The sequence below is a fragment of the Acinetobacter haemolyticus genome (assembly GCF_003323815.1).
GTDB classification, from domain to species: domain Bacteria; phylum Pseudomonadota; class Gammaproteobacteria; order Pseudomonadales; family Moraxellaceae; genus Acinetobacter; species Acinetobacter haemolyticus.
Genome location: NZ_CP030880.1, coordinates 2,941,238 through 2,998,908, shown reverse-complemented (window position 1 = coordinate 2,998,908; position 57,671 = coordinate 2,941,238). Strand labels below are relative to the sequence as shown.

Here is a 57,671-nt window from a genome sequence, read left to right as displayed (position 1 = left end):
AAGCGTGCTTTGGCTTACCAACGTTTAATCAGTGATGCTTTTGATGCGAAATTGATTATTGAAGATGGTCGTTGTTATCTCAGTAATGGCGAGCAATATTGGCCAGATAACTTGGTGAATCGTCATTTTTCTGAATGTGCGATGTCGGGTATTCTACGGTTCTTTAAGTTTATTACTGAAGGTCAGTTTCAGCCGATTTATATTGATTTCAATTTTAATGAAGGTGCTGACGATGATGAGTATTTTCGTGTTTTCGGTTGTCCTGTGAGCTTGGGTCAAAAAGAGACTCGACTTTATTTTGATGCAACTGTACTAGATTATCCGTTATGGCAAGCTGAACCAGAATTATTGCAGCTCCATGAACAATTAGCGATTGAAAAATTACAAGAGCTAGCCCGCTATGATTTAGTAGGTGAGGTGCGTCGTGCCATTGGTTCAACCTTGGAAAGTGGTGAGACCACTTTGGAGACAGTTGCCGCACAATTGAATATCACACCTCGTCGTCTAAGAACTCAATTGAGTGAGGCAAATACCAGTTTTCAGCAAATTCTTTCTGATTATCGTTGCCGTTTAGCCAAAAAGTTATTGGCAAACACCAATGAGAGTGTAGAGCGTATTGTGTATTTAACTGGATTTTCAGAGCCAAGTACTTTTTATCGCGCATTTAAGCGCTGGACCAATGAAACCCCTGTTGAATATCGTAAAAGAAAGCAACGTTAAAAGTTTCCAAAAACCTTATCAATCAGATAAGGTTTTTTATTCAGGAAGATTCAACCAATGCGGTCCCAATGGTGATTGTGGGAGATCAAACTGTTCAGGATACTCTGCTTGAATGAAGTACAGTCCATCGGCAGGTGCCGTAATACCAGCGGCTTTGCGGTCTTGTGCAGCGAACATGTGATCAATATGGTCGATCTCATACATCCCTTGTCCAATCTCAAGTAAGCAGCCCATAATATTTCGCACCATATGATGCAAAAAACCATCTGCTTGAATATCAAGAACTAGATAGCGGCCATGTTCAAACAAACGACAATGTTTGACGTGGCGTACAGGTTGATTGGATTGGCATGCTGCAGCGCGGAAGGTCTCAAAATTGTGCGTGCCTTCAAACTTTGCAGCAGCAGCAATCATTTTCTGTACATCAAGGGTTTGATAGAGATGGGTTACTTGCTTATACAATAACGCGGGGCGAGTTGGGGCGTTATAAACGATATAGCGATAGCGTCTTGCGCGAGCTTTAAAGCGAGCATGGAAGCTTTCATCCATGCGTTTAATCCACTGAAGTGAGATATCCTTCGGAAGTTGGCTGTTTGTTCCCATGAGCCAACCACGATCTGGGCGGATTGCGGTAGTATCAAAATGCGCAACCATATTGGTTGCATGTACTCCTGCATCCGTACGTCCAGCACCATGCAACATAATAGGGTGATCTGCAATCGTGCTTAAGACTTTTTCAATGGTTTCTTGAACACTTGCAACGCCTGCTTGTTGTGTTTGCCAACCACGGTATTGAGTACCGCAAAATTCAATACCAATTGCATAACGTTGCATGTCTTAACCTCGGAATTAGTGTTGCTGCCAATGAGTGAACCATTGATCGTGGGTCGGGTATTTTAAATACATTTGCAGGGCTTTTGCATATAAATCGGCATGGCTATGACAATCATTGAGCAAAACTTTGGCAGAATGAATCCATGAACTAACTGCATAACGTTGATCTATTTGCCCGAAGGTGACTTGAGTACTAACAATGGTGAGGCATTGGCGCTGATAGAGGGCTTCAAATAGCGATAGTATCTCATCATTGACAGCAATATTGCCCGTCCCAAATCCTTGTAAAATTAAAAAGTGAGGTGGGTTTGCAAGAATATTCTTTAGCTGTAGGGTGAACTGCTCTTGCGCGATGGGTTGTAACATCAAGTTGAGTACGCTGAGCTGTGTGGCTTGTTCAAAATGTTCATTTTGGACCACAAAATAATCGGCGACAGTATGACATTCTTGAGTTGCTGCAACACCTGCAAATGCATTCAATTCAGTCGTATGAACTTTTAGTGCTGTTTGTGCATGGAAAATCTGTTGATGAAAGGCAAGATAGACACCAGCAGGAAGTCGAAGGACTTGCTCACATGCGAGAGTTAAATTACTCAATGCATCAGTAAACTCTCGGATGTCATTTCCATCAATGTTGAGTAGAGGATACTGGCTACCTGTAATCACGACATGGCAAGAATGCCCTATGAAACGCGCAAGTGTTGCTGCTGCATAGCTTAGAGTATCTGTACCATGGATGATGACAAAATGCTGAAAACCGTCAAGTTGTAGTTGCTGAACTTGTTGTATAAGTTTGAGCCAGTCTGTTGCAGTACAAGCGCTACTGTCTTTGATACTTGGTGCAGCAAAACACTCTACCGAGAAATGTGCAGGGATTACTTTTTTCAGTGCAGGTAAAAAGCTGTGTTCAGGCATCGGCATCAAAGGATCACCAACGCAGCCAAAGGTTCCACCCATATAAATTAAAGCGATTGTTTTCATAATAGAAATTTTTTCATCATAAAAAAAGCAGTCATGGAGACTGCTTATTTTAGACCGATCTGCTTTATGACGCTATTTGATTCAGTAATTTTTGTGAACGTTGTTGTTGTTCAGCATTAAACTGAGATTGGCTACTTTGTAGCAATACTTGGGCAGACTCGTATGCCCCAAGTTCGATGTATTGCTCAGCAAGATCTAAGTTAAGTTGAGCTTCATCTAGCTGCTGCAAATCTGGAAAAGATTGGGCAAGTGGATCAGTTAGCGTAACAGCTTCTGGTACGACCTGTGCAGGAGAATTTGCTGCTAAATCAACATTTGTTTCGGTTGTACCAAAGTCCAATTCAGCTTTTTCTAGTTCAACTGGACTGTCTTCAAATGCCACTTGTTCAGGTGCGAGGTTCGGGGATAGATCCGTTTTAGATTGAGTCTCCTCAACTTCATCTAAAGGTTGAGTGGGTGCTAACTCTAAATTACCAAAGCTAAAATCTAGGGCTGGTTTTTCTTCAGGCTGTTTTGTTTCTTCGATACTTGGTGTTGAATCAATACTTGGGGTAAATGCCAGCGCTTGCTGGTCTTGAACATCTACAGCAGTAGTGTCAGTTTTGGCTGTTTCTTTTTGCTCGAAAGAGAAGTCAAAATCTAAAGGTTCAACGGCTGATTTCGGCTCTGCAATCTTTTCTTGTTCAGCAGGTGCAATATATTCAGATTGCAAGTCATCAAAACTTTGGGGAGTATCTTGTGCTAAGCCATCAAACTCAGATTTTTGCTCTGATGTCGTGTCTATCGTAGGGGCACTAGCTTGATGGTCGAACTCGAGACTGTCAAATGAAGTCGCTTTTAACCCTTCTTTTTTCTTAACTTCAGCAGCTTGAGCAATATCGGCTAACTTTAATGCATGCAAATGTTTGATCAATTGATCAATTGCGAACTCATCTTTTTGTGCTAAATGAATATCTGCTAAAAATAAATATAATTCATGTTGAGCATTATCTTGTTTTAACGCTTGGTTAATCTGTGCTTCAGCAGTCAGATAATTACCCTGTTGAATTTCATGACTCAGTTTTTGACGCAGACTTTCAGAGATTGGTGTTGTCACTGCTGGGGCAGGTACATGCTCTTCTTGAACCAATGTAGTACGCGATGAAGCTTTTTTCGCAGTTTTGCTAGCAGTTTTTTTTGCTGCGGTCTGCTTTTGCTGACCTTCACGCTTTTTAAGAACGATTGCTACAATCAAAACGATGACGAGCAATACGATTATTATAGTTGACATGATCTATACCCCTTAAAGCCAGAACCGCTTTATACAAATCTATAAATGTTTTCGTAACTTAGTGCGCTGAATTCTTCGCTTCCTGTTGCGCTTTCAACTGATCTTGTAGTGCAGCGAGTCGAGCATTGAGCAGTTGAATCCGTTGTTCCTTTTGGCGTAAAGCCAATTCTAACTGCGTTACGTTTTTTTGTAATGTAACGGTTTTTTCTCGTGCTGTCATAACTTTTAATGACAAGTCTGCAGTGCTTTTTTGCTGTAATGTGTCTTTTTTGGCACTTCCAGTGCTTGAATCTTGATTGCTTTCCGCAACTAAGGTCATTTCAGCCTGTTGCAAGCGATATTTCGCTTTCTCAGCTGGTATACGTGATTGTGCCGTTATAGCTGATGTTGGTGGTGTTTTTCTCACTGGAACTGAATTGAGATTGAAGTTTAAATGAGAACCTTGTCTTAAGCGATTGGCATTGCCGCCGATAAAAGCATGTTCGTTCTGTTGCTTAATTTGATGCATCACTTGATGTAATGGTTGTTGCGTCTGCGCTGAAATGCGTTGGGCAATACTCCAAAGTGACTCATTTCGTTGTACGACATGCTGTTGAGCATTGGCTGATGCTGCTGGTTGTTGATTGGTTGGCGCTTTAGGCTTTGTTGCCTCTTTTAACGGCGGTTCTTGGGTCTTTTCAGATGCTTGTTCTATTTTTACTTCTGCTTGGGCAGTTTCTATTTTGCTTTCATTTGCTGTGGTATTGCTTTGCGTAATGGCTTCATCTGTAGCAGTTTGAGTTGCTAACGTATTTATATTGGCTTGATTTTTAGCTGTAGAGTTGATCTCTTCTTTTATTTGAGCTTGCTCAATAGTTGCAGTTGCAGAATGACGTGTCTCTGAAATATTTAAGACAGGAGGGAGTACAAAGGGGGCGTTTAAGAGCTTTTCTTGTTTCAAACTTGGCTGGGTAGCTGTATTAAATTGAGTACTTTCAGGCAGGTTTAAAGCAATGTCTTTTTCACTTACGATGAACTTGGGTGTCAAAGATTTTTCATAGCTGCTTTTAGCATTGTTTGCGACTTTGGCATTTTGTCGAATGGGTTGTCGAATATGCTTTAAATGTGAGGCACTACCTTCTTGTATTTTTAGAATAATATTTAGCTCAGGATCGAGCATTGGGCGAGTAGAGGTAACAACGATAACACCCTCACCGCGATTATTACGACGTGTAAAAAAATTGAGATGTGCAGGTGGTTGATGTGTTGCACCTAACATACGCAAGTCATCTGGTGTTGCTAGTGAAACCTCTAATCTTGCATTTGAATCTGCTTGATGAAAGCTCATTTCAGCATAAAGTAATTCACCAGGTGCAGATTGAATTTGCAGCGGGTCAAAGGTAATCGCATAAAGAGATTGCGAAGATAAAATGGCTAAAATGGCAATTTTTAATTTGTTATTAACAGTCATCTCGATCCATGAATAGTGGTGTTGTAGTCAGGTCTAGGGCCCGTTGATATTTCAGCCATGGTGAAATGCCAACACTAGCTGAGTATACATTACCGTGATGTAAATGGATTGTAAATTCCTTATCTACGGTAATAAAAAAAGCCGATCAAATGTGATCGGCTTTTGTTTTTTATCAGTTTTTGCTTACGCGTTCTTGAATTCCACAAGAATGCGTAACATACGACGTAAAGGTTCAGCAGCGCCCCAAAGTAGTTGGTCTCCTACCGTAAATGCACCGAGGTATTCTTTACCCATGTTCAATTTACGTAAACGACCAACAGGTACAGTTAAAGTACCAGTAACTGCAACAGGGGTCAGATCGGTCATTGACGCTTCGCGTGTATTAGGAACAACTTTAGCCCATTGACTCGAATTACGGATCATATCCTCGATCTCATCAAGCGGTACATCTTTTTTCAATTTCAAAGTGATAGCTTGAGAGTGGCAACGCATCGCACCGATGCGGACACAATGACCATCGATAGGAACAATTTGTTGATTACCTAAAATCTTGTTGGTTTCAACTTGACCTTTCCATTCTTCTTTTGACTGACCACTTTCGAGTTGTTTGTCGATATAAGGGATCAATGAACCTGCCAATGGCACGCCAAAGTTAGCTTTAGGGAAGCCTTCACCACGTTGTAAGTCAGCAATTTGACGATCAATATCAAGAATTGCAGACTTAGGGTCATCTAATAATTCTTTGGTATTGTTGTACAAATAACCCATACCTGTAATGAGTTCACGCATGTTTTGGGCACCAGCACCTGAAGCTGCTTGGTAAGTCATAGAGGTCGCCCACTCAACCAAATTATTTTGGAAAAGTGAACCTAAGCCCATCAGCATCAATGAAACGGTACAGTTACCACCAACGAAAGTCTTTGTTCCGTTGACTAAACCATCTTTGATCACATTTAAGTTTACTGGATCAAGAACAATGATCGCATCATCTGCCATACGTAGTGTAGATGCAGCATCAATCCAGTAACCATCCCAACCCTCGGCTTTAAGTTTTGGGAAAACTTCAGAGGTGTAGTCTCCACCTTGACAGGTCAAAATGACATCCATTTGCTTCAGACTATTAATGTCCGTTGCATCCATAAGTGCTGGGGCAGTCTTACCACCAAATGAAGGTGCTTCGCCACCTGCATTACTGGTAGAGAAATAAAATGGCTCAATGTGAGCAAAATCATTCTCTTCAACCATACGTTGCATAAGGACAGAACCTACCATCCCACGCCAACCGACCAGACCTACTTTCATGTCATTTTGCCTCGGTATCTAAAAAACTTTAAGGGGCTTGAGTGTATCAAAAGTGAACGCAACTGCAAGCGTTACATGAATAAAACAGTTGATTTATTGTGTGGAATTATTTGTTTGTGTTAGATGGAAAACTGATAAAGCCACAACTTTATTTAAAATTTATCACCTCCCAAGAGAAAAATGAACATGATATGGATTCAGGTTGGTGCGGTACTGGTTATATGGCTGACGTTTTGGTCACTGATCCCACGAGATGAATGGTGGTTTCGAGGAACGGATTTCCCTCGATTGCAAATCTTAGCCGTTGGTCTTTTTATTTTCTGTGCGATGTTATTTGTAGTCGCAGATTGGACGATCTGGAGTGAGGTACTGTTTGTTCTATTAGTTGCCGCAATTGCTTATCAATTAAAAATGGTTTTGCCGTATACGCCATTGTGGAAAAAACAAGTGCTTAAAGTGAAGGCAGGTCAATTAAAGTCTGAACAACAAATCTCATTATTGGTAGCTAATGTTTTAACACCTAATGATCAATATCATTTGTTGTTAAAACAGATTGAAAGTTTAAAACCTGATGTTGTACTAACACTTGAATCTGATGCAGTGTGGCAGCAAGCATTGAGTTCAATTGAAAAAGATTATCCTTACCGCGTTCCTGTTCCTCTGGATAATTTATATGGTATGCATTTATATAGTCGTTTGCCACTCAGCCATAGCGAAGTTAAATTTATTTTAAGTGATGAAATTCCATCGATTCACACGTCTTTAACTCTGCCATCAGGTTTGCATGTGCAATTATATTGCTTGCATCCTAAGCCCCCAAGTCCAACTGAAGCAAAAGATTCAACGCTGAGAGATGCTGAGTTACTTATTGTTGGGGACCAGATTAAAGATCTGGATCAATCTTGTATTGTGATGGGCGATTTAAATGATGTTGCGTGGTCCAGAACAACACGATTATTTCAAAGAATTAGTGGTTTACTCGACCCACGAGTTGGTCGCTATTTTATGAATACTTTTCATGCTGATTATCCTTTGCTGCGCTGGTCTCTCGACCATATCTTTCATAGCACCGATTTTGGTTTGGTTGAAATGAAAAGACTTGCTCATATTGGCTCTGATCATTTTCCTATCTATGTGGTTTTGCAAACAGATCGCATTTTTGAACAGCAACACCAAGAGTTAGAGCAAAGTGCAGAAGATGAGCAGGATGCAAAGGAAGCGATTCAGGATGGTATAGAAAAAGCTGAAAAAGAAGAGAAAATAGTTGTAGATGAGTTGGCTCAGCCACATAAACGTGAGATGGAAAGTGAAAATAGACAAGGAGTATTGTAAGCATTATCGTACAGGAATTTAGGTCTACAGCGAATAGTCTGACAAGATTAAAAGGTTTATTCTAAATACATCAGCACAAGGAAGCAGGAATGGATTTCCGTTTAAGGATAGCAACGCTGAGATGGATAAAAGCATTATGGATATGATGCATGCGATGGACGCAAGAGAATAAAAAAGATGTGAAAGCACAACCTCATTTGCCCGAGTTTTGCAGGATGCGAAACTCGGGTTTTAATTTTTTTAATAAATATCTTCATACCCTTCAGCACGGGTTTTAAAACGGCGGTGGAACCACATCCATTGCGTTGGTGCAATGCGTAGTTGAGCTTCAATGATTTTATTGACACGAATCGCATCATCGACTTCATTTTCACTCGGCATATTTTCGACGATTGGTTCGATGAGTACTTTATATTGTGGATTGCGAATATCACCATAACGGTAAAAATACAGTGGAATCGCAACCGATTTAGAGATTTTTAATAAACGGCGATGTGCAGTCACAGTTGCAGCAGGTACACCAAAAAATGGTGCCATAACACCTTGTTTTAAACCAAAATCTTGATCTGGGCTATACCAAATAGCACCACCATCTTTTAATCGTCTTACTAAGCCCCGCATATCATCATGATCAATTTGTTGTTGGTAAATGGTCGCACGACAACGATAAATTAACATATCGAGCATTGGATTGTTTTGTGGTCGATAAACTACATCAGGTTCGAAATATTGAGCACAAATAAAACCACCAGCATCAAGTAGAGTGCTGTGTGTGCCAAGTAGTAGAATACCTTTACCTTGAGCCTTTGCGTTGGTGATATGTTCTAATCCATCTATACTATGACGACCCTTAAACCAATTTGGGCGATACCATGCATTTAAAGTTTCAAACATACCGATCATCATATCAATGAAGACCTGTTTGGCTTTCGCCTCGACTTCCTGAGCTGACCATTCAGGAAAACACAGCTCTAAATTCCTTAGCGTGGTTTTACGACGTGATTTAAGCAGGTGCCAACACAAAGCTGCTAAAACATGCGCCAAGCGCCATTGAATCGCCCAAGGCAGGATAGCCAAAAGCATAAGAAAAGTAAGGGCGATCCAAATTTTCCAATATTTTGGAAGTAAAAATTCCCATCGAAACTCGCCAGGAATATAAGACTGTTGTTGGCTCATAGACTTAGATGCGTAAATTAATTGAATTTTTGTGAAGTGTAACACGAAGTTGCTTGTGAAATAATTGTTCTAAGGGGTTTGTTATATTGCTTATAAAAAACATAAACTGGTGTTCGAGTTTTGGCCTATTCCTATGCAAATGAAAGGAAAACATCTTGATCTGGCCATATTATCGAAAATTTAAAAACAAAAACTAAGGAAAAATAGATGAATATCCTAGAGTTGCTGCAAGGGAAGAAAATGAATTCTCAGGAGATGGTGGGCTTCTTTGATCATTTGGACGAGATAGATTGCGAGTTTATGCATGGTCAATGGAAAGGTTTAGAGGTATTCACTGATCATCCAATGAATGGTGTACTGGATCATGCAAATTGGTATGGAAAATTATTTGTAGACAATGAAACCGTTTTTCCTCTTGTTTTGTTTAATCCCAAAAGAACCGCATTGTTTTCGATTGATCCTAAATGGTTGCCACTAAGCTTGGATTTTAATCTTCTAAAAAGAAATAGTCAGTATCTGGTCGGTGCTTTGAGATTACTCAAAACAGATAAAAGCAAAGCAAGACTAAGAATGACAGAATTTAGAGGTAAATCATCTGCAACCATGATTTATGATGAAAAGCCGATTCATGATGTATTTAGACGTATTGACCAAGATACAGTGCTTGGTTGGATGGATTTAAAAGATCAATCTCAGCCTTATTTTTTTATTCTTATACGAGATGATATGAGTAAACTAAATTTAGAATAGACCAATCTTCAAATTGTTATTTAAAACAATTTGAAGATTGGGTGATCGAATTGAATTATGAGCCTTTGCTAAGATTTTCTAACACATCCCAACGTTCTAACTTTTCTAGCAGTAACTCTTCAATTTTTGCTAGACGTTGGCTGGCTAAAGTCGCTGCATTGGCATCACTCACAAACCATGAACCATCCGCTAGTTTGTCTGAAAGTTCAGTTTGTTCTGCTTCTAATTTCTCAATCTCAGCAGGAAGTTGCTCAAGCTCACGTTGATCTTTATAGCTTAACTTTACTTTTTTCGGCGCTGGGGCTGCGGCGGCTAATGCAGCAGCTTCAGCTTTGGCTTGCGCTTTTTTTACATCACTTTTTTGATCAACGACTTTCTGATCTGGACGTTGTTCCAAGTAGTCTTGATAACCACCAATGTATTCATCAATATTGCCTTTGCCATCAAACACCCAAGTTGAAGTCACGACATTGTCCATAAATGCACGGTCATGTGAGATTAACAGGAGAGTACCTTTATACTCAGACAACATTTCTTCAAGTAACTCAAGTGTTACCATATCCAAATCATTGGTTGGCTCATCCATCACAATTAAGTTTGATGGTTTGAGAAGAAGTTTTGCCAACAGAATTCGGTTACGCTCACCCCCAGAAAGTGCTTTCACAGGTGTACGTGCACGCTCAGGTGAGAATAAAAAGTCTTGTAAATAACTATAGATATGACGACGATTACCATTCACATCGACAAAGTCTGAGCCTTCCGACACGTTAGCCATAACGGTTTTTTCGAGGTCGAGTGCATTACGTAATTGATCAAAATAAGCAACTTCGAGTTGGGTCCCTGTTTTAACCGAACCACCGTGTTGGATTTGACCTAAAATCGCTTTGATAAGTGTAGTTTTGCCGACGCCATTATCGCCGACTAAACCAATACGATCTCCACGTAACACGATTGCAGAGAAATCTTTAATCAGTGGTTTACTGTCATAGCTGACGCTTAAATTCTCAATCTCAAACACCAACTTACCTGAACGGTTGGCCTCTTGGGTCGCCATGCTGACTTTGCCTTGTTGTGAGCGGCGTGCTTTGGACTCTTCACGTAATGCTTTTAAGGCACGAACACGTCCTTCGTTACGGGTACGACGTGCTTTAATACCTTGACGAATCCATGCTTCTTCTTCAGCAAGCTTTTTGTCAAATAAAGCATTTTGCTTTTCTTCGGCTTCCATTTGTTGTGCTTTGAGATCAAGGTAGCGTGAATAGTTACCTTCATAGCTGCGCAAAATGCCACGATCAAGTTCAACAATTCGTGTAGCGATGCTGTCTACAAATGAGCGGTCATGTGAGATAAATAAAAGCGTTAGATTATTTTGGTCCAGTAAGAATTTTTCTAGCCATTCAATACTTTCGACATCCAAGTGGTTGGTTGGTTCGTCGAGTAATAATACATCTGGTTGGGTGAGCAGCGCGCGCGCGAGGAGCACACGACGTTTACGACCACCTGAAAGGTCAGCCAAATCTGCATTTGGATCGAGTCCCATTTTGCCCAAAATAGTATTTACTTTGTTTTCTAAAGCCCAGCCATCTAGCTGATCTAGTTTGTGTTGTAGCATGCCCATACGATCACAGGCATCCATATCACCGAGTACACAGGCATCGCTTGCCTCATGGTATTCTTTTAATACACTGGCGGCTTCACCAGCACCATCAGCAACAATATCTGCCACTTTACCCGAATCCATAGGTACATCTTGGGCTAACATTGAAACAGTTAAACCATTTTGAATCGAAACTTCGCCACCATCAGGCAATAAGCTTCCCTCAATGAGTTTAAGTAAAGTAGACTTACCTTCACCATTACGACCGATTAGACACACTCGCTCACCTCGTTCTAGGTTAAAGTTCGCGCCGTCGAGTAGGGCTGGTCCGCCAAATGCGAGATGGACATCCCTTAAAGTAATATAGGCCATAATGTTTCCTAAAAGCTCAGATGAGGTCTGAAATGACTAAACAACAAAATTTCGATGATCACGCGTCATTGTCCGCACCCATTGAAGATTTGCAAGTGCGAATTGCATTTTTAGACGATTTAGTTGAACAACTCAATCAACAGCTCGCTATTCAGACACAAGAAATCGCAGTTTTAAAGAAACAGATGCAAATTTTGTATCAACGTGTTGAGGCTTCTGACTTGTCTGAAGGCATTGCACCTTTTGATCCGATGAGTAACAAACCACCGCATTATTAATTCATGGTAAGTGATCGACTTACCATGAAGCGAATTTATATTTAGAAGCCATGTAAAACGATTTTACCTTTGGTTGAACCACTTTCAATTTGTTGATGTGCTGTTATTAAGTTTTCAGCATTTATTGGTGATAAAACTTGGCTAACCGTGGTTTTAATTCGCCCATCATCGACTAATTGAGAGACTTGATTTAAAAGTTCGCTTTGTTTGATCATATCTTCCGTTTGATACATTGAACGTGTAAACATAAACTCCCAATGAACTGAAACCGATTTTGATTTAAAGAGTTTAATATCAAGCTGTTCTGGGTCATCAATTAGACCAAAATGCCCTTGTGGCGCAATCAATTCAGCGATGTCGGCAAGATGTTGATCAGTTTGAGTGGTCGAGAATACATACTTTGGAGCAGTGAGATTTAACTGCTTGACTTGTTCTGCCAAAGATTGACGATGATCTAATACGTAATCCGCACCAAGTTGCTCAATCCATGATCGGGTTTCGGTACGAGAAGCTGTGCCAATAACCGTCAAGTTAGTTAATTGTTTCAAAAGTTGAATCGTAATAGACCCAACGCCACCTGCAGCACCAATAACTAAAATAGTTGTATTATCTGGTGCTGTGTGGGGAACTTGTAGTCGATCAAATAGCATTTCCCAAGCAGTGATTGCAGTTAGAGGTAAAGCTGCTGCTTCAATCATATTTAAGGATTTGGGTTTGTGTCCTACGATTCTTTCATCAACCAATTGCAATTCACTATTACTACCTTGTCGATTGAGTGCGCCTGCATACCACACTTCATCTCCAATCTTAAAAAGAGACACTTTTTCTCCAACGGCCTCCACAATACCGACTGCATCCCAGCCTAAAATTTTCCATTGTCCTGATTCAGGACTGACATTTTTACGAATTTTGGTATCGACTGGATTAACCGAAATGGCTTGAACGCGAACAAGGAGGTCATGTCCTCTGGCGACAGGCGATTCTATTTCAATACTCACTAATGAGTCTGTAGATGCAATTGCACCTGCATGTTGATATGCCACAGCTTTCATGGTTGTGCTTCCTCTAGGTTGGATGGATTCCACTTGATAGGCTGTTCAGCATAACGTAAGCTTTAATTTTGTGACTACAGACAAATAACGCTCATAGTGTCAAAAAGGATACTGTAAAATGGCAAAAGTTCGACATTCGAGTTTTGATTGTTCCCCAGGTTGCTCAGTTGAAGCGGCAATCAGCTTAATTGATGGGAAGTGGAAGACCGTGATTTTATGGCATTTACTCAATGAGGGGACTTTACGTTTTAATGAAATCCGTAAACGTGTCCCGAGTATCACGCAAAGGATGTTGACCAATCAGCTTCGAGAATTAGAACAAGATGGCATCATTCATCGTGAAGTGTATCCGCAAGTCCCCCCGAAAGTTGAATATAGTTTGACTGATTTAGGATACAGCCTTGAACAAATTCTGATTACGCTAAAAAGCTGGGGAGATGCGCACCTTGATCAATTCGGTAAGTTATCTTTAACATCTTAAACGCTGTGTTAAAGGAAGGCGCTGTAGACGCAGCTTTTTAAATAAGCTGGGATTTGGTGTTTAGAGTATAAAACTGGATTCCATATTATTTTTATGTTGTAACTTGCGTTTTTGATTCAACTTATGTAACGCTAATAAAAGGAAGTTTTGGGCACCTTAAATGAGTAATGTTGGAATTTGGATAACGGCAGCGATTGTACTATTTGTACTTGGCTCTATTTTTGGTTTACGTGTGAGTCCGCGAGAAAAAGCGCTTGGATCAATGCGTGATCAAGCTCGAAAAATGGGATTGCATCCTCGTATTATTGTTGCTCCAGAGTGGACCAAAGTTCCAATGGCAACCGAAAAACGTGCCAGTATGGTGGCCTATTATAGTGTATTGATTCCAGATGCACGTTTAGCACTTATGCGAGCAAGAGTTGTTGATGGAAAGCTTCAAGTCGTGCAAGGTGATCAGAAATTTAATGATTTAACCATTGCATTAAAAGGAGTTTATGCTATTGATATGCAGGCAAACTGTGTTGGGTTGTATTGGAATGAAGAAATCGATTTAAAAGCCACACAGCTTGATGAAATGAAAGCTTATTTATACCAATTAGCTCAACGCTAATTATCTGATTAATGACAGGAAAAACGATTTATTATGGCGAATACTCCACGCTCTGCTTCAGAAAGCACAGCAGCTTCCGCATCTGCTGCAAAGAAACGTGCCTTAGTGATTGTGGAGTCGCCTGCAAAAGCGAAAACAATTAATAAATATTTAGGCTCACAATATGTGGTGAAGTCTTCCGTTGGTCATGTGCGTGATTTACCGACAGGAGGTGGGGCAAAATCCACCGAAAAGAAGCCTGCAACGCGTGTTAAATTAACGGAAGCACAAAAAGCTGAAAAAGCACAATCTGCCTTAATTAATCGTATGGGTGTCGATCCAGAACATGATTGGATTGCACACTATGAAGTGCTTCCAGGTAAAGAGCATGTAGTCGCTGAACTTAAAAAACTTGCTAAAGATGCTGACGCAATCTATCTCGCAACGGATTTGGATAGAGAAGGAGAAGCGATCGCTTGGCATTTAAGAGAAGTGATTGGAGGTGATGACAGTCGTTATCATCGTGTGGTCTTTAACGAGATTACCAAAAATGCGATTCAGGAAGCCTTTAAGCAGCCAACACGTCTTGATTTAAATCGTGTCAATGCACAACAAGCTCGTCGATTCCTTGACCGTGTTGTTGGTTTTATGGTTTCACCATTGCTGTGGGAAAAGATTGCCCGTGGCTTATCGGCAGGTCGAGTTCAATCTGTTGCGGTCAAACTAGTGGTCGAACGCGAGCGTGAGATTCGTGCTTTTATCCCAGAAGAATATTGGCAAGTCTTTGCGGATACGTTGTCTAAAAAAGACGACATCCGTTTAGAAGCCGTTAGACAAGCAGGTAAAACGCTTAAACTCAAGAATAAAGCTGAAACAGATGCGCTATTAAGCGTATTAAAAGATGCTGAATACAAAGTCGCATTACGTGAAGATAAACCGACCAAGGTTAATCCAAGTGCACCATATATCACCTCAACCTTACAGCAAGCGGCTAGTACACGTTTAGGTTTCTCAGTAAAGAAAACCATGATGTTAGCGCAGCGGTTGTATGAGGGTGGTTTTATTACCTATATGCGTACCGATTCAACCTTCTTGAGCGATGACGCCGTGAATATGGTACGTAATCATATTCAACAAAACTTTGGTGAAAAATATGTGCCTGCTAAGCCAAATCGTTATGGCAACAAAGCGGGAGCGCAAGAAGCCCATGAAGCCATTCGTCCATCTGATGTTGGCTTGACAGGGGATAAGCTTGCAGGTGTTGAACGAGATGCACAGCGTTTATATGATTTAATTTGGCGTCAGTTTGTGGCTTGTCAGATGACGCCAGCAGAGTATTTGTCTTCGACCTTAACGGTTCAGGCGGCTGATGTTGAACTTAAAGCCAAAGGTCGTACCTTAGTTTTTGATGGTTTTACCAAAGTTCGTGGTGCAAACAAGTCAGACGATGATGTATTACTGCCGGCTGTAAAAGTGGGTGAGGTACTCAAGTTAGAAAAGCTTGATCCGAGTCAGCATTTTACCAAGCCACCTGCACGTTTTACTGAAGCATCGTTGGTTAAGGAATTAGAGAAAAAAGGCATTGGTCGTCCATCAACCTATGCAGCGATCATTTCAACCATTCAAGATCGTGGTTATGTGAAGTTGGAAAATCGTCGTCTCTTTGCCGAGAAGATGGGAGAAATCGTCACGGACCGCCTTGATGAAAGCTTTAATAACCTGATGAATTATGCATTTACCGCTGATTTGGAAGGCCAGCTAGACCGTGTTGCAGTAGGTGAGCGGAATTGGAAGGAACTACTAGATACATTCTATGGTGACTTTAAAAAGCGTTTGACCAATGCGCAAGGCGAAAACGGTATGCGCCGTAATCAGCCAGTTGAAGTCGCGGATGTTGCTTGTCCTGAATGTTCTCGTCCGATGCAAGTTCGTACAGGAACAACAGGTGTATTCTTAGGATGTTCAGGTTATAACTTGCCACCGAAAGAGCGTTGTAAGGGAACATTGAATTTAACCCCAGTTGAGTCTTTAGCTGCGCTATCGGATGATGATGGCGCTGAGACAGCCGATCTCATGTCTAAACATCGTTGTCCAAAATGTGGTACAGCAATGGATAGTTATGTGATTGATGGTGGACGTAAGCTTCATGTCTGCGGTAATAATCCAGACTGTGATGGTTATGAGCTTGAGGAAGGGCAATTTAAGATCAAGGGCTATGATGGCCCAACCATTCCTTGTGATAAATGTGATGGTGAAATGCAGCTTAAAACTGGACGTTTTGGTCCTTATTTCGCATGTACCAGCTGTGACAACACTCGTAAGGTCTTGAAGAGTGGTCAACCTGCACCACCGCGCGTAGATCCGATTAAAATGGAGCACTTACGCTCAACCAAGCATGATGACTTCTTTGTACTACGTGATGGTGCTGCTGGTTTATTCTTGGCAGCAAGTAAATTTCCGAAAATTCGTGAAACACGTGCGCCAAAGGTTGCAGAATTACGGAGCGTTGCAGATCAACTGGACGCTAAATATCAGTTCTTATTACAAGCACCAGATGTAGACCCTGAAGGGAATCCGACAGTGGTGAAGTTTAGCCGTAAGAACCAAGTACAATATGTGGGTTCTGAAACTTTGGAAGGGAAGCAGACCAAATGGAGTCTGGTGTTCCAAGATGGGAAATGGGTTGAGGCTTAAAAACTGAGATCATCAAAATGCTAGCAATCGCTAGCATTTTTTATAGCCAAAATAAAAAATAGATAAGATTTAGTTGAAGGGGGAGTACATGTGGAAAAATATTCGAGTCGTCTGTTTACTGATGGTGTTATTGATTGTCGCAGTCAATGCATATCGTGATCAAAATCAAGACTGGAATCAGCCAATCATGCTACTGCTACATCCGATTAATGCGGATGGGATGGTGACGACACAACAGTATATTGAGCAATTACAATTGCGTGACTTTGCTGAGATTAAAGATTATTTGGAAAAAAATAGTCAGTCGTATCGTGGGCAAAGTAGTTATTTTATGCTTCAGATTGGTCGTCAATTGAGTCAAAAACCGCCTCAAGTGCCAGCACAACCAAGCCTTCTGAATAATATTTTATGGAGTTTAAAATTTCGTTTTTATGCATGGAAACAACATCAATCTGTTGATGGTTCACCGACATTAACGCTGTATTTAAATTTCCATGATCCTAAGCAAAGCAATGAATTGAAGCATTCAACTGCTTTAGAGCGTGGTCGGATTGGTTCAGTGAACTTATTTGCTTCGGATAGACAAGCTGCACAAAATAATGTGGTTATTGTGCATGAGTTACTTCATGGATTCGGTGCAACTGATAAATACAATTTAGCGACTGGAGAGCCACTTTTCCCAATTGGATATGCACAACCAGAACAGCAACCGTTGTATCCACAGACACAAGCTGAAATTATGGGTGGACGAATCCCGCTATCAGAGCATAAAAGTAAAATGCCGAATGGTTTGGAGCAAACCATAATCAGTGCACTGACTGCACAAGAAATTGGCTGGATCAAGTAATTTGTGGATAAGTTCTGACTTATCCATACCTGCTGGATTACGCTTACTTAAAGAAAAATGATGCAATAAAAGCCTGCTTTTTCTGACATTCCTTCATTAATTATCAACATGCCTTATACAGAGTTTAGGGAAAAACTTGCTCAATATAGAGATATAACATTGATGATAAAAGAGTAAATAAATATGAAAACAGTGGGTAATGATTTGATTCGTAATCAGCTGCACGCTGATCGTAAATGGTATTTATTATTAGGCATTTTATTGGTTGTCTTTGGCTTCATTCTTTTAGCTGCTTTACCGTTTGCAACCCTTTCCGCCGTTCTATTATTCGGTGTGCTGATGATGTTAAGTGGTGTCATGCATTTGGGTGCTGCATTTATTGTATTTAAAGGTGGAACCCGATGGTTATGGGCAATATTTGGAATATTGTATTTAATTGCAGGTTATTTTGCTTTTACCACACCTGTGATTACGGCTGTCGTGTTAACGAATTTGTTGGCGATTGCTTTAATTATTGCAGGCATGATTCGCTTAATTAATGCATTTATCCTAAAACCGCTTTCTGGGTGGGGCTGGATTTTGTTTTCGGGTTTATTGACATTGTTGACTGGTATCTTGATTTTGTCGTTACCAGGATCACCTTTTTGGGTATTAGGTATGTTTCTTGCGATTGATATCCTATTCCAAGGAATTAATTACCTCACCTTTGCAAATGCGATTAAACAATTACCGCATAGTTCAACAGCTGTTTGAGTGAAGTGATCATTTTAAAATTAAGAGCATGCATTGACATGCTCTTTTTGTTTTGTCGCGGGGCGGATTGAAGCATTTTAGTCTGCTAAAATAGTAATTCATTTTTAATTGACCATTTCTATGACGCTTGCCAAGCTAATTGATGAATTAAACCCACAACAGCGACTCGCTGCAACAACAGTTGCTCAAAACTGTTTGGTCTTAGCTGGTGCGGGTTGTGGCAAGACCAAAACCATTGTGGCGAGAGCAGCGTATTTAATTGATCAGGGTCTACCAGCTCAACAGATTCAGATTCTCACGTTTACGCGCCGTGCCGCGAGTGAAATCGTGACGCGTGTTGAACAACATATGGGTGCACAGGCGAAGGGCTTACGGGCTTCGACATTTCATACCTTTTGTATGTATTTATTGCGTCGTAATCCGCGTGCATTTGGTTTGACCCAATTCAGTATTATTGATCGTGATGATCAGCTACTGATGTTTCGTTTGTTACGTGGTAAAGATAAAGGGAATGTACTGCCTAAAGCGGCTGAGCTGTGTGATTTGTACTCGTATGCACGAAATACTAAGACCAAACTATCAGAAGCTTTGGTGGCGCAGCTACCACAAGCTATCGAGTATAAAGCACAAATTACTGAACTCATGAAAGCCTATGAGCAGCGTAAGCGAGAGCGAAACTTCCTTGATTACGATGATATTTTGGCGATCGTGGCGGTACATTTGCAGAATTCACCTGAATTGGTGAAGTGGGTAACCGGTTTTTGCTCAGCGCTTTTGGTCGATGAGATGCAAGATACCAATCCTTTACAATGGGCTTTGTTGCAGCCCTTGGTCGGTAAAGTGAAATTATTCTGCGTAGGGGATGACGCGCAATCTATTTATGGCTTTCGTGGTGCGGACTTTGAAAATATTCATCACTTTAAAGAGCGTGTGCCTGATGCTGAAGTGCTGACTTTGCAAATGAATTATCGTTCGACGCAAGGGATTTTAGATTTATCTAATTGGTTACTTGATCAAAGTCAGATCGAATACGATAAACATTTGAAAGCTTATCGGGGGCAAGGCTTAAAACCACAACTTCATATTTTAAGTAATGAATTTGAAGAGGCAAACTGGATTATTCAAGATTTAAATCAACGTCATCTACAAGGCGCTGCGTGGTCTGAGCATATGGTGTTGCTGCGCTCAGGATTTAGCGGGCGTTATTTAGAAGGGGCATTGATCGCGGCCAATATTCCTTATCGCTTCATTGGCGGTGTAAAATTACTTGAATCTGCACATGTTAAAGATGTATTGAGCCTGCTGCGGGTGAGTGTCAATCCACAGGATGATTTGGCTTGGATGCGCTTTTTGACTTTATGGGATGGGGTGGGGGATGTCGGTGCAAGTAAATTAGCGCAAGAGTTGATTCAGCTTCCTGATATTGAGGCTCGCTGTCAGCGCTTAGAACGCCACGGTAAAGTTCCACAACAAGCGATTTTGATCTTGATGCAGTTGGATGTGTTACAGCAACATGTGGAAGCCTGTATTGGTTTGGCGCTTGATGCGCTCAATGAACAATTAGAGAATAACTATAAAAACAAAGATTGGTCTCGTCGTACTAAAGATTTTGATTTGGTTAAACAATTGGCACGTAAGCATCGTTCTCTTGGGGAGTTTTTAGAAGAATATGTCCTCGATCCAATCTCTGTTTCAGAAATTGATAAAACACCTGATCAAGATTTGGTGACTCTGATTACGATCCACTCGGCGAAAGGAACTGAGCAAAAGGTCTGCTACGTCCCACATGTGTCGCCAAATCAATATCCACACGCTAGAGCACAAGGTGATTTTGATGATGTTGAAGAGGAACGGCGTGTATTGTATGTGGCATTGACACGTGCGGAAAATGAATTGATTTTGACCAAACAGAATTTAAATCTATGGTCACAAGATCAATATGATGAGTTGGGGCGGAAGATAGAAAGCTACTTTCTAAATGATTTACCTCAACATTTAGTGGATGTGCAGATTCATCGTCAGGTTCCATCGTCATTTAATAAAAGTAATTGGCAGCGTAACTCAGCAATAAGTTTAGGTTTTGGTATTGATCTCGATTAAACTAGGCATATTCAATTATTTTGATTCATTTCTTTAAAAATGAATCATTTTTTAGGTTTTAGCATGAAAATTTTAGTTCGCAATTTAGATCGTTCCGTGACTGATGCAGAAGTCCTTGAGTTATTCAAGCAATATGGCAAAGTCGAATCTTGTGTCGTAGTGAAGGACGAGGCAACAGGGAAATCTAAAGGTTTTGGCTTTGTAGAAATGACCAACCCTAGAGAAGCTGTTAAAGCGATTAAAGGCTTAAATACCTTACGTGTCAAAGGTGTGGGTATCCGAGTGAAAGCTGCAGACGATAAAGCTTAAATTATTCGTAAGGAATCACTTCCTCGTCTTTCTTTGATGTAATCTCGGCTATTTGTTTCTCACATATTTCGTTTTACAATCGATCATGCTTTAAATTATTTGAAATAGGGATTTATCTATGTCTCGTGTTGCTCGTTATCATGCTGATCGGACCAATCAAAAACTGTATTTTGCTCGACTCGCATGTCAACAAGCAGAGCAAACTGAACATATTCAACAAGTGCAAGCGCATCGTGAAGCTGCTGTATTTCACTTACATGGTGCGATTTTAGCGTTCTTACAAGAATTGGTACGTTATTATCGTCTGAATGATTTGCAACCAACTTTCAAGTCAATTGAAGAGCATATGGCTGACAAGGGGCAAGTTTCACCTGAAGTTGCGGTGTTACAACAATTAGCAAAAGATGGTTTTATTGCTGAGTTAAAACGAGCTTACCGTATGTGCCAATATGCCCCTGAGCCGACTGCGCCTGAACCTGAAAATGAGACTTCTTCAAATCTGATTATTAAAGTCACGCAAAGCCCTCAAGCATGGTTACCTGATGTAAAAATCTTGCGTGAATGGCATCGTGAACTCAGCCATTTAATTGATGGTTTTCGTAATGAAATGGTTGAGTTTTAAGTCTTAGCAGTGAGATACTTGAAATCTATGCACATCGTACTTATATAAATAAGACGTGAGAGAGTAAAGCACAGTTGTGTTTTGCCACCATGGTTGAAGCATGGAGAACTTATATGTCAATGCAGCAGTTAAAAGAATTATTTGGTAATCAAGAAGCCGTTCTCGAATTGGTTCAACTCGAAGGTGGTGTACTTGCTTTGCGTAATGCAGGTTCTGAGAATGAACCTTTAGTAAAAATTCAATTTAGCGAAGAAGTGAAACAAATACTCGGTGATCAAACACCTACTGTCGCACAACACATGATACAAGCGGCGCTCTTTGGTCTATTGGAAAAACAGATGAATCAATGGCAAGCTGAAGTGGTGGATGAACAACCACAGCATTTCAGCTGATCAAAGCAAAAAAAGCGTACTTCAAGTACGCTTTTTTATGTTTTAGGAATGACCCGTCCTAAATAAGGTTGACACTTTTCTATCAAAGAAAAGGAGAGTGTCATGAAAACAATCGTTAAGCGAACCCAAAAAGATTATTCTCTCGCTTTTAAATTAGCTGTTGTAGATCAAGTCGAAAAAGGCGAAATGACCTATAAGCAAGCACAAGATAGATATGGCATCCAAGGTTGTTCTACTGTTCTAGTTTGGCTTCGCAAGCATGGTCGCTTAGACTGGAGTAAAGGTCGGCCACTGCCCCATGCTAGAGGTATATCCATGTCAGAATCATCGATACCACTCACCCCAGAGCAAAGAATTAAAGAACTCGAACAACAATTGGCTGCAACGCAACAAAAGGCAGAGCTTTTTGAGGAAATTGTGAATATCTTAGAGCGAGACTATGGAGTCAGTATCGTAAAAAAGCCACGAGGCAAGCTATCCAAAGCAAGAAAGCGACAGGGCTAAGTATCAGACAAAGCTGTCATTATTTAGGTATAAGCTGACAAGCCTATTACAAACAATGTCAGCATGAGGTGCATAAAAACGAGCAAAACCATACAGTTTTAAAACAAGTGCAGCTGGAACGGATGTGGCATCCTCGCTTAGGGACGAGGAAATTGCAGCATTTGTTACTCACCTTAAATTCGATTCGTATTGGTAGGGATAGATTATTTGATTTACTCAGAGTCCACCGCCTATTGGTTCGACCTAAACGAGCTTATCACAAGACGACAAATAGTCACCATCGGTTTCGGTGTCATCCAAATCTGTTGAAGCAGGGTACTCTGAATCAAGTCATTCCAACACGCCCTGAGCAGTTATGGGTTGCTGATATTACTTATTTGCCAACTAAAACAGGAGAAGCGTATTTAAGTCTGGTGACGGATGCATGGTCAGGAAAGATCGTTGGTTATTATGTTGATAACAATCTGAAAACTGATTTGGTATTAAAGGCTTATCAGCAGGCATTAAGACAACGGAAATCTAAAGATACTCAATTGGTTCATCACTCGGATCGAGGCATACAATACTGTTCTGCGAAATATCAACAAATGCACCAGCGGCACGGTGTCCGCTGTTCAATGACGGATGGCTATGATTGCTACCAAAATGCATTAGCAGAGCGCGTGAATGGAATACTGAAGAATGAGTACCTGTTAGAGAAACCTAACAATTTGGAAGAGGCAGCTCAAATGGTTGCAGAGTCTGTGAAAATTTACAATACACGTAGACCGCACTTAGCATTAAAATACAAAACGCCCGATGCGGTGCATCGGGCGTTTTAATGAAAATAGGTGTCAACCTATTTCAGGACGAGACAGAATTAATGTCCAACAGGGTGATGGGCAAGTTCGATTTGATTGAGAATATGGTGGCTCATATTCTTTGCCATTTCTTCTTTGGCATAGAACACCTCACCAATATTTTCCTCTCGAATAACGGCTGCTTCCTCTTTACTTTCAGCACAGATGAGAACTTGAATTTTCGGATTAAGCTTTTTAGAAATATCGACGATGCGATGAATATCTAAGATATCCATTGGTGAGATCACCAACAAACGAGCATGATGAATGTGTGCTTGAATTAATACATTTGGTTCGGTTGCCTCACCACTAACCGCAGCAACACCTTCAGCTCTTAGCTTTTCTACTATTTCTCGGTTTTCCTCTGCGATCACAACTTTGATATCTTGTGCGATGAGATTCTCCGTAATACGACGTCCAACACCGCCATAGCCGATAATCACGACCTGATCACGTAAATACTCTTGATCTACTTCATCTGGAAGCATGGCAAGAGGGTCACCACTACGCTCTAACAAGCGTGCTAAATGCGAACGTTGACGAATCCAGCGTTGTGTCGGTTCAATTGCTGAGAACACAAAAGAGTTTAATGTGATCGAGAACAAAGCTCCCGCTAAAATAAGATTTTGTGCTTCGAGCGTAAGTAATCCTAGTGCGACCCCCATGGTTGCCAAAATAAATGAGAATTCGCCAATTTGTGCGAGACTTGCACCGACTGTTAAAGCTGTATTGAGGGGATAACGGAAAAACAAAACCAGAGCAATCGCTGCAAGCGTTTTACCAATCATAATGATCGCAACAACTGCGAGAATATGATGTGGTTCTTTGAGCAAGATGCTTGGGTCGAATAGCATCCCGACCGAAACAAAGAACAAAATGGCAAAGATTTCACGAAGAGGAAGTGTTTCCTCTTCAGCACGATGACTAAAGTCTGACTCTTTGACCACCATACCCGCAAAGAAAGCACCCAGTGCCATAGAGACACCAAATACCGCATAAGAGCCATAAGCAATCGAAACTGCGGCAGCCACAACCGTTAGGGTAAATAACTCACGTGAGCCAAGACGAGCAACAAACTGCATGATCATGGGTACAACGCGCTTACCTACAATCAGCATAAAGGCAATGAAGCCCGTTACTTTTAAAAGTGTTAAGCCAATTGTGACCCAGATACTCTGTTCAGGATTTGTGCCATGCAGGGCTTGCCCACCGAGTAATACAGCAACAGCAGGTAGTAGTACCAAAGCTAAAACCATAACCAGGTCTTCGACCAAAAGCCAACCCACGGCAATTTTGCCGTTGACCGAGTCGAGTAAACCTCGATCTCCTAGGGCTTTAAGTAGAACGACAGTGCTCGCACACGATAAGCTGAGACCAAAAATGAGTGCAGCTCCAAAGTCCCAGCCCCAGTACATAGACACACCAATACCAAGCAAGGTGGCTACAGTGATCTGTAAAATTGCACCAGGTAAAGCAATTCGGCGAACTTGTAATAAGTCATTGATCGAGAAATGCATGCCCACGCCGAACATGAGAAACATCACTCCAAGTTCGGCGAGTTGATTTGCGAGTTTCATATCACCCACAAAGCCTGGGGTGTTCGGGCTAATAATAATCCCGGCAATAAGATAACCAATTAAAGGAGGTAGGCGTAAACGTGCTGCGATAAAGCCAAAAACCAGCGCCAAACCAAAACCAGCAGCAAGTAATATAATTAAACCAACGTCATGTGGCATTGTCGCTCCTTAATCATTGCGGTTAAGGTATAAATAAATGAGCATAAAACATGCCAAGAAAATTTCGAATAAATTGTAACAAGTAAAATCGGATTTGTTGATGTCAATTTTTTTAATTATCAAAAAAAATTATGTAAATTTTCTCCAACTTTGAGCGGTATTCTGAGTTTCATAGCAATAGATGCAGAGTAGAAATGTTAAGCGAAAAAAACGACTTCAATAGAAGTCGTTTTTTTAAAGAACTAAAATTATTTAATTTTAGCTTCTTTGAAGATTACGTGTTGACGGATTTTTGGATCAAATTTTTTGATTTCCATTTTTTCCGGCATAGTACGTTTGTTCTTAGTAGTGGTATAGAAATAACCTGTACCAGCTGTAGAAACGAGGCGAATCTTATCACGCATTGTTCAGACTCCTTAGATCTTTTGACCTTGAGCACGGAGATCAGCAACAACTTTCTCGATACCCAATTTATCAATAATACGCATACCTTTAGTGGTTAAACGAAGACGTACAAAACGCTTTTCGCTTTCTAACCAAAAACGGTGGTGGTGCAGGTTCGGCTCGAACCGGCGTTTGGTTTTGTTGTTTGCGTGCGATACGTTGTTACCAACGATAGGACGCTTGCCGGTAACTTGGCAAACCTTAGACATGGTGAACTCCATTGCTAGTTCATATAGCACGGTTTCGTGCAACTAGCCATTCAAGTAAACGGATGAAATCATTCAAGGGGCGTTTTATACCAAAAATACGATTAAAAGACAAGCGAATTTGGTAAAAACTCGGCATGATCTCGTGTGATAGATCATGCCTTGATCATCTTAACGGAATAGTGTTTTCAAAAGCAGTTTGTGTGCTGCTTTATTGTACGGAGGTAAAATAAATTTCAGACTATAAAGTTTAGGGCTGACTGGATTTGACATCATTGAGCGTTCATGAGAGAAGCTAAAGAAGCCTTCTTTACCATGATATTTACCCATACCTGATGCGCCAACGCCGCCAAACGGTAAGTCATCCTGAGCAACATGAGTTAAGACTTGGTTGATCCCGAAATGCCCAGAATGGGTACGACCCGCAATATATTCAGCACGAGCGCTATCGACATCAAAATAATAGAATGCGAGCGGGCGAGGGCGGCTATTGATAAATTGTAGTGCGTCTTCAATTTGCTCATATTCTAAAATCGGAAGAATTGGACCAAAGATCTCATTCTTCATGATTTCCATGTCAGTTGTTACACCTGTGACTAATGTCGGTGCAATTTTACGTGCTTCAGTGAGAGATTCATTGTTATTGTTTAATTCAACAATGGTTGCACCTTGCTTATGAGCATCTTCAAGATAGCCTTGGAGGCGATTGTATTGTTTATCGTTCACAATCGAGGTGAAGTCTTTGTTATCAGCAAGTGTTGGATACATGCTATTCACAAAGTCTTGATAATGTTTGGTGAACTCTTGAGTTTTTCCTTTAGGAAGGAACATATAATCAGGTGCGACACAGGTTTGACCTGCATTCCACAATTTACCAACAGCAACACGTTGTGCCACATCGCGAATATTCATGGAAGAATGTACAAGCGCAGGTGATTTACCACCGAGTTCCAAGATCACAGGTACGAGATTTTGAGAAGCAGCAGCCATCACTGTTTTTCCGACAGAGGTTGAGCCAGTGAAAATCATTTTGTCGAATGGTAAATGACTAAACGCATCAGAGATTTTACCGCCGCCGTTTACAACTGCGACAAGTTCTTGAGGGAATGCTTCTGAAAGTGCATTTTCAAGTACATATCCAAAATTAGATGAGGCACTTGAGATTTTGATCATGGCGTGGTTACCCGCAGCCAATGCACAGATTAGTGGTCCAACCGAAAGCAATAGTGGATAGTTCCACGGTGCAATAATTCCGATTACACCGAGTGGTTGATACTGTACCCAACCTTTTGCGGGTTGATGTAACATGCTGATATGGCGTTTAGAGGGCTTCATCCACTCGGTTAAGTTCTTGCTATAGTACTTAATATGTTCTAAACAAGTTAGAACTTCACCAATTTTGGTTTCCATAACGGCACGATTGCCATAATCTTGACTAATTGCATCCGCAAATTGATCTTGATATTTTACCAAGATGTTTTTTAATCGAGCCAAGCGTTCAATACGTTCTTTTGCGCTTGGTACAGGATGGCGTTGGTAAGCTACTTTTTGTTGCTCAAGCAAATCATGTAATCGTTGCACGTCAACATGAGGTGTCATTGCGGTTGTTTTTGTTTGACTGTTCATAGGAGTAGACCAAAAGAAATCTTATTACTTTTTAATTTTTAGAGTAAATACTCTAAAGTGTCAAGTCGCTTTTATGGGCTTGTTTTATAACCTATTGATAATGTTATAGATGGTTGAATTCAATGTCGCATGCTAAACCAAACAAAACCAAAGACAGAATTTTGCAAATCAGTTTGCAATTATTTAATGAGCGTGGTGAACGTTCAGTCACAACCAATCATATCGCGGCTGAACTCGGCATTAGCCCAGGCAACTTGTATTATCACTTTCGTAATAAGCAGGAAATTATCAAAGAACTAGCATTGCAATATCAGGCTGAAACTTTGGAAATGTTAGCGCTACCTGATGATCGTCCTCTCAATGCCAATGATAAAATTAGTTATTTTCAGGTATTAAGTAACCAGCTTTGGGCTTATCGTTTTATTCATCGTGATGTTTACCATCTTGTTGAAAACAATGAAGACTTTAGAAAGATTTACCCTCGTTTTGCAGGGCAGGTTATGCAGCAAGGACAAAAAATTTATCGTGCCTTTGTAGATGCAGGATTGATGAAAATGACTGACTCAGAAATTGAGGCATTGATCATTAACTTGTGGATCGTACTGACTAACTGGACCAACTTCTTATATATGTCGGGTCATATTAGTGACAACAATCGTTTGGAAGAAAAATGGGTCTGGCAAGCATTGCGACAAATGGTGTTCTTAGAAGGACCATATTTAATGGGTGAAAGTCGTCAAACCTATGAGCAATTATTGCAATCGCTTGGACCTTCAGAGTTATTTGCTAGCTTATCGAATCTTAAAAATGATGATGATCATCTGTGACTAGCTATTTAGTCGTAGGCAAAAAAGCGTTAGAATGCTCGGCTTGATTTTTTTAATTTGATTCGAATAAGTGAATTAACAACATGAACACGACTACTGCCCATACAGCACGACTACTGATTACTTGTGAAGACAAGCCAGGAATTGTGCAAGCTGTATCGAGCTTTTTGTATCATCAGGGAGCAAACATCACCGCACTTGATCAGTACGCAACAGAAGCTCAAGGCGGACGTTATTTTATGCGTGTTGAATTTGAGTTGGATCATTTACAATCACGTAAAGAAGCATTGATGCAAACCTTTGCGGCAAATGTTGCTGAACGTTATGGCATGCAATGGAAACTAAATTTTGTTGGCGAGCTAAAGAAAGTCGGCATTTTGGTTTCTAAAGTAGATCATGCTTTGTTAGAGCTATTGTGGCGTCATGCACGTGGTTCATTAGCTTGTGAAATCACTCAGGTGATCTCAAATCATCCTGACTTACGTGAAGCAGTGGAAAACTTTGGGATTCCATTCCATGTTGTGCCGGTGAATAAAGACAATAAAGCAGAAGCTTATGCACAAATTAATGACATGATGCAAGGCAATGATTTATTGATCTTAGCGCGATATATGCAGATATTGAGTGAAGACTTTGTTTCTCAATGGGAAATGAAAATTATCAATATTCATCATTCATTCTTACCTGCTTTTGTGGGCGCAAATCCATATAAGCAAGCGTATGAGAAAGGGGTGAAGTTGATTGGTGCAACAGCGCATTATGTGACTGCTGATCTTGATCAAGGTCCAATTATTGAACAAGATGTTGAGCGTGTGAGCCATGACTACAATGTTGAGCAGTTACGTGAGTTAGGTGAAGATGTTGAACGTAATGTGTTGGCACGTGCGGTAAAGTGGCATCTTGAAGACCGTGTGATTGTTGATGGCAATAAAACGGTTGTGTTTCAATAAGCGATCAAAAATTTTAAAAGTATGCTTTTTTAGGCATACTTTTTTTATGTGAATGTGTTGTTATATTATAACGTTGCTTTTTTGTGTGGCTTATCAGTGATTTGAAGTATATTCACAAAAAAACAGTTGCAAATGAAAACACTTCTCATTTATTATTACGGCACTTTAATTGTTCTATCCGATGTGTGTAATCGTTTTTTAGACTAACACCATCTATATAGGTACTTAGATTCTTATGAGTCCATCTCCTGCATCATTTAACACACCAAACCCGATGAAAAAGAAAATCATCACTGCTTTAGTTGCAGTTATGATTGGACATGTGGGAGTCTTGTGGGCAGTTAGCCACATCAAAACGATTGAGTTAAAACCAATCGAAAAAGAACCGCTTAAAGTCAAATTCGTTAAGATTAAAGAACCACCAAAAGCTGAGCCTCCTAAACCAAAAGAGACCCCTAAACCTGAACCGAAAAAAGAGGTAAAAGAGGTTAAGGTCGTTGAAAAACCTGTTGCGCCACCTCCAAAGAAAATTGAGAAAGTGCAACAAGTTAAGGCTGAAGCACCGAAGCAAGTGATTCAAAAAACTGAACCAAAAGTTGAAACCAAGACTGAAACGACTGTTGTTAGTACAACGGTAAAAGAAAAGGTTGTTGAAAAACCACAACCAGTCCAAGAGGTGGCGAAACCCCAGCCAGCAGCTGATCCGTCACCGAGAACCGTATCGATTGGTGGTTCAGGTGTACAATGGAGTCGATCTCCAAGAATTAGCTTCACACCTAAAGAGTTAGATAACCAAGCACGCACCATTATGGTTATGATTGAAGCGGATGAAAAAGGCCGTGTAACCAATGTGCGTGTGACACGCAGTTCGGGCATACCTGCTTTGGATGAAAAAGTAGTACGTGCTGTGAAAAGTGCAAAGTTTAAACCGTATATGGAGAATGGTGTTGCTTACCCAATTCGAGCAGAGCAACCGTTTGATCTTAATCCTTAATAAATTTGAGTCCTTGTGACAGATTAAATCAGGAGTTCGTATATGAACTTTTCAGTTTATTGGCAACATGCAGATGCAGTAAGTAAAACACTGTATTTTGTTCTTCTCGCAATGTCGATTGCAACGTGGACGATTTTTATTCTACGTATTTTAGGAACACGCCAATTAAAACAACAAGCTTATGCTCAGCTTGCTCAGGCTTTGGCTACACTGAAAGCAAAGTTACAACCACTCACCTTTGAACAGCGTAAAGCGGTTGCTGAACAAGCTTTGCTTCGTCAGATTTCTGCTGAAAAATCGCAAGCTGAAAAAGGCGTTTCAGTCTTGGGTACGATTGCTTCACTTGCACCGTTTGTGGGTTTGTTCGGTACGGTGTGGGGGATTTTCCATGCACTTGTCGCTGTTGGTAAAAGTGGTCAGGCAGGCTTAGCGCAGGTTGCAATTCCTGTCGGTGAGGCATTGATCATGACGGGTCTTGGTCTTGCTGTTGCGATTCCTGCGGTATTGGCTTACAACATTTGTATGCGTTTTAACCGTGGTTTGGCACATGAACTTCAAGATCAAGCACATCTGTTGCTTATCGATACGATGTTGCAACAAGAGACAACGGTAAAAACTGAAGCTAAAGCAACGCAACAAAGTTTAGTTGGAGGTCAAGCTTAAAATGGGCTTTCAATTGGGTGAAGACCACGACAGTGGCATGAATGAGATGAACCTCATTCCTCTGATCGATATTATGTTGGTATTGATGATTATCTTTTTAGTCACAGCAACGGTTGCAAACCCATCAATTCCATTAAGTTTACCAAAAACAACTGCTGAAATTATCGATCCACCACCAAAAGCAATTACGATTAGTATTAATGCCAAAGGTGAAGTTGCTTGGGATACTCAGATCATTAGCTTAGATGAGCTAGAAACACGCTTTGCAGAAGCGGGTCAAGCAACAACAAAACCGACAGTGCAGTTGCGTGCAGATAAAGAATCAAAATATGACACGGTTGCACAAGTTATGTCGCGTGCCAGTGAAGCTGGATTGAGTGATATTGCTTTCGTTAGTGAAAACTAGAGCTAGCGCCTATCATTGAAAAAAAAAGCAACTCTTTCGAGTTGCTTTTTTTTTGCTATTCAGTTTTGAGTAAATCTAAAAACTTAGAGCGTAGCTTGGATAATTTGGGTGGAATACTAAAGTTGCAATAACCTTGGGAAGGATTACGGGCATAGAAATTTTGATGATATTCTTCAGCCGGATAGAAAGTCGGTTCAGGACTTAGTTCAGTCACAATGTTGAGTCCTTCATCCTCTAAACTTTGGATGACCTGTTCGGCTTGTTGTTTCTGCTCTTCATTGAAATAATAAATAACAGAACGGTATTGTGTTCCAATATCATTGCCTTGACGGTTTAATGTGGTTGGATCATGGGTGGTAAAAAACACATTTAAAAGTTGGGTGTAACTGATTTGTTGCTCATCAAAATCGATAAGCACAACTTCAGCGTGTTGAGTATTACCTTGGCAAACCTGCTCATAGCTTGGATTCTGCACAATACCGCCAGCATAACCACTGACTACTTTTTTAACGCCTTTGAGCTGTAAAAAAACTGCTTCTACACACCAGAAACATCCACCACCAAATAGTGCTTGTTGCATTTAAGTCCCCAATTTCTAATTTTATGAATGCCTTTAAAGTAAACGATGTCGACAAAAAGTAAAAGCCCGTGTTTGCAACGGGCTGTGACTTTGATCAAGGTGAATTAGGGTAATGGTTGAACCACCGTAACGAAAGTTACAAGAACTTGTCCAGAAGCATCTAGGAATTTTAGTTCATGTCCTTTCAGCTGGTAGTTTGTAGTTGCAGCTAAGGCATTTGCGTATTGACGTGATAGGTCATTGTTGTCTTTACCAATACATGCCATCTTGGTTGATGCGACAGCACCTAAGCGTAAAATAGCACCTTGGCTTTCGAAGCTTCCTTGAATATTGTTACAACCATCTGCACCAAAAAAGCGTTTAGCTTGAGCATCAAACTGAATCGAAGGTCGTTTTATTGATAACTCATTACTTTTGACTTCGATACCGTTAATATGTGTAGCAATCCACGTGCGATTATATAAATTGATTGTTTCTTTCTGTGATGCGTTTGGAGAGGTGCTTAAAGATTCTGTGGTTGTACAACCCGTCATGATGATCGCAACTGCCAAAGTACAAGAAGCTAATAATGGTTTTAACATAAATGAAAGATCCGAGTCTTTGAGTTTAATGATTTTAATTAAACTTAATAAACGTGGATCTGAGCCGCATATTACGTATCATTTTGTAAATATTGAGATAGGTTTGATTAAGTGAGCAGAAGAATTATTCAGTTTTGGGTAGTCCTGCGCGAATGACTTCAGAATAATATTCACTACTTTGATTTGGTTGTTTGGCATATTGTTCGGTACGTGGATTAATATGTGCCAGTTGATACCATTCTTTCATGCTGTAATTCTGATTCAATGCTTTGAGATCATGTAGATAATTTGGCAAATAACCAGAAGCTAGTAAGCGGTAATCTTTGGGTAATGCTTGCTGGCTAATTGCTTGTGCCATATCAAAGATTAAGGTGGTACAGTTACTGGTCAGGGTGTTATACCATTTTGCTTCCGCACGCAGTTCATCTGCTTTTTTAAGATATTCAATAAATAATGCTTTACGTTCTGCAGCAGGAATTTTGATCGGGAATAAATAAACCTGTTCATTACGAATATTGCTACGTGTATAGACGATATCTTTCTCATCGGATGCAATTAGGCTTAACTCATATTTACGAAAGAATCCTCCGATAGCAGAGAAAGATTCGCCTTTTTCTTTTCGAATTTCGATCGAGAATACCAGTGGTTTTTGATCTGAGAAGTCAAAGCTCACGAGAGTATGTGCGATTTGGGGACCCATCCAGTAGGAGGCAATCACATTGATTCCTGTGATTTTGTTCAGATCAATTGTCCGATCCTCCCAGTGAATGTCATAACTACCATCGGGGTACCAATTAAAGTTTCGTACCTTGTGCAATGTTACAATATCGCCTTTTTTCTCATAGCTGAGTTGCTCAGATACCTCAGGATCCCAGACGCGGTCTTGACGTGCATCTAAAGAAAAATACCATAACAAAGAACAAGCGAACGCGAAACAATAGAGCAGAATATCTGTACGTCGACTAAAAATATGTCCGCTGACATAGAAACCAAGCAAACTCAGTGCGAAAAGTCCCCAAAGAATAATGATAATGCGACTAAAGATCGGACCAAGGGGTTGCTGTATCCATAAGGCTAAACATAGCCAAATACTGGAAAGGATCACGAAAAGAGTAAAGGTACTATGTAAGAACCATATCCCTAATCCAATGAAGAACTCACGTGATCCAATCTCATGCATAACAATTCGCAGTCCATTTTATTTTTGGTAAGTCGCGAACTCGAAGGCGATATTTGATTTTTCATCAGTATGTAGTTCTGAGTTCACTTTTTGAAAATTCTCAGAGATTTTTGGGTAATGTGCATCGCCTTGAACATCTAAATCTACATGGGTCAGTTCTAGGCGGTCAGCAATGGCAAGTGTTTGATTAAAAATCTCTCCTCCACCAATAATAAATAAGGATGCTTTTTCAGAGTGTTGTACGTCTGTAAGTGCAGCATCTAAAGCTTCCTCAATACTATGCGCAATTTTTACACCATCAAATTGCCAAGATGGATCTCGCGTAATCACCCAATTCACGCGATTCGGTAATGCACGTCCCATCGACTCAAGCGTCTTACGACCCATGATAACCACACCACCTTGAGTGATGGCTTTAAAATGTTTGAGATCTGCAGAAATATGCCACGGCAGGGCATTTCCTTTTCCAATGCAGTGATTTTTATCCATTGCCACTACGTGGACAACTTCTGTGCCTTGCCATGCCATAAGTGAGCTCTCTTATCGTTTTAAACTGCAACGGGTGCTTTAATTGCTGGGTGTGATTCATAACCCACGATTTCGATATCTTCAAATTTAAAATCAAAAATATCGGTAATTTCTGGATTCAGTTTAAGCTGGCACAACGGTAGAGGATCACGGCTAAGTTGTAATTTCGCTTGTTCAAAATGGTTCGCATAGAGATGCGTATCACCACCTGTCCATACAAAATCACCGACGCCTAAACCGCAAACCTGTGCAATCATATGTGTCAGCAAGGCATAGCTGGCAATATTAAATGGCACACCTAAGAACACATCAGCACTGCGCTGATAAAGCTGGCATGACAATTTATTATCTTGTACGAAAAATTGGAATAGCGTATGACAAGGCGGTAAAGCAACCTTTCCAGCCTCGTTAGGATTCCATCCAGACACGATTAAGCGACGTGAATTTGGATTGGTTTTAATTTCGTTAATCAGCCATTTGATTTGATCAAAACCATTTTGTTGATAACTACCATCCTCATTTTGAGTTGCACCAAAATTACGCCACTGATGTCCATACACTGGACCTAATTCACCTTCTGGACGACCAAAGCGAGCGGTTTGTTCGGCAGTTGCCCATTCATCCCAAATGGTGACTTTGTTGTCTTTGAGATATTGAACATTAGTATCACCTTTGAGGAACCACAGTAGTTCAATCACGATGGAACGAAAATGGACTTTCTTGGTGGTAAGTAATGGAAAGCCTTTAGAAAGATCAAAACGCATTTGATGACCAAATACTGAACGTGTACCTGTACCTGTGCGGTCACCCTTGTCACCACCATTGTCTAGGATATGTTGTAAAAGGTCTAAGTATGTGCGCATCGTAATTCCTAATCGCAAATTTTATCGGGCTAATCTTAGCAGAATTTATGTGATAAATAATGGTTCAATTGCACGTCATTAATTGTCGTATCATAAAGTTAGCTCTATGTATAAATTCAGCTGCTTGTTTTATATTAAGTTCTATAAATAACGACATGGACAATCAACAAAATGAAGCTTTTACCTGAAAATTTACCGAGTATTTTGCATCCATATCTAGAAAAAATTTCAGCAACTATGTTACCTACTGTCACCATGAAACTCACGCTAAGCGACGAGTTAACGTTATGGCAAAGTAAAATTGGAGGGCAGCCTTATTTACCATTGGATGTAAGTTATCCAACCGATGACAATGGTAATCGATTGGCTTTATTGGCGCAGTTTAATTTCGCTGAAATCCCCAATTTACCGAATTTTCCTGATAAAGGTATTTTACAGTTTTATATCGCTGCAGATGATTTATATGGGATGAATTTCGATGACCAACAGCAGCAATCAAGTTTTAAAGTATTGTTTTTTGATCGAATAATCGAAGATGTAGCACAATTAAAACAAGATTTTTCAGAAGTTCAATTCGGTGAAGATGATTATTTGCCGTTTACTGGGCAATATTCAATTAAGTTTGAATTAGCATCACAACCTATTAGTGTTGAGGATGAAGGATTCAACATAGGATCTGACGACGACGACTTTTATGATGCATATAGCAACACATTTGCTTCAACAGGACATCGTTTAGGCGGATATCCATTTTTTACACAAAGTGATCCACGTGGTTATAACAAAAGTATTCGAGACTATATTTTGCTTTTCCAACTTGATACGGACGACGCTAAGAACGATATTATGTGGGGAGATTCAGGTGTGGGGAATTTCTTTATTCACCCAGAAGATTTGAAGAAAAGAGATTTCTCTAAGGTGCTCTATAACTGGGATTGTTGTTAAATAAAAAAGCGGATGAACTTTCATCCGCTTTTTAAGTATTGAATCTTATTCAGTCACGAAGGTTACTTTACCATCGCTGAGGGATTTAACGCGTGCCAAAGACTCTACACGATAGCCTTTTTCGAGTAAGACATCACGACCAGGTTGGAATGACTTTTCAATCACGATCCCTACTCCAACCACTTCAGCATTGGCTTGATGAATAAGGTCAATCAGGCCCAATGCCGCTTGGCCATTTGCCAAGAAGTCATCAATCACAAGTGCTTTATCACTTGAACTGATGTGCTTGTTAGAAATAGCAATTGTACTTTCAGTTTGTTTAGTAAATGAAAACACTTTAGAACGATAAAGATCATCTTTTAATGTTAATGACTGATATTTGCGAGCAAAAATCACAGGCACACCAAGCTCTAGACCCGCCATGATCGCAGGTGCAATACCTGATGCTTCAATGGTAATAATTTTGGTAATGCCAGCATCTTTGAAACGAGCAGCAAATTCTTTGCCGATCTGCTGCATGAGCACAGGGTCGATTTGGTGATTCAAGAAAGCGTCAACTTTCAAGACTTGATCAGATAGAACGATACCTTCATTTAAGATTTTCTGTTCTAGAGCGTACACGGGAGAATCCTCTAAACGGATGCTTTTTCAAGCAAAGGCATATTTTAAAAAGCATCAAAAAAATTGCAAGCCATAAATTAAAGCTTTGTTGATATTTCACAGAACTTTACGATGTTTGGTATATGGCTGCAATTTTAGCGCTGATTAATTAGTTTTACCCGTATAGCCCGTTAATAAAAGCCCATACGAAGATTTTCCGTCATTATGTGTCACCTTGACAGGGAGATAATCAAGTTTTGGCGCGAGCCAGAATACCGTGTTGCGTTCTGGTTTGTCGTGCTGAAGTACGACTTTAATTGTGTTAAAAGTCCCATAATTAGTTTTGATGGTTTCAGTACCTTGGCGAATAAAACGGCGCTCATCCACGGCTTTACTATCTGCAATAAAGTAGCGTGTTTGTAAGGTGTTACCATTTTTGAGATCCTCACGAACTTGTAATTCGGCATTCAGCTCATCTAAAACACCATCTTTCCAAGGGAAAGAGCGCTTTTTGTCATCTTTCTGGGTGCTAATTACTTTCGCACTAGGATTAAAGTTGATGTTCATGGTGTTGTTATGAATCAAGATCTTACTGGTACGACTAAATTTTTGCGATGTGATTTTATTGTCAGCAAAGCTAAATTGACTGGTTTCAGAGGCAGAGGCGATACCACCAGCACGTGCGTTAAAAGAATATGTCCAGTTATTACCTTGTTGAGCGAGTGTACGTGTTGCAGAACCTAGATTTTTGTTATTGTAGCTAAATTGATAGTTTGCTTGGAATGGGGTCATTGCCAAAGCATGACTAGATAAACTGCCGCATAGAATCGCTGCAGATGTTACTGTTGCAATACCGAGCACTTTTGATAATTTCTGTGTCATAACGTTGAGTCCTTAGAGCGAATACGAGGTATTTGCACTCATTTATCAGGAAAATTTAGATTTATTATGCCTGTAGATTGTGAAGAAAAGTTCAGCCTTTTTACTAAGCGCTTGTTAATTTTCGTATAAATCGTAAAGGTGGAGGCTCAATGGGGTAGGTGTAAAGTAATAAGTAAACCCATTGAGCATTTTATTTATTTTCTTTTCGCCTTCTTCTGTTGAATGGGCGTCACAGTACTATCTTCTAACTCATCTTCACCAAAATCATCATCATTCGGTGGGTATAGAATCGCAGTGAGATTGACATTGCCCCACACGATGAGCTCAGCAGGTCGGACCCTTGCTCGGTTGACATGAACCTTACTCAAAGTTTCGATAATGCTTGGCTTTTTCCCAAACCAGCGATTTAGATCGAGATAGAGTAAATCATCTTTCACCGTTACAATTTCAAAATGCGCTAAAATTTTGCCTAAAGGATCTTCTTCCTTAAATTTTTGGTAATACCAAATCGCAATATGGAAGCCCCATTTTTGAAAAATGTTTTTGAATTTTGCTTCGATCACTTGAGTATTACTAATTTGTTCAAACACCATCAGTTGAACATCCTGATTCATTTCCATTTGAATCAGTTTTAAATCAACGGATAGCGTCGTGTGTAAGCCTTTTACATCCAAAGTGGTGTATAGACGTAACCAACCATCATATAGATCTGCATGTAAATCTTGCATGATTTCGACATTATTGGTGACGTACCGCTCCATTGTGGCATTTACAAATACTTGTGAAAGTGGGAATTCTCTTTCTTCTTCAATGAAATCTTCGGCTTTTTGGTAAACTTTACGTAGACGTTTAACAACAGATGAAAGTAGCGTTTGCATAAAAGTTGTTCCAGAAAGTGAATGGTGTATTCGCCATCTTTGCTTAACTAAAAAGTAAAAATTAAATTTGTGGCTTGCAGTGTAGCAAAATTAATTGCTACATTTTCATAAAATGATGCGATGGAAGCACTCAAGCTATAAGTGGATCACATTTTTTCGTACTTTTGAATATTGGTTTGGTTTTTTTATGCGGTAGCTGCCGTTGGGGATGAGACATTTTTGTCGCTTATATACCATGTGGAATAAAATAAATTTTCGTACTCAAATGACTTCCTTTTGGTGGCAAGATCCGATTTTTGTTGGAGCAGTTGTTATTGCAATCATGGTACATGGCCTCGTACTGACAACACAATTTTCGATGCCGTCACCTACTGATACATCAACCAAAGAAATCGCCGTGTCTGTACGTCCAAGTCAAGATAAGGTCGAGCATGCAGATTTTTTAGCGCAAACTGATCAACAAGGATCAGGTGAATTTCATCAAGCACATCGTATGTCTAGTGATATGCCTACGCCAATGCAAAGTGATGCAACCACAGGAGAGCATGAGCTAGAAAGTCTCGAAACCATACAACAGAAGCGTGAACTCCTCTTTGAGGAAAAAGTGTTAATGACAGTGTTAAGTTGGCAAAAGCAAGCTGAACAGAATGAACGTAAGAAAGCATTAGAAGAATTACAAAGTCAATTTCAAGCCAAAGCTGCGATGGTGGCAAGTTTAGAAGCGCAATATTTACAACGCCAACAAAATTTTAGCCGTAAGCAACGTATTAAAACGGTTGATGGGATACAAGCGAAACAAGATGCATCGGCAGCATATCTCGATAAATTCCGACAAAAAGTTGAGTTGTATGGCAATCGTTATTATCCCGATGCGGCAAAACAGCAACGCTTAGCGGGTGAAGTACGTTTAATGGTGATTTTAAATGCGCAAGGCGGTATCCGAGCCATTCGTTTAATTGAGAGCTCAGGACATCCGATTTTGGATGAAGCAGCTCGTGCTTCTGTTCGCCGTGGTGCACCATTTGGAGCTTTTGACAGCAGTATGAAAGATATTTCTGAGTTACGCATTATCCGAACATGGCGTTTTGATCCAGTGGATGCTGAATTTGAAGTGCATTGAATAATTAAATAACCAAAGGTCAATAAATAGTGAGTTTGAGTCCAAGTGATAAAATAAAATTATGGAGTCCAAATGCTTTAGCATGTTGGTCTTTGTTAGTTACTCCAATTTTTAGCAGTTTTTACTTATTTAATAATGCTCAAAAATTGAATGATATTGAAAGACAGAAAAAAGCGCGTAATTGGATTATAGCGGGTTTTGCAATTTGGATACTTTCTACTTTTTGTGCAATAAATTTTCCTAATAATAATGGGTTAGTAAATGGACTCTCTCTTTGGTACCTCATTATTTGGTATTTCGCCTATATACGTCATGAGGCACAACATATAAAGCAAAGACTTGGGCAACATTATGTTGGTCATTCTAAGAAAGAATGGTTTATTTTAATTATTATTGGTTTATGTTTTCGTTTACTCTTAATTTTTATATCGATTTTTCTTATTTCGTTGTTCTAAAGGAATAAATGTGGATAACTTAAATGTTATTCACAATCCATTTTGACTAGAGTAAGCACGCTCAACTTTGCAAATTTCTACATTAAAGTGTTGGTACCATATTTCTTTACCTAGCCGCTGAGCAACTTGATGTTCAGCGTCTTGTTGCCAATGTCTGATATCTTCAAGACTGTGCCAATAAGACAAAGCAATTTCAAAGCCATTTTCACTACATGCTTCGAATTTGATACAGTTAAATTGGCTTAAAGCTTTATTTCTCAGCTTTTGTGCCATTTCAGAGTAAGTTGCATCGAGTGTATTGATTGTGGCTTTAAAAATGACAACATACATAAGCGTTTCAACTAGATTTCATCAGCTTGGTAAGGATTGGCAATGTTGAGTTTCTTCAAAATTGCTATTTCTAATGCTTCCATCTCTTCAGCATCAGATTCACTGGTTTCATGGTCATAACCGAGCAAATGCAAAATGCCATGTACCAATAAATGTGTGAAATGATCCATCGGTGTTTTTTGTTGCTCTTTCGCTTCTTGCAAAACCACAGGCATACAAATGACCAAATCACCCAAAGGTTCAGCATCTAGCAAACTTAGCATTTCCTCTGGAATGTCACTTGGAAAAGAAAGTACATTTGTTGGTTTATCTTTTTCCCGATATTGCAGATTTAGTTCATGGCTTTCTGCTAGATCAACACAAGCAATGCCAATTTCACAATCAGCATCGAAACCGACATGACGTAATGCGGTTTCGATGTGTTTTTTGATTTGACCACGTTTCAGTGGTAACTCAGCAGTTTGAAAGTCTTGTTGCAGACTTAAATTGATTTTCAAAATAAACCCTTAATCATCTTAATGCTGTGCATCCGCTTTTTCATCGTTCTCAGCAATTAGAGCTTCTTGCTTGGCTTTACGTTCGGCACGAGCTTCAGCTGACAAGCGCTGTTGTTCGCTGTCCCAACCTTCATAAGCTTCTACAATTTTTTGTACTAACTGATGACGAACCACATCTCGAGAGTGGAAGCGGGTAATATGAATTTCGTGTACATTTTCCAGTACACGGAGTGCTTGTGCTAAGCCTGATTGCTGTCCACGTGGTAGGTCAACCTGTGTCACATCACCTGTAATCACAGCACGAGAACCAAAACCTAAGCGTGTGAGGAACATTTTCATTTGCTCAGGTGTGGTGTTTTGCGCTTCGTCTAAAATCACGAATGAATGATTGAGTGTACGCCCGCGCATGTAAGCAAGAGGCGCAACCTCAATCACTTGGCGTTCAATTAGTTTGGCAACTTTCTCAAAACCGAGCATCTCATACAAAGCATCGTATAGTGGGCGCAAATATGGATCGATTTTTTGAGTAAGATCACCCGGTAAGAAACCTAGTTTTTCCCCAGCTTCGACAGCAGGGCGAACCAATAAAATACGTTGAATTTCATTGCGTTCTAACATGTCAACCGCAGCGGCAACCGCTAAGTAAGTTTTACCTGTACCTGCGGGACCAATACCAAAAGAAATATCGCTTTGCAAAATACGTTGTACATAGCGCTTTTGGTTAGCGCCGCGAGGATTAATTCGTCCTTTGCGCGTTTGAAAATACACATCTATCGGCGCGTCATATTCATCCAACTCCTCACCCACCAACTCGAAATCACGCTCGGATTGTGAGGATTGAATCATCAGATGTAACAGATCAGCGCTGATTTGTTGTGATGTTTCAGACTCTTGATAGAGCCGTTGCAATAATGCTTCGGCTCTTTCGACCGTTTCTATATCACCATCGAGATAGAACGCATCTCCTCGGTGAGTAATTTTGACATCTAAACGTTGTTCGATTTGTTTTAAATGCCCGTTATATGCACCGAGCATGCTTTTTAAGCGTTCCATGGAAATCTCAGGGAACATTACTGTACGTCGAATCGCTGCAGTCAAGAGAAGCCCTTTTTGTTGACTTATAAGAATACCTCTACATTACGCCACGTCAGGTTCAAGATTCAAGAGTTCACCATAAACTAAATTTAAAGTTTTAATTTCAGTAATCTCGATTTCAGCAAAACGACCGACCCAAGCTGCATCGCCTATAAATGTAACCAGACGAGTATTATCAGCTGTCCCAATCAAGATATTTGGATCTTTATCAGATACTTTCTCAATTAAGACACGTTCGATCTTACCGAGCATGGCATCAGTTTTATCGATGCTTGAGCGTTTAATAACCTCTTGAACTTGTGCAAGACGATCCTTTTTCACTTGTTCAGGTGTGTCATCTGGAAGATCAGAGGCAGGTGTCCCCGGACGTTTTGAATAAACAAAACTATAAGAGTGATCAAAGTCTAAATCTTTAATGAACTGTAAGGTTTCTGCGAAATGTTGATCCGTTTCGCCAGGAAAGCCAATAATGAAGTCACTTGATAAATGCATATCAGGGCGTACTTTGCGTAACTTGGCTATTTTATCGATATAGACATCAATGGTGTGGTTACGTTTCATCGCCTGCAGCACATCATTCGAACCGCTTTGTACGGGCAAATGCAAGTGTGAAACCATTTGCGGTAAATCACGATAACATTGAATCAACTCATCTGAAAACTCAAGTGGGTGAGAAGTGGTATAACGTAAACGTCCAATACCTGGAATTTCTGCCACTAAGCGAAGTAATTCTGGGAATGTGCAAATTCCGCCTTCAAAAGTTTCACCACGATAACCATTTACGTTTTGACCAAGTAGGCTGATTTCACGAACACCTTTTTCAGCCAACCCAGCGATTTCTGCTAGAACATCATCTAATGGTCGTGAAACTTCTTCACCACGAGTATATGGTACCACGCAGAAAGAACAGTATTTTGAACAGCCTTCCATAATCGAAACAAATGCTTTAAAGCCTTCGACGCGAGGTTCTGGTAAGAAGTCAAATTTTTCAATATCAGGGAAGGAGATATCGACCAGTTTAATTTTTTCTTTCTTTGGTTTTTCAACTTGCGCTTGATGTTGATCTAACATTTGTGGCAAACGGTGCAAGGTTTGCGGACCAAATACCATATCGACATAAGGCGCACGTTTTTGAATGTTGTCACCCTCTTGAGAGGCAACACAACCACCGACACCAATCACGAGGTCAGGATTTTTCTCTTTGAGTTTGCGCCAACGGCCGAGTCCACTGAATACCTTTTCTTGTGCTTTTTCGCGAATAGAGCAAGTATTCATTAAAAGAATGTCAGCTTCATTTGGATTGTCAGTGAGCACATAGCCATGTGAATCACCTAACAAATCTGCCATACGATGACTGTCATACTCATTCATCTGACACCCTTGCGTTTCAATATATAACTTCTTCATTGAAACATCAGCGGTGTGCATTGGCTGGGTAACAGTGTTTTCTGAGGCAGCGTGTGTCGCACTTGGAATGAATGTTTGAACCGTCATGCAGGCTCCTAAACAAGATGGGTTTAAATAAACGGCGGATTATAACAGTATTTTTGTCAGAACGCAGAGAATAAAAAACTGACAAAAATGGACAGTTTGTGAATAAAATTGTATGCATTTTAATGAATATGAATCAGTAAGTTACATAACACAACAATAGTGGAAAGCTAGACTTATTACACTATATCACTAGGGTGAATAGGGCATATTGATTGATGAAGATGAAAAAGCAACGTGATTTGATAACAATGGATGCTAAAAAAGTGAAGTATAAGAACAGTTTCCGTTATTTTTTCGCAGTGGGAGGTATGTTCGCATGTTCATCCCTATACGCTTTAGATATTCAATTCAATGATGCTTTGCGTGCGGCAAATGCCAGTAATATAGCTTTACTCGATCAATTCCAAGAACAAATGCAGAATGATGTATTGGGGTATTACCCTGAATACTGGAAACTCAATACCAATTTAGCCTCACAGCCTGCCTCTGCCATTATTAGTTTTGCTCAACGCTACCCACAATCAGCAATGGCTGAAAAGTTGGCTGCTGACTATGTTGAAGAAAAAGTGAAATACGCCAGCTTTGCTGAAGCCAAGCCCGTACTCAGTTATGTCACAAACCCTGATCAAGCAGAAAGCTGTGCTGTTGCCCAAGTTCGAGCACAAACAGGAGATAGCCTTGTTTTTGCAGAGTACAAAGACATTTGGTTAACCACCACGACACAACCTGAATCATGTAATGGTTTAGGGCGATTGATGCTGGCTAGCCCGTTGATGACCGCGCAAGATCGCCAACATCGCTTGTGGTCACAACTACGTGCGGGGCAATCTGGCTTTGCGATCACCACAGCACAATCAATGGGGCTGAATTTATCGCTTGCACAGCTCAATCAGATTCAAGCCAATCCATTGGGCTATCTGTGGAGCGCTGCTAAAAACAACGACGCAGATTATGCATATTTGATTTTTGCTTTGGGGCGGGTCGCGGATAGTGATCTAACCAATGCATTGGCGAATCTTCCTCGTGCGCTTCAAGATACGCCACAAGCTGTACAACAATATCTATATCGTACAGTCGGTTATGTGGGCGGTACGACTGTGATGAAAAATGGTTTTAATCGTGAAGTATTAACTGCATTTGATCAAAGCTATGGTTATCCATTTAGTCCTGAGGAAGCCGAAATTTATGCAAGACAATCCATTCGATTTGGTTCTTGGGAAAGTCTGATTCGGGCAATAGATGCGATGTCTGTGACGCAAAAACAAGAAGATCGTTGGCAGTATTGGTTAGCAAGAGCGTCTGAGCAACGCGCCGATGCTGCGTCTAAGCAAGCAGCACAGCAGATTTATCGTAAATTGGCTCAAGCTGGTGATGATTATCATCATTTGTTGGCCAAAGACCGTTTGGGCCAGCGTTATCACCATCAACCATTTAATGAGCAACCCTCAGCCCAAGATACGCAACGACTTAATCAAAATATCCATTTTAGACGTGCATTTACCCTTAGAGAAATTAATGCACCAGCCACATATATCAATCGTGAGTGGAATTGGGCAGTACGCCAAGCTTATTTACAGCAAGATGATGGTTTGATTCTCGCTGCTGCAAAACGCGCGCATGATATGGGATGGTATGATCGAGCAATTTATGCTGCTGATCGTACGACCACCCGTCACAACGATACCTATCGATTTGCTACACCTCATCGTGCGAACGTCACGAGCCATAGCAATAATGCAGGTGTAGATCCTGCTTGGGCATATGGTTTAATGCGCCAAGAAAGTCGTTTTGTCACCACAGCACGTTCTCATGTCGGTGCTGGTGGTTTGATGCAGATCATGCCAAATACCGCAAAGTTAATTGCGCGACAAATGGGTGAAACCTACAATCCAGCTGCGCTGAGTGAAATGAATACCAATATTCGTTATGGTACTTTCTATCTTTCAATGATTCAGGGGCAACTCAGCGGCAATGCAGTGCTGGCTACTGCGGGTTATAACGCAGGTCCTAATCGAGCACGACGTTGGCAGCCTGACAATCAACCTTTGGCGGCAGATCAATACACAGAATCGATTCCATTGTTGGAAACACGTGACTATGTCAAACATGTCATGACCAATGCGACGCATTATGGTGTGGTATTGGGGCAAGGGCCACAGTCCCTAGAGAAAAGGATGGGTGTGATTCCTGTGCGAAATAGCCCTTGAAATATAAGCTGATATTAAATTTGAAGTCATGAAGTTTTGGTATTTGATGAAATCAATAGATTTTTTAAAACGACGGTTTACAAGGTGGGTACAGGCTTTAGGCTGTATGCTTGTGCTTTCGTTTGCCACATCATTATATGCTGCGAGTAACCAAAATCTCGCGGGCTATATTTTACATGTAGAAATGACGCCAGCGGTATGTGCTTTAGATTCATCAAAACAAAAACAACGTAAGTGTTTGGAAGGTTATTCTTTAACAATTTCAAGTTTATTGCCAGAAGTTCCAGTCAATCGGAACTGTGAAACAAAATCATCAGCCGCATTATCTCCATTGCAATCGACCGTGGTCGCACGTGTCATGCCGAATGAAACTGAGCGGGTACAACTTTGGCAAAATGTTGGAGGTTGTGTCCCGATGAATGCGAGCCAATATTATAGAACGATTATTAATTTCGCTGAACGTTTAAAGATACCTGCTGATCTGACCAGTCAAAACACGATTAGTGTACAAAAAGAAAATCTGAGACAACAATTTACTAAATTAAATCCCTCTTTACCTGCAAATGGTATTCGTTTTAGTTGCCAATCTTCACGATCAGACTCCATTTTGACAGAGATCCGAGTGTGTTATCACAAAAATGGGCAGTATAAACAATGTGCAAGTCATGTTGTGACAGGTTGCCCAAGTGAATTTACAATTAAGGGTAGCTATTAACTTTTCTAGCTGCACTTAATTTGTATTTTCTATCAGACTTTTGTTGAAATTCATTCTCTTTTATATGCATATGCTGCTGCTTTAGAGTACAATCTTTGCCGTTTATGATGATTTGACTGGATAGAATCACTATCTAGTCCAATTAAGGACCCTCATTGGAGACAATTACATGAAGCAACCCGTTCGTGTTGCCGTTACAGGCGCTGCAGGTCAAATTGGTTATAGCTTATTATTCCGTATCGCAAGCGGTGAAATGCTTGGTAAAGATCAACCTGTAATTTTACAATTGCTTGAAGTTCCTGTTGAGAAAGCCCAACAAGCGCTTAAAGGCGTAATGATGGAGTTAGACGACTGTGCTTTCCCATTATTGGCAGGCATGATCGGAACTGATGATCCTAAAGTTGCATTCAAAGATGCTGACTATGCATTATTAGTTGGTTCTCGTCCACGTGGTCCTGGTATGGAACGTGCTGACTTATTGAAAGTAAACGGTGAAATCTTCATCGGTCAAGGTCAAGCATTAAACGAAGTTGCTAGCCGTAATGTAAAAGTATTGGTTGTAGGTAACCCTGCAAATACAAATGCTTACATCGCAATGAACTCTGCTCCAGATCTTCCTGCGAAAAACTTCACAGCGATGTTACGTCTTGACCACAACCGTGCGTTGACTCAAGTTGCTCAAAAAGCTGGTGTTGCTGTTGCTGATATCGAAAAATTAACGGTTTGGGGTAACCACTCTCCAACGATGTATGCTGACTACCGTTTTGCGACTGCAAATGGTGAAAGCTTAAAAGACAAAATCAACGATGCTGAGTGGAATAAGGATGTATTCCTTCCAACAGTTGGTAAGCGTGGTGCTGCGATCATCGAGGCGCGTGGTTTGTCTTCTGCTGCTTCTGCTGCAAATGCTGCAATCGATCATATGCGTGACTGGGCATTGGGTACAAACGGCAAATGGGTAACTATGGGTATCCCATCTGACGGTTCATATGGTATTCCAGAAGGCGTTATGTTCGGTTTCCCTGTAACAACTGAAAACGGTGAATACAAAATCGTTCAAGGTTTAGAAATTGATGAGTTCAGCCGTGAGCGTATTAACTTCACGTTGAACGAACTTGAAGAAGAGCGTGCAGCAATTGCTGATATGCTAAAATAATTTATCACTGATAAATTAAAAAATGCCTCCGATTGGGGGCATTTTTATTGTGTAGGAATCACACAAAAAACAACAAGAAAACAAAGTGCTTCACTGCAATAGTGTGTGCTTTATTGATACATTAAAAGAAGAAAAAGCTAAGGGAGAATAAACATGTTTGAACAACAACCTACACTAGAACTTTTATTTGAACAGCTTGGGTTAGAGGCGGATGAGGCGGCTATGGAGCTTTTTATCCAAACGCATCAATTACGTGCCGAGGAAAAACTGCATGAAGCTGATTTTTGGAGTGCAGGGCAGCGAGATTTTTTAAAAAGTCATTGGGAAAAAGATGATGAATGGGCGATAGTGATTGATGAGTTAAATCAACAATTGCATGTAGACAGCACGGAATAATCATACAAAAGTAAATAAAGCTCACAAATCATTAGTGAGCTTTATTACGTAGAAGTGTTTTAAACCAAGCTTCTTGTCGTATTTGATCGAAAGCAGGGTGGGCTTGAAGCAATTCAAGATCATGATCTAGGCAAGACACATATTTTTTCAACCAATGTCGAGTAAGTGCATATTCTTGCTTTACAACAGATGCATAGGCGAGAAAGAAATAAATATCTAAGTGATCATGATGTGCTAAAGGTTTTAAGATCTGTTGTGTAATCAAAGCGAAACGTTGTTCTTTGTTTAGCTCAAAATAAATCATATATGCTTTAGCTAAATACAATGACAAACTCAAATACAAGCTTAAAGGCATCTCTTCGTGTTCAATACGTGCTTGTTCAAGTAATACAATTGCTTCTTGTAGAAAATGTAATTGTTCCTGACGAACATGGCTGAGCATCACTAACTGCAAACGTAAGTCCGCACGTTCTAAAGCAAGCTCGGGGGTGTTGCCACTTAAATAAAGTTGGTCTGTTTCCCCAATCCGAGAAATTACCTGTTTGGTTTCATTCGACATGCATTGATCCACAAAAATCGTCAGTTAGGTAGGTTATATAAGGTTGTTTTGAGAAATTTAAAGGTTTAGTGTCCCTTGATATTCATTCGATTCTAATTATTCCAAATAGAATTTCCACTTCTTAACCATGCAGTAATAGAGAGACGCTGTTGTTTGGAGAGAAGAACTTCATGCAATATATCACTTTGGAAAATAGCAAGGCGATTGGGTGTAGGTTGAATGATATGCCACTCCCCATTCTTATCCTGTAAACGCAATTGACCACCCCAGTCTTCCTGCCAATGTTCGTGTAGATAGAAAACAGTTGAAATCATTCGATCATTTTTTAGTTGTGGATTATCGCGATGTAACGCGTAAAACTCACCTGCGTTATAGCAAGCAAAATGTGCTTCTACCTCTTTAATCCCGAGATAGAATGCTTGATTTAACGTTTGAGATAAGTTTTGTAAGGTCTTGATGTGTTGTTGTGCGATGGGCAGTTGATGATCAATCCATAAAATGTGGTCGCTTCGAATATGACTGACAACGCCATTCTGTATTCCCGCTGCTCGAAACTCCTCCAGATGAAGACTACATTCTTGAACCAGATCAATTATATATTCTTTAGGGTACGCGTCATTCACTAAAGCAAAACCAAACGTATTTAAATCATCTAAAATTTGATCAATATTCCAAGATGTAGGAAGAGAGGTAGATTGCATACAGCTCCAGTTAACATTCATTTGATTACAGTACAATTTTGGCTGATCACATCAACGCTAAAGAATAGCCTTTATTTTCATGATAAACTATCCTTTGAATTGAGGAATAATTGTCAACATGAATTACCGTCACCATTTCCATGCAGGTAACTTTGCCGATGTTATGAAGCATGTGCTTTTGCTTCAACTGCTTAATCGTTTAAATGCTAAAGATAAGCCATATCGATATATCGATACCCATGGTGGGGCAGGTAAATATGACTTATCTCTTGCACCAGCACAAAAGTCTGGTGAGTTTTTAACAGGGATCCATCGTCTCGTACAGTTGGGCGAGATAGAAAAGCGTCAAGCACCTGAGGGTGTGCAAGAATATTTGAAACTAGTTGAAAGTTTACGTGCCGAAGAGGGCAAAGGTAGTTACCCGGGTTCCCCGTGGTTTGCTTTGCAAGGAATGCGTGAAATTGATAAGGCAACTGTTTTTGAAATGCAGCGTGATGTGTTTCAACAGCTACGCCAAAATATCCGTGATAAACGCATGGGTTTACATGAGCGAGATGCTTATGAAGGTTTGCTCGGCGTTATCCCACCAAAAGAAAAACGTGGGTTGGTCATGATTGATCCACCATATGAACTAGAGCGTAAAGATTTCCCACAATTAGTCGAATTGCTCCAAGCTGCTCATAAAAAATGGCCGACTGGTGTGTTTGCTGTATGGTATCCAATTAAAGATCGCGCCATGATTGAACGTTTCGAAAAGAAAATGTTTAAAACAGGCATTCGCCGCCAATTGGTTTGCGAAATCTGTGTATGGCCTGATGATACACCTGTGGGGCTAAATGGTTGCGGGCTTTTAGTGATTAACCCACCTTGGAAATTTTCGGAAGATGCAGATCAAGCATTACAATGGTTATTTCCACATTTGCGTATGCAAGAAATTGGCGGTCATGCCGCAGTGCGTTGGTTGGTGGGTGAATAACCCATCAACATTAAGATATTGTTGAGGAATTGAAAATAATGACAAATTCTCTGAAACCTGATTCTGATTTAAATAAAGATGGTCGAACTTTCGATGGCATTACATTTGAAGTGGAAGAGGAAGAGCATACGCAGGAAGGGCAAAAAGTAAAACGTCGTGGAATTTATTTGTGGCCGAATTTAATTACAACAGCGGCGCTTCTATCTGGTTTTTATTCCATCATTGCGAGTATGAATGGTAATTTTAATCAAGCGATTTATGCAATCTTTTTAGCTGCATTGTTGGATGGTTTAGATGGGCGTGTTGCACGTGCAATCGGGGCACAGAGTGCCTTTGGTGAACAATACGACTCATTATCTGATCTGCTTGCTTTTGGTGTTGCGCCTGCAATTTTGATGTATAGCTGGAGTTTACACGATCTTGGTCGTATAGGGTTGGCATGTTGTTTTATCTATACCGCTTGTGCAGCTTTCCGTTTAGCTCGTTTCAATGTACAGATTGGTGTGGTCGATAAGCGTTATTTTATTGGTATTGCAAGTCCACTCGCTGCTGTAGCTGTGATTTCGATGGTGTGGGTCGGGCGTGATTTTCCATTTATTTTTGATTTAAAAGACATTGTGATTCAAATTATTAATGCCGCTGTCATGGTTGGTATAGGTTTGCTCATGATTTCAAATATTAAGTATTACTCATTTAAACAAATGGACCGTAAGCGTGTACCTTTTGTTGTGATGTTGCCCGTGGTCTTGATTTTTGCAGCGATCACGTACAACATTCCAGTAGGGATATTGACAGTTTGTATTATTTATATCCTCTCTGGATTTGTAACGACTTTGTTGGCGAAAAAGAATGATTCAAAAATAACAACTTAAAAAATGGAGGTTCAGTATGCCAATATTGATCAGTAATAATCAATTAAAGCAGCTGAACCTCAATAAGTCAGATGCTCTAATCTTCTATCCACCTAAAGGTTTGTTTAAAATCGTTTATCAGGCATTGATCCTGCCGAATCTTCCAGCGCCCTTCCATTATCTGAATTTTATCAGCCTCATTGGACAACCACGCATTCCGGTTTGCTATAACGCGAGTGCAGTAATGACAACCGCAATTGATACAGCAACCGTATTGGTGAGCAGTAGTGTAGCAACGGTTGGGCATCTTAAAAGTTATAGCGCAAAAGATCAGTGCCAATTTGATGTTGATCGTTATCAATTTTTAAATATTGATCATATCCATGTTGATGCACCCAACTATTATTTTAAGCGCTTTGATGATGAACTTAGTTGTGAATTAAAAGTAAACACATTTGCTGAAGTTGAAAATCACTCTGCGTTACAATGGGGAGTTGCTGATTATTGGTATACACGATGTCAATGTGAAGGAGAACTGGTATATAAAAAACAAAAATATCAAATCGCAGCACAAGGGGTTTTAAAACATGCTCGCGCTGTACATTTACCTTTTATTGCATTTCACTTCTTTACCTATCAACTTATTCAAGTCCATGCTGAATTGCAAATTATTCTCACAGAGTTAAGAAATCAATGGAATCAGATTATTTTTACTCGAATAGAAGTTCAATATGATCAACAACCAAGCATACTTTACAATCAAAATGTGAGTTTTGATGTTATGCGAGTTTATCCAAAAGTACGAACGCCAAATGGACGTGATATGTACTTAGCGCGAGAATTTATTTGGCAGTACCAGCAAGGTGATCAGATTGTTTTTCAATTACATGGTCAAAGTCGTGGTGATTATAAATTTGGATTAGCTGCAGGTTATGTCGGAAGTTTTAACTATCAACTTTTTTGGAATAATGAGGCGTATCAAGGATCAGGTTATTGTGAATACATTGATTGTCGACCTTTACATTTGCAAGAAAAAAATAAAACCGAGCAAATAATAGATAAAATTCCACATTTTCAGCCCTATTTGTGCAAGAAGTAGACAGTCGTTCTGGTAAATGTGAAAAACCTCTTGCAACTCATTTCTAATCCTCTATAATGCACATCCATCGGCGGTGATGCAGATAAAAACTTGTTGATAAACAAGGATTTGGCTTTAGTGGTTAGATTTTTGGGTTGTTTGATAAGTTTTAAAAATATCTAAATTACCTGTTGACTTTTAAGAGATTGAGAGTAATATAGCCGACCTAGCTTGATGATGACGAATCATCGAGAAGATCATTAAGAGAATAGAAGAACAACTTGTGTGGATTTTTACTGGTTAATCGATCGAAAATATTTCATTGATTGAATGGTAGAAATTACTCGAAGTTTATTTGAGAAATTAATGTCAGAAAATTGATGAGCCAAGATTTGTAGCCATAAGCTACTAATGATTTTAAACTGAAGAGTTTGATCATGGCTCAGATTGAACGCTGGCGGCAGGCTTAACACATGCAAGTCGAGCGGGGAAGTGTAGCTTGCTACATTACCTAGCGGCGGACGGGTGAGTAATGCTTAGGAATCTGCCTATTAGTGGGGGACAACATTCCGAAAGGAATGCTAATACCGCATACGTCCTACGGGAGAAAGCAGGGGATCTTCGGACCTTGCGCTAATAGATGAGCCTAAGTCGGATTAGCTAGTTGGTGGGGTAAAGGCCTACCAAGGCGACGATCTGTAGCGGGTCTGAGAGGATGATCCGCCACACTGGGACTGAGACACGGCCCAGACTCCTACGGGAGGCAGCAGTGGGGAATATTGGACAATGGGCGGAAGCCTGATCCAGCCATGCCGCGTGTGTGAAGAAGGCCTTTTGGTTGTAAAGCACTTTAAGCGAGGAGGAGGCTACTCTAGTTAATACCTAGAGATAGTGGACGTTACTCGCAGAATAAGCACCGGCTAACTCTGTGCCAGCAGCCGCGGTAATACAGAGGGTGCGAGCGTTAATCGGATTTACTGGGCGTAAAGCGTGCGTAGGCGGCTGATTAAGTCGGATGTGAAATCCCTGAGCTTAACTTAGGAATTGCATTCGATACTGGTCAGCTAGAGTATGGGAGAGGATGGTAGAATTCCAGGTGTAGCGGTGAAATGCGTAGAGATCTGGAGGAATACCGATGGCGAAGGCAGCCATCTGGCCTAATACTGACGCTGAGGTACGAAAGCATGGGGAGCAAACAGGATTAGATACCCTGGTAGTCCATGCCGTAAACGATGTCTACTAGCCGTTGGGGCCTTTGAGGCTTTAGTGGCGCAGCTAACGCGATAAGTAGACCGCCTGGGGAGTACGGTCGCAAGACTAAAACTCAAATGAATTGACGGGGGCCCGCACAAGCGGTGGAGCATGTGGTTTAATTCGATGCAACGCGAAGAACCTTACCTGGTCTTGACATAGTAAGAACTTTCCAGAGATGGATTGGTGCCTTCGGGAACTTACATACAGGTGCTGCATGGCTGTCGTCAGCTCGTGTCGTGAGATGTTGGGTTAAGTCCCGCAACGAGCGCAACCCTTTTCCTTATTTGCCAGCGGGTTAAGCCGGGAACTTTAAGGATACTGCCAGTGACAAACTGGAGGAAGGCGGGGACGACGTCAAGTCATCATGGCCCTTACGACCAGGGCTACACACGTGCTACAATGGTCGGTACAAAGGGTTGCTACCTAGCGATAGGATGCTAATCTCAAAAAGCCGATCGTAGTCCGGATTGGAGTCTGCAACTCGACTCCATGAAGTCGGAATCGCTAGTAATCGCGGATCAGAATGCCGCGGTGAATACGTTCCCGGGCCTTGTACACACCGCCCGTCACACCATGGGAGTTTGTTGCACCAGAAGTAGGTAGTCTAACCGTAAGGAGGACGCTTACCACGGTGTGGCCGATGACTGGGGTGAAGTCGTAACAAGGTAGCCGTAGGGGAACCTGCGGCTGGATCACCTCCTTAACGAAAGATTGATGGCCGGTAAGAATCCACAACAAGTTGTTCTTCGAAGATGTATCTGAGGGTCTGTAGCTCAGTTGGTTAGAGCACACGCTTGATAAGCGTGGGGTCACAAGTTCAAGTCTTGTCAGACCCACCACTACTGACGAAGTGATGAATAATCACAAGCTGCTAGATGAGAAGATATATCGTTCATTATGATTAAAGCTGGGGACTTAGCTTAGTTGGTAGAGCGCCTGCTTTGCACGCAGGAGGTCAGGAGTTCGACTCTCCTAGTCTCCACCACTAAAGATTACAGAATTTAGTAAGTTAAAGCTTATTAACTTCTGTGATTTATCACAGTTTACTGCAAGCTGACGAGGCTGTAGTTAATCATTAACAGATTAGTAGAATTGAGTCTGAAATAAATTGTTCACTCAATTCATTCGAAAGAATGAAATTGAGAACTAGCAAAAACACTGAATCAAGCGTTTTGGTATATGAATTTAGATTGAAGCTGTACGGTGCTTAAGTGCACGAGGCAACAAACTGGATGAGAGCGATGTGAGTTGAAAAACAAACATAGCAATCTGTCCTAACCTTACTTGTAAGGGTTAGCGACTGTTTGGGGTTGTATAGTCAAGTAATTAAGTGCATGTGGTGGATGCCTTGGCAGTCAGAGGCGATGAAAGACGTGATAGCCTGCGAAAAGCTCCGGGGAGGCGGCAAATATCCTTTGATCCGGAGATATCTGAATGGGGGAACCCACCCGCTATAAGGCGGGTATCATAAGCTGAATACATAGGCTTATGAAGCGAACGAGGGGAAGTGAAACATCTCAGTACCCTTAGGAAAAGAAATCAATTGAGATTCCCTTAGTAGCGGCGAGCGAACGGGGATCAGCCCATTAAGTTGTGTGTGTTCTAGTGGAACGCTCTGGGAAGTGCGAACGTAGAGGGTGATATTCCCGTACACGAAAGGGCACACACAATGATGACGAGTAGGGCGAGGCACGTGAAACCTTGTCTGAATATGGGGGGACCATCCTCCAAGGCTAAATACTCCTGACTGACCGATAGTGAACCAGTACCGTGAGGGAAAGGCGAAAAGAACCCCTGTGAGGGGAGTGAAATAGATCCTGAAACCGCATGCATACAAGCAGTGGGAGCACCTTCGTGGTGTGACTGCGTACCTTTTGTATAATGGGTCAGCGACTTATATTCAGTAGCGAGGTTAACCGCATAGGGGAGCCGTAGAGAAATCGAGTCTTAATAGGGCGTATAGTTGCTGGGTATAGACCCGAAACCAGGCGATCTATCCATGAGCAGGTTGAAGGTTGGGTAACACTAACTGGAGGACCGAACCCACTGTCGTTGAAAAGCCAGGGGATGACTTGTGGATAGGGGTGAAAGGCTAATCAAGCCTGGTGATAGCTGGTTCTCCCCGAAAGCTATTTAGGTAGCGCCTCGGACGAATACCATTGGGGGTAGAGCACTGTTTCGGCTAGGGGGTCATCCCGACTTACCAAACCGATGCAAACTCCGAATACCAATGAGTACTATCCGGGAGACAGACTGCGGGTGCTAACGTCCGTAGTCAAGAGGAAAACAATCCAGACCGCCAGCTAAGGCCCCAAAATCATAGTTAAGTGGGAAACGATGTGGGAAGGCATAGACAGCTAGGAGGTTGGCTTAGAAGCAGCCACCCTTTAAAGAAAGCGTAATAGCTCACTAGTCGAGTCGGCCTGCGCGGAAGATGTAACGGGGCTAAAACTATGTGCCGAAGCTGCGGATTTGACATTAGTCAAGTGGTAGGGGAGCGTTCTGTAAGCCGATGAAGGTGTATTGAGAAGTATGCTGGAGGTATCAGAAGTGCGAATGCTGACGTGAGTAACGACAAAACGGGTGAAAAACCCGTTCGCTGAAAGACCAAGGGTTCCAGTCCAACGTTAATCGGGGCTGGGTGAGTCGACCCCTAAGGCGAGGCCGAGAGGCGTAGTCGATGGGAAATTGGTTAATATTCCAATACTTCTGTGTAATGCGATGAGAGGACGGAGAAGGTTAAGTCAGCCTGGCGTTGGTTGTCCAGGTGGAAGACAGTAGGCATGCATCTTAGGCAAATCCGGGGTGCTCTATGCTGAGAGTCGATAGCAAGCTGTACTTGTACAGTGAAGTGGCTGATACCATGCTTCCAGGAAAAGTCTCTAAGCTTCAGTTACACAGGAATCGTACCCGAAACCGACACAGGTGGTCAGGTCGAGTAGACCAAAGCGCTTGAGAGAACTCTGCTGAAGGAACTAGGCAAAATGGTACCGTAACTTCGGGAGAAGGTACGCTGCTGACGGTGATGGGACTTGCTCCCTGAGCTATTGGCAGCCACAGAAACCAGGCCGCTGCAACTGTTTATTAAAAACATAGCACTCTGCAAACACGAAAGTGGACGTATAGGGTGTGATGCCTGCCCGGTGCTGGAAGGTTAATTGATGGGGTTAGCGTAAGCGAAGCTCTTGATCGAAGCCCCAGTAAACGGCGGCCGTAACTATAACGGTCCTAAGGTAGCGAAATTCCTTGTCGGGTAAGTTCCGACCTGCACGAATGGCATAATGATGGCGGCGCTGTCTCCAGCAGAGGCTCAGTGAAATCGAAATCGCTGTGAAGATGCAGTGTACCCGCGGCTAGACGGAAAGACCCCGTGAACCTTTACTGCAGCTTGACATTGAACTTTGACCTTACTTGTGTAGGATAGGTGGGAGGCTTTGAAGTTGGAACGCTAGTTCCAATGGAGCCGTCCTTGAAATACCACCCTGGTAATGTTGAGGTTCTAACTCTGTCCCGTTATCCGGGACGAGGACCATGTCTGGTGGGTAGTTTGACTGGGGCGGTCTCCTCCTAAAGAGTAACGGAGGAGTACGAAGGTGCGCTCAGCGTGGTCGGAAATCACGCGTAGAGTATAAAGGCAAAAGCGCGCTTAACTGCGAGACCCACAAGTCGAGCAGGTACGAAAGTAGGTCTTAGTGATCCGGTGGTTCTGTATGGAAGGGCCATCGCTCAACGGATAAAAGGTACTCTGGGGATAACAGGCTGATACCGCCCAAGAGTTCATATCGACGGCGGTGTTTGGCACCTCGATGTCGGCTCATCTCATCCTGGGGCTGAAGCAGGTCCCAAGGGTATGGCTGTTCGCCATTTAAAGAGGTACGCGAGCTGGGTTTAGAACGTCGTGAGACAGTTCGGTCCCTATCTACCGTGGGCGCTGGAAATTTGAGAGGATCTGCTCCTAGTACGAGAGGACCAGAGTGGACGAACCTCTGGTGTACCGGTTGTGACGCCAGTCGCATCGCCGGGTAGCTATGTTCGGAAGGGATAACCGCTGAAAGCATCTAAGCGGGAAGCCTACCTCAAGATAAGATTTCCCTAGGAATTTATTCCTCTAAAGAGCCGTTCGAGACTAGGACGTTGATAGGTTGGGTGTGGAAGCACGGTGACGTGTGAAGCTGACCAATACTAATTGCTCGTGAGGCTTGACTATACAACACCCAAACAGTTGTTGTATTCAAGATAAATTCAATACATAACTTGATTTAGTGTCAAAACTAGTTACAATACGACTCGATTAACTAATCCGTTAATAACTCTTTCGGTACTAAGTGGCATGAACTTAATAATAAGTTCAAAAGTAAGACCACCCAAAGCCAAAACAGTTTGCTGGCGACAATAGCAAGAGTGAACCACCTGATCCCTTCCCGAACTCAGAAGTGAAACCTCTTCGCGCTGATGGTAGTGTGGCACTTGCCATGTGAGAGTAAGTCATCGCCAGCTTTTAAATATAAACACCCCTAACCTAACGGTTAGGGGTGTTTTTTATTGCAACGAGAAAAATAAATTGGGGAAAATTACGGTATAACTATTGGGGAAAAGATAAAGCGTGATGTGAAAAGGCCCAATTGATGGGCCTTATAACTACAATTTTATGAAT

54 protein-coding genes, 2 tRNA genes, 3 rRNA genes and 1 pseudogene (1 of these 60 cut by a window edge) are annotated in these 57,671 nt (G+C 41.0%); 34 read left to right on the top strand and 26 right to left on the bottom strand.

Translation table 11 applies throughout. The annotated features are described in order from the left end of the window. On the top strand, nt 1-720 hold the 3' portion of the coding sequence (locus DS737_RS13865; protein ID WP_004637794.1) for an AraC family transcriptional regulator. 288 nt of this gene lie to the left of the window's left edge; 720 of the gene's 1,008 nt are visible here — the last part of the coding sequence; its start codon lies beyond the left edge, outside the window; the stop codon is at nt 718-720. A gap of 36 nt (nt 721-756) precedes the next feature. Here DS737_RS13865 and truA read toward each other — a convergent pair whose 3' ends face one another. From truA to asd, 5 genes are all read right to left on the bottom strand, one after another. Further along, on the bottom strand, nt 757-1,554 hold the full coding sequence (truA, locus tag DS737_RS13860) for a tRNA pseudouridine(38-40) synthase TruA (protein WP_005088122.1): 798 nt from the start codon (nt 1,552-1,554) through the stop codon (nt 757-759). 15 nt (nt 1,555-1,569) lie between these two features. Further along, a complete protein-coding gene (locus DS737_RS13855) occupies nt 1,570-2,535 on the bottom strand; it encodes an asparaginase domain-containing protein (protein WP_113997772.1) in 966 nt (321 codons plus the stop codon). Between the two features lie 64 nt (nt 2,536-2,599). Continuing rightward, nucleotides 2,600-3,805 (bottom strand): FimV/HubP family polar landmark protein, encoded by a 1,206-nt coding sequence (locus tag DS737_RS13850; RefSeq protein ID WP_113997771.1) that lies wholly within the window; start codon nt 3,803-3,805, stop codon nt 2,600-2,602. 58 nt (nt 3,806-3,863) lie between these two features. Continuing rightward, nucleotides 3,864-5,255 carry a FimV/HubP family polar landmark protein gene (locus DS737_RS13845; protein WP_113997770.1) on the bottom strand — a complete coding sequence of 464 codons (1,392 nt, stop codon included), beginning with the start codon at nt 5,253-5,255 and terminating at the stop codon, nt 3,864-3,866. 183 nt (nt 5,256-5,438) lie between these two features. Beyond that, on the bottom strand, nt 5,439-6,557 hold the full coding sequence (gene asd, locus DS737_RS13840; protein WP_004637799.1) for an aspartate-semialdehyde dehydrogenase: 1,119 nt from the start codon (nt 6,555-6,557) through the stop codon (nt 5,439-5,441). A gap of 186 nt (nt 6,558-6,743) precedes the next feature. On the opposite strand from asd, the gene DS737_RS13835 reads away from it, so the two are divergent. After that, nucleotides 6,744-7,889, top strand: coding sequence for an endonuclease/exonuclease/phosphatase family protein (locus tag DS737_RS13835; RefSeq protein ID WP_113997769.1), 1,146 nt, complete (start codon nt 6,744-6,746; stop codon nt 7,887-7,889). Between the two features lie 240 nt (nt 7,890-8,129). Here DS737_RS13835 and DS737_RS13830 read toward each other — a convergent pair whose 3' ends face one another. Beyond that, nucleotides 8,130-9,065, bottom strand: a complete 936-nt coding sequence (locus DS737_RS13830) for an LpxL/LpxP family acyltransferase (protein ID WP_113997768.1) — start codon at nt 9,063-9,065, stop codon at nt 8,130-8,132. Nucleotides 9,066-9,272: 207 nt separating this feature from the next. Between DS737_RS13830 and DS737_RS13825 the strand changes: the two genes are divergently transcribed. After that, a complete protein-coding gene (locus DS737_RS13825) occupies nt 9,273-9,815 on the top strand; it encodes a DUF4334 domain-containing protein (RefSeq protein WP_005083657.1) in 543 nt (180 codons plus the stop codon). Between the two features lie 55 nt (nt 9,816-9,870). Here DS737_RS13825 and DS737_RS13820 read toward each other — a convergent pair whose 3' ends face one another. Next, nucleotides 9,871-11,784, bottom strand: coding sequence for an ATP-binding cassette domain-containing protein (locus tag DS737_RS13820; RefSeq protein WP_113997767.1), 1,914 nt, complete (start codon nt 11,782-11,784; stop codon nt 9,871-9,873). A gap of 32 nt (nt 11,785-11,816) precedes the next feature. On the opposite strand from DS737_RS13820, the gene DS737_RS13815 reads away from it, so the two are divergent. Continuing rightward, on the top strand, nt 11,817-12,062 hold the full coding sequence (locus tag DS737_RS13815; RefSeq protein ID WP_005083653.1) for a SlyX family protein: 246 nt from the start codon (nt 11,817-11,819) through the stop codon (nt 12,060-12,062). Between the two features lie 41 nt (nt 12,063-12,103). Here the strand turns inward: DS737_RS13815 and DS737_RS13810 are convergent, their stop codons facing one another. After that, nucleotides 12,104-13,114 (bottom strand): zinc-binding alcohol dehydrogenase family protein, encoded by a 1,011-nt coding sequence (locus DS737_RS13810; protein ID WP_113997766.1) that lies wholly within the window; start codon nt 13,112-13,114, stop codon nt 12,104-12,106. A gap of 118 nt (nt 13,115-13,232) precedes the next feature. On the opposite strand from DS737_RS13810, the gene DS737_RS13805 reads away from it, so the two are divergent. The 10 genes and pseudogenes from DS737_RS13805 to DS737_RS13760 all read left to right on the top strand — a co-directional run bounded on the left by DS737_RS13805 (nt 13,233) and on the right by DS737_RS13760 (nt 23,226). Next, a complete protein-coding gene (locus DS737_RS13805) occupies nt 13,233-13,595 on the top strand; it encodes a winged helix-turn-helix transcriptional regulator (protein WP_113997765.1) in 363 nt (120 codons plus the stop codon). Between the two features lie 160 nt (nt 13,596-13,755). Beyond that, a complete protein-coding gene (locus DS737_RS13800) occupies nt 13,756-14,205 on the top strand; it encodes a hypothetical protein (RefSeq protein ID WP_004637807.1) in 450 nt (149 codons plus the stop codon). Between the two features lie 33 nt (nt 14,206-14,238). Beyond that, nucleotides 14,239-16,878 carry a type I DNA topoisomerase gene (gene topA, locus DS737_RS13795; protein WP_005083647.1) on the top strand — a complete coding sequence of 880 codons (2,640 nt, stop codon included), beginning with the start codon at nt 14,239-14,241 and terminating at the stop codon, nt 16,876-16,878. Between the two features lie 88 nt (nt 16,879-16,966). Beyond that, nucleotides 16,967-17,725: a hypothetical protein gene (locus DS737_RS13790; protein WP_005083644.1), complete on the top strand. Its 759-nt coding sequence runs from the start codon at nt 16,967-16,969 to the stop codon at nt 17,723-17,725. 183 nt (nt 17,726-17,908) lie between these two features. Beyond that, nucleotides 17,909-18,478: an HdeD family acid-resistance protein gene (locus tag DS737_RS13785; protein WP_005083641.1), complete on the top strand. Its 570-nt coding sequence runs from the start codon at nt 17,909-17,911 to the stop codon at nt 18,476-18,478. A 120-nt stretch (nt 18,479-18,598) separates the two neighbouring features. Next, nucleotides 18,599-20,578 (top strand): ATP-dependent helicase, encoded by a 1,980-nt coding sequence (locus DS737_RS13780; protein WP_004637812.1) that lies wholly within the window; start codon nt 18,599-18,601, stop codon nt 20,576-20,578. A 63-nt stretch (nt 20,579-20,641) separates the two neighbouring features. Continuing rightward, entirely contained in the window at nt 20,642-20,887 is a 246-nt protein-coding gene (locus DS737_RS13775; RefSeq protein ID WP_026056275.1) for an RNA recognition motif domain-containing protein, read from the top strand. A 118-nt stretch (nt 20,888-21,005) separates the two neighbouring features. Then, nucleotides 21,006-21,509, top strand: a complete 504-nt coding sequence (locus DS737_RS13770; RefSeq protein WP_004637814.1) for a DUF6586 family protein — start codon at nt 21,006-21,008, stop codon at nt 21,507-21,509. Nucleotides 21,510-21,622: 113 nt separating this feature from the next. Further along, entirely contained in the window at nt 21,623-21,901 is a 279-nt protein-coding gene (locus DS737_RS13765) for a hypothetical protein (RefSeq protein ID WP_005083636.1), read from the top strand. A 102-nt stretch (nt 21,902-22,003) separates the two neighbouring features. Then, nucleotides 22,004-23,226: pseudogene (locus DS737_RS13760) on the top strand (IS3 family transposase). A gap of 38 nt (nt 23,227-23,264) precedes the next feature. Here DS737_RS13760 and DS737_RS13755 read toward each other — a convergent pair. From DS737_RS13755 to DS737_RS13740, 4 genes are all read right to left on the bottom strand, one after another. Continuing rightward, the gene (locus tag DS737_RS13755) at nt 23,265-24,980 is read right to left on the bottom strand and encodes a cation:proton antiporter (RefSeq protein WP_004637816.1); all 1,716 of its coding nucleotides are present in this window, start codon (nt 24,978-24,980) and stop codon (nt 23,265-23,267) included. Between the two features lie 248 nt (nt 24,981-25,228). Continuing rightward, nucleotides 25,229-25,384, bottom strand: coding sequence for a 50S ribosomal protein L33 (gene rpmG / locus DS737_RS13750; RefSeq protein WP_003654787.1), 156 nt, complete (start codon nt 25,382-25,384; stop codon nt 25,229-25,231). 12 nt (nt 25,385-25,396) lie between these two features. Continuing rightward, a complete protein-coding gene (gene rpmB / locus DS737_RS13745; protein ID WP_004649871.1) occupies nt 25,397-25,633 on the bottom strand; it encodes a 50S ribosomal protein L28 in 237 nt (78 codons plus the stop codon). A gap of 168 nt (nt 25,634-25,801) precedes the next feature. Beyond that, nucleotides 25,802-27,256 carry a coniferyl aldehyde dehydrogenase gene (locus DS737_RS13740; RefSeq protein WP_004637818.1) on the bottom strand — a complete coding sequence of 485 codons (1,455 nt, stop codon included), beginning with the start codon at nt 27,254-27,256 and terminating at the stop codon, nt 25,802-25,804. Nucleotides 27,257-27,378: 122 nt separating this feature from the next. Here DS737_RS13740 and DS737_RS13735 point away from each other — a divergent pair, with 122 nt between their 5' ends. The 5 genes from DS737_RS13735 (at nt 27,379) to DS737_RS13715 (ending at nt 31,096) form a co-directional block, all read left to right on the top strand. Further along, entirely contained in the window at nt 27,379-28,083 is a 705-nt protein-coding gene (locus DS737_RS13735) for a TetR/AcrR family transcriptional regulator (protein ID WP_004637819.1), read from the top strand. A gap of 83 nt (nt 28,084-28,166) precedes the next feature. After that, nucleotides 28,167-29,033, top strand: coding sequence for a formyltetrahydrofolate deformylase (gene purU / locus DS737_RS13730; RefSeq protein WP_004637820.1), 867 nt, complete (start codon nt 28,167-28,169; stop codon nt 29,031-29,033). 235 nt (nt 29,034-29,268) lie between these two features. Further along, entirely contained in the window at nt 29,269-30,027 is a 759-nt protein-coding gene (locus DS737_RS13725; RefSeq protein WP_004637821.1) for an energy transducer TonB, read from the top strand. A gap of 42 nt (nt 30,028-30,069) precedes the next feature. Continuing rightward, a complete protein-coding gene (locus DS737_RS13720; RefSeq protein WP_004637822.1) occupies nt 30,070-30,690 on the top strand; it encodes a MotA/TolQ/ExbB proton channel family protein in 621 nt (206 codons plus the stop codon). A 1-nt stretch (nt 30,691) separates the two neighbouring features. Continuing rightward, nucleotides 30,692-31,096: an ExbD/TolR family protein gene (locus DS737_RS13715; RefSeq protein ID WP_004637823.1), complete on the top strand. Its 405-nt coding sequence runs from the start codon at nt 30,692-30,694 to the stop codon at nt 31,094-31,096. A gap of 55 nt (nt 31,097-31,151) precedes the next feature. Here DS737_RS13715 and msrA read toward each other — a convergent pair whose 3' ends face one another. From msrA to thyA, 5 genes are all read right to left on the bottom strand, one after another. Beyond that, nucleotides 31,152-31,676 carry a peptide-methionine (S)-S-oxide reductase MsrA gene (msrA, locus tag DS737_RS13710; RefSeq protein ID WP_005088147.1) on the bottom strand — a complete coding sequence of 175 codons (525 nt, stop codon included), beginning with the start codon at nt 31,674-31,676 and terminating at the stop codon, nt 31,152-31,154. Nucleotides 31,677-31,780: 104 nt separating this feature from the next. Further along, a complete protein-coding gene (locus DS737_RS13705; protein WP_005088148.1) occupies nt 31,781-32,257 on the bottom strand; it encodes an META domain-containing protein in 477 nt (158 codons plus the stop codon). 124 nt (nt 32,258-32,381) lie between these two features. After that, on the bottom strand, nt 32,382-33,437 hold the full coding sequence (locus DS737_RS13700) for an Lnb N-terminal periplasmic domain-containing protein (RefSeq protein ID WP_004637827.1): 1,056 nt from the start codon (nt 33,435-33,437) through the stop codon (nt 32,382-32,384). An 18-nt stretch (nt 33,438-33,455) separates the two neighbouring features. Next, nucleotides 33,456-33,965: a dihydrofolate reductase gene (locus DS737_RS13695; RefSeq protein WP_004637828.1), complete on the bottom strand. Its 510-nt coding sequence runs from the start codon at nt 33,963-33,965 to the stop codon at nt 33,456-33,458. Nucleotides 33,966-33,985: 20 nt separating this feature from the next. Beyond that, nucleotides 33,986-34,828: a thymidylate synthase gene (gene thyA / locus DS737_RS13690; protein ID WP_004637829.1), complete on the bottom strand. Its 843-nt coding sequence runs from the start codon at nt 34,826-34,828 to the stop codon at nt 33,986-33,988. Between the two features lie 171 nt (nt 34,829-34,999). Here thyA and DS737_RS13685 point away from each other — a divergent pair, with 171 nt between their 5' ends. Then, on the top strand, nt 35,000-35,773 hold the full coding sequence (locus DS737_RS13685; RefSeq protein ID WP_004637830.1) for a YwqG family protein: 774 nt from the start codon (nt 35,000-35,002) through the stop codon (nt 35,771-35,773). A 45-nt stretch (nt 35,774-35,818) separates the two neighbouring features. Here DS737_RS13685 and DS737_RS13680 read toward each other — a convergent pair whose 3' ends face one another. The 3 genes from DS737_RS13680 to DS737_RS13670 all read right to left on the bottom strand — a co-directional run bounded on the left by DS737_RS13680 (nt 35,819) and on the right by DS737_RS13670 (nt 38,133). Further along, the gene (locus tag DS737_RS13680; RefSeq protein WP_004637831.1) at nt 35,819-36,394 is read right to left on the bottom strand and encodes a xanthine phosphoribosyltransferase; all 576 of its coding nucleotides are present in this window, start codon (nt 36,392-36,394) and stop codon (nt 35,819-35,821) included. Nucleotides 36,395-36,538: 144 nt separating this feature from the next. Beyond that, entirely contained in the window at nt 36,539-37,255 is a 717-nt protein-coding gene (locus DS737_RS13675) for a DUF3108 domain-containing protein (RefSeq protein WP_113997764.1), read from the bottom strand. A gap of 194 nt (nt 37,256-37,449) precedes the next feature. Beyond that, nucleotides 37,450-38,133, bottom strand: coding sequence for a hypothetical protein (locus tag DS737_RS13670; RefSeq protein WP_004637833.1), 684 nt, complete (start codon nt 38,131-38,133; stop codon nt 37,450-37,452). 235 nt (nt 38,134-38,368) lie between these two features. Here DS737_RS13670 and DS737_RS13665 point away from each other — a divergent pair, with 235 nt between their 5' ends. Next, nucleotides 38,369-39,253 (top strand): energy transducer TonB, encoded by an 885-nt coding sequence (locus tag DS737_RS13665; protein ID WP_017394567.1) that lies wholly within the window; start codon nt 38,369-38,371, stop codon nt 39,251-39,253. A 29-nt stretch (nt 39,254-39,282) separates the two neighbouring features. Next, complete coding sequence (locus DS737_RS13660) at nt 39,283-39,708, top strand: hypothetical protein (protein WP_162784530.1); 426 nt, start codon at nt 39,283-39,285, stop codon at nt 39,706-39,708. 30 nt (nt 39,709-39,738) lie between these two features. Here DS737_RS13660 and DS737_RS13655 read toward each other — a convergent pair whose 3' ends face one another. From DS737_RS13655 to miaB, 4 genes are read right to left on the bottom strand one after another with little or no spacing between them, the layout of a single operon-like run. After that, nucleotides 39,739-40,038, bottom strand: a complete 300-nt coding sequence (locus tag DS737_RS13655; RefSeq protein WP_113997762.1) for an antibiotic biosynthesis monooxygenase family protein — start codon at nt 40,036-40,038, stop codon at nt 39,739-39,741. A gap of 11 nt (nt 40,039-40,049) precedes the next feature. After that, nucleotides 40,050-40,535: an rRNA maturation RNase YbeY gene (gene ybeY / locus DS737_RS13650; protein WP_113997761.1), complete on the bottom strand. Its 486-nt coding sequence runs from the start codon at nt 40,533-40,535 to the stop codon at nt 40,050-40,052. An 18-nt stretch (nt 40,536-40,553) separates the two neighbouring features. Beyond that, nucleotides 40,554-41,633: a PhoH family protein gene (locus tag DS737_RS13645; RefSeq protein WP_017394568.1), complete on the bottom strand. Its 1,080-nt coding sequence runs from the start codon at nt 41,631-41,633 to the stop codon at nt 40,554-40,556. Between the two features lie 39 nt (nt 41,634-41,672). Further along, nucleotides 41,673-43,124, bottom strand: coding sequence for a tRNA (N6-isopentenyl adenosine(37)-C2)-methylthiotransferase MiaB (miaB, locus tag DS737_RS13640; RefSeq protein WP_004637839.1), 1,452 nt, complete (start codon nt 43,122-43,124; stop codon nt 41,673-41,675). Between the two features lie 215 nt (nt 43,125-43,339). On the opposite strand from miaB, the gene DS737_RS13635 reads away from it, so the two are divergent. From DS737_RS13635 to DS737_RS13620, 4 genes are all read left to right on the top strand, one after another. Next, the gene (locus DS737_RS13635) at nt 43,340-45,331 is read left to right on the top strand and encodes a lytic transglycosylase domain-containing protein (protein WP_008942323.1); all 1,992 of its coding nucleotides are present in this window, start codon (nt 43,340-43,342) and stop codon (nt 45,329-45,331) included. Between the two features lie 28 nt (nt 45,332-45,359). Continuing rightward, nucleotides 45,360-46,046 carry a ribonuclease T2 family protein gene (locus DS737_RS13630; RefSeq protein ID WP_205680596.1) on the top strand — a complete coding sequence of 229 codons (687 nt, stop codon included), beginning with the start codon at nt 45,360-45,362 and terminating at the stop codon, nt 46,044-46,046. A gap of 169 nt (nt 46,047-46,215) precedes the next feature. Beyond that, a complete protein-coding gene (locus tag DS737_RS13625; protein WP_004637843.1) occupies nt 46,216-47,202 on the top strand; it encodes a malate dehydrogenase in 987 nt (328 codons plus the stop codon). Nucleotides 47,203-47,355: 153 nt separating this feature from the next. Then, nucleotides 47,356-47,598: a DUF2789 family protein gene (locus DS737_RS13620; protein ID WP_004637844.1), complete on the top strand. Its 243-nt coding sequence runs from the start codon at nt 47,356-47,358 to the stop codon at nt 47,596-47,598. 31 nt (nt 47,599-47,629) lie between these two features. Here DS737_RS13620 and DS737_RS13615 read toward each other — a convergent pair whose 3' ends face one another. Then, a complete protein-coding gene (locus DS737_RS13615) occupies nt 47,630-48,157 on the bottom strand; it encodes a hypothetical protein (protein ID WP_113997760.1) in 528 nt (175 codons plus the stop codon). Between the two features lie 92 nt (nt 48,158-48,249). Continuing rightward, complete coding sequence (locus DS737_RS13610) at nt 48,250-48,858, bottom strand: 2OG-Fe(II) oxygenase (protein WP_113997759.1); 609 nt, start codon at nt 48,856-48,858, stop codon at nt 48,250-48,252. Nucleotides 48,859-48,976: 118 nt separating this feature from the next. Between DS737_RS13610 and DS737_RS13605 the strand changes: the two genes are divergently transcribed. From DS737_RS13605 to rrf, 8 genes are all read left to right on the top strand, one after another. Continuing rightward, nucleotides 48,977-49,834: a 23S rRNA (adenine(2030)-N(6))-methyltransferase RlmJ gene (locus DS737_RS13605; protein ID WP_005083594.1), complete on the top strand. Its 858-nt coding sequence runs from the start codon at nt 48,977-48,979 to the stop codon at nt 49,832-49,834. Between the two features lie 38 nt (nt 49,835-49,872). Then, on the top strand, nt 49,873-50,706 hold the full coding sequence (gene pssA, locus DS737_RS13600; RefSeq protein ID WP_004637848.1) for a CDP-diacylglycerol--serine O-phosphatidyltransferase: 834 nt from the start codon (nt 49,873-49,875) through the stop codon (nt 50,704-50,706). A gap of 16 nt (nt 50,707-50,722) precedes the next feature. Continuing rightward, nucleotides 50,723-51,784 carry a DUF6670 family protein gene (locus DS737_RS13595; protein WP_113997758.1) on the top strand — a complete coding sequence of 354 codons (1,062 nt, stop codon included), beginning with the start codon at nt 50,723-50,725 and terminating at the stop codon, nt 51,782-51,784. Nucleotides 51,785-52,182: 398 nt separating this feature from the next. Continuing rightward, nucleotides 52,183-53,720: ribosomal RNA gene (locus DS737_RS13590) — 16S ribosomal RNA — on the top strand. Nucleotides 53,721-53,779: 59 nt separating this feature from the next. Then, nucleotides 53,780-53,856: transfer RNA gene (locus DS737_RS13585), tRNA-Ile, on the top strand. A 70-nt stretch (nt 53,857-53,926) separates the two neighbouring features. After that, nucleotides 53,927-54,002: transfer RNA gene (locus DS737_RS13580), tRNA-Ala, on the top strand. 331 nt (nt 54,003-54,333) lie between these two features. Next, nucleotides 54,334-57,224 (top strand): 23S ribosomal RNA (locus tag DS737_RS13575). Between the two features lie 175 nt (nt 57,225-57,399). After that, nucleotides 57,400-57,514: ribosomal RNA gene (gene rrf, locus DS737_RS13570) — 5S ribosomal RNA — on the top strand. The 16S, 23S and 5S rRNA genes sit together here with 2 tRNA genes alongside, the layout of an rRNA operon. Nucleotides 57,515-57,671 lie beyond the last annotated feature (157 nt).

What these genes read in the sequence shown, in the direction of transcription:
- DS737_RS13625 (WP_004637843.1), top strand. Translation starts at nt 46,216, where the DNA reads ATGAAGCAACCCGTTCGTGTTGCCGTTACAGGCGCTGCAGGTCAAATT.
- DS737_RS13705 (WP_005088148.1), bottom strand. Translation starts at nt 32,257, where the DNA reads ATGTTAAAACCATTATTAGCTTCTTGTACTTTGGCAGTTGCGATCATC.
- DS737_RS13770 (WP_004637814.1), top strand. Translation starts at nt 21,006, where the DNA reads ATGTCTCGTGTTGCTCGTTATCATGCTGATCGGACCAATCAAAAACTG.
- DS737_RS13665 (WP_017394567.1), top strand. Translation starts at nt 38,369, where the DNA reads ATGTGGAATAAAATAAATTTTCGTACTCAAATGACTTCCTTTTGGTGG.
- DS737_RS13780 (WP_004637812.1), top strand. Translation starts at nt 18,599, where the DNA reads ATGACGCTTGCCAAGCTAATTGATGAATTAAACCCACAACAGCGACTC.
- DS737_RS13820 (WP_113997767.1), bottom strand. Translation starts at nt 11,784, where the DNA reads ATGGCCTATATTACTTTAAGGGATGTCCATCTCGCATTTGGCGGACCA.
- DS737_RS13725 (WP_004637821.1), top strand. Translation starts at nt 29,269, where the DNA reads ATGAGTCCATCTCCTGCATCATTTAACACACCAAACCCGATGAAAAAG.
- DS737_RS13800 (WP_004637807.1), top strand. Translation starts at nt 13,756, where the DNA reads ATGAGTAATGTTGGAATTTGGATAACGGCAGCGATTGTACTATTTGTA.
- DS737_RS13610 (WP_113997759.1), bottom strand. Translation starts at nt 48,858, where the DNA reads ATGCAATCTACCTCTCTTCCTACATCTTGGAATATTGATCAAATTTTA.
- DS737_RS13720 (WP_004637822.1), top strand. Translation starts at nt 30,070, where the DNA reads ATGAACTTTTCAGTTTATTGGCAACATGCAGATGCAGTAAGTAAAACA.
- DS737_RS13655 (WP_113997762.1), bottom strand. Translation starts at nt 40,038, where the DNA reads ATGTATGTTGTCATTTTTAAAGCCACAATCAATACACTCGATGCAACT.
- purU (WP_004637820.1), top strand. Translation starts at nt 28,167, where the DNA reads ATGAACACGACTACTGCCCATACAGCACGACTACTGATTACTTGTGAA.
- DS737_RS13855 (WP_113997772.1), bottom strand. Translation starts at nt 2,535, where the DNA reads ATGAAAACAATCGCTTTAATTTATATGGGTGGAACCTTTGGCTGCGTT.
- thyA (WP_004637829.1), bottom strand. Translation starts at nt 34,828, where the DNA reads ATGCGCACATACTTAGACCTTTTACAACATATCCTAGACAATGGTGGT.
- DS737_RS13735 (WP_004637819.1), top strand. Translation starts at nt 27,379, where the DNA reads ATGTCGCATGCTAAACCAAACAAAACCAAAGACAGAATTTTGCAAATC.
- DS737_RS13700 (WP_004637827.1), bottom strand. Translation starts at nt 33,437, where the DNA reads ATGCATGAGATTGGATCACGTGAGTTCTTCATTGGATTAGGGATATGG.
- DS737_RS13775 (WP_026056275.1), top strand. Translation starts at nt 20,642, where the DNA reads ATGAAAATTTTAGTTCGCAATTTAGATCGTTCCGTGACTGATGCAGAA.
- miaB (WP_004637839.1), bottom strand. Translation starts at nt 43,124, where the DNA reads ATGACGGTTCAAACATTCATTCCAAGTGCGACACACGCTGCCTCAGAA.
- DS737_RS13765 (WP_005083636.1), top strand. Translation starts at nt 21,623, where the DNA reads ATGTCAATGCAGCAGTTAAAAGAATTATTTGGTAATCAAGAAGCCGTT.
- DS737_RS13595 (WP_113997758.1), top strand. Translation starts at nt 50,723, where the DNA reads ATGCCAATATTGATCAGTAATAATCAATTAAAGCAGCTGAACCTCAAT.
- asd (WP_004637799.1), bottom strand. Translation starts at nt 6,557, where the DNA reads ATGAAAGTAGGTCTGGTCGGTTGGCGTGGGATGGTAGGTTCTGTCCTT.
- DS737_RS13740 (WP_004637818.1), bottom strand. Translation starts at nt 27,256, where the DNA reads ATGAACAGTCAAACAAAAACAACCGCAATGACACCTCATGTTGACGTG.
- DS737_RS13695 (WP_004637828.1), bottom strand. Translation starts at nt 33,965, where the DNA reads ATGGCATGGCAAGGCACAGAAGTTGTCCACGTAGTGGCAATGGATAAA.
- DS737_RS13835 (WP_113997769.1), top strand. Translation starts at nt 6,744, where the DNA reads ATGATATGGATTCAGGTTGGTGCGGTACTGGTTATATGGCTGACGTTT.
- DS737_RS13615 (WP_113997760.1), bottom strand. Translation starts at nt 48,157, where the DNA reads ATGTCGAATGAAACCAAACAGGTAATTTCTCGGATTGGGGAAACAGAC.
- pssA (WP_004637848.1), top strand. Translation starts at nt 49,873, where the DNA reads ATGACAAATTCTCTGAAACCTGATTCTGATTTAAATAAAGATGGTCGA.
- DS737_RS13630 (WP_205680596.1), top strand. Translation starts at nt 45,360, where the DNA reads ATGAAGTTTTGGTATTTGATGAAATCAATAGATTTTTTAAAACGACGG.
- DS737_RS13715 (WP_004637823.1), top strand. Translation starts at nt 30,692, where the DNA reads ATGGGCTTTCAATTGGGTGAAGACCACGACAGTGGCATGAATGAGATG.
- DS737_RS13790 (WP_005083644.1), top strand. Translation starts at nt 16,967, where the DNA reads ATGTGGAAAAATATTCGAGTCGTCTGTTTACTGATGGTGTTATTGATT.
- DS737_RS13845 (WP_113997770.1), bottom strand. Translation starts at nt 5,255, where the DNA reads ATGACTGTTAATAACAAATTAAAAATTGCCATTTTAGCCATTTTATCT.
- DS737_RS13675 (WP_113997764.1), bottom strand. Translation starts at nt 37,255, where the DNA reads ATGACACAGAAATTATCAAAAGTGCTCGGTATTGCAACAGTAACATCT.
- DS737_RS13815 (WP_005083653.1), top strand. Translation starts at nt 11,817, where the DNA reads ATGACTAAACAACAAAATTTCGATGATCACGCGTCATTGTCCGCACCC.
- msrA (WP_005088147.1), bottom strand. Translation starts at nt 31,676, where the DNA reads ATGCAACAAGCACTATTTGGTGGTGGATGTTTCTGGTGTGTAGAAGCA.
- DS737_RS13635 (WP_008942323.1), top strand. Translation starts at nt 43,340, where the DNA reads ATGAAGATGAAAAAGCAACGTGATTTGATAACAATGGATGCTAAAAAA.
- DS737_RS13830 (WP_113997768.1), bottom strand. Translation starts at nt 9,065, where the DNA reads ATGAGCCAACAACAGTCTTATATTCCTGGCGAGTTTCGATGGGAATTT.
- DS737_RS13755 (WP_004637816.1), bottom strand. Translation starts at nt 24,980, where the DNA reads ATGCCACATGACGTTGGTTTAATTATATTACTTGCTGCTGGTTTTGGT.
- DS737_RS13810 (WP_113997766.1), bottom strand. Translation starts at nt 13,114, where the DNA reads ATGAAAGCTGTGGCATATCAACATGCAGGTGCAATTGCATCTACAGAC.
- truA (WP_005088122.1), bottom strand. Translation starts at nt 1,554, where the DNA reads ATGCAACGTTATGCAATTGGTATTGAATTTTGCGGTACTCAATACCGT.
- rpmB (WP_004649871.1), bottom strand. Translation starts at nt 25,633, where the DNA reads ATGTCTAAGGTTTGCCAAGTTACCGGCAAGCGTCCTATCGTTGGTAAC.
- DS737_RS13805 (WP_113997765.1), top strand. Translation starts at nt 13,233, where the DNA reads ATGGCAAAAGTTCGACATTCGAGTTTTGATTGTTCCCCAGGTTGCTCA.
- DS737_RS13850 (WP_113997771.1), bottom strand. Translation starts at nt 3,805, where the DNA reads ATGTCAACTATAATAATCGTATTGCTCGTCATCGTTTTGATTGTAGCA.
- DS737_RS13605 (WP_005083594.1), top strand. Translation starts at nt 48,977, where the DNA reads ATGAATTACCGTCACCATTTCCATGCAGGTAACTTTGCCGATGTTATG.
- DS737_RS13785 (WP_005083641.1), top strand. Translation starts at nt 17,909, where the DNA reads ATGAAAACAGTGGGTAATGATTTGATTCGTAATCAGCTGCACGCTGAT.
- DS737_RS13670 (WP_004637833.1), bottom strand. Translation starts at nt 38,133, where the DNA reads ATGCAAACGCTACTTTCATCTGTTGTTAAACGTCTACGTAAAGTTTAC.
- DS737_RS13825 (WP_005083657.1), top strand. Translation starts at nt 9,273, where the DNA reads ATGAATATCCTAGAGTTGCTGCAAGGGAAGAAAATGAATTCTCAGGAG.
- topA (WP_005083647.1), top strand. Translation starts at nt 14,239, where the DNA reads ATGGCGAATACTCCACGCTCTGCTTCAGAAAGCACAGCAGCTTCCGCA.
- rpmG (WP_003654787.1), bottom strand. Translation starts at nt 25,384, where the DNA reads ATGCGTGATAAGATTCGCCTCGTTTCTACAGCTGGTACAGGTTATTTC.
- DS737_RS13685 (WP_004637830.1), top strand. Translation starts at nt 35,000, where the DNA reads ATGAAGCTTTTACCTGAAAATTTACCGAGTATTTTGCATCCATATCTA.
- DS737_RS13620 (WP_004637844.1), top strand. Translation starts at nt 47,356, where the DNA reads ATGTTTGAACAACAACCTACACTAGAACTTTTATTTGAACAGCTTGGG.